The organism is Neobacillus dielmonensis (genome assembly GCF_000612665.1).
Lineage (GTDB): Bacteria > Bacillota > Bacilli > Bacillales > Cytobacillaceae > Neobacillus > Neobacillus dielmonensis.
This window is the reverse complement of sequence record NZ_HG942081.1, coordinates 1-57,671: the sequence shown is the minus strand read 5'-3', so window position 1 is coordinate 57,671 and position 57,671 is coordinate 1. Positions and strand designations below refer to the sequence as shown.

Annotated in this window: 60 protein-coding genes, 1 pseudogene and 1 riboswitch; of the genes and pseudogenes, 13 read left to right on the top strand and 48 right to left on the bottom strand. The window is 41.9% G+C overall.

The features are described 5' to 3' along the window. Positions 1–26 precede the first annotated feature (26 nt). Both narJ and narI read left to right on the top strand, forming a co-directional pair. Complete coding sequence (narJ, locus tag BN2425_RS19930; protein WP_042463226.1) at positions 27–623, top strand: nitrate reductase molybdenum cofactor assembly chaperone; 597 nt, start codon at positions 27–29, stop codon at positions 621–623. Further along, on the top strand, positions 578–1,267 hold the full coding sequence (gene narI / locus BN2425_RS19925; protein WP_042463223.1) for a respiratory nitrate reductase subunit gamma: 690 nt from the start codon (positions 578–580) through the stop codon (positions 1,265–1,267). Before narJ ends, narI begins: the two co-directional genes overlap by 46 nt. A 76-nt stretch (positions 1,268–1,343) precedes the next feature. Here narI and BN2425_RS19920 read toward each other — a convergent pair whose 3' ends face one another. Together BN2425_RS19920 and BN2425_RS19915 are read right to left on the bottom strand one after the other, a co-directional pair. Next, positions 1,344–1,586, bottom strand: a complete 243-nt coding sequence (locus BN2425_RS19920; protein WP_042463221.1) for a hypothetical protein — start codon at positions 1,584–1,586, stop codon at positions 1,344–1,346. 136 nt (positions 1,587–1,722) lie between these two features. Continuing rightward, positions 1,723–2,151 carry a MarR family winged helix-turn-helix transcriptional regulator gene (locus BN2425_RS19915; RefSeq protein ID WP_042463218.1) on the bottom strand — a complete coding sequence of 143 codons (429 nt, stop codon included), beginning with the start codon at positions 2,149–2,151 and terminating at the stop codon, positions 1,723–1,725. 139 nt (positions 2,152–2,290) lie between these two features. Between BN2425_RS19915 and BN2425_RS19910 the strand changes: the two genes are divergently transcribed. Next, positions 2,291–2,797 carry a CarD family transcriptional regulator gene (locus BN2425_RS19910; protein WP_042463216.1) on the top strand — a complete coding sequence of 169 codons (507 nt, stop codon included), beginning with the start codon at positions 2,291–2,293 and terminating at the stop codon, positions 2,795–2,797. A 55-nt stretch (positions 2,798–2,852) separates the two neighbouring features. On the opposite strand, the gene BN2425_RS19905 is transcribed toward BN2425_RS19910, so the two are convergent. The 3 genes from BN2425_RS19905 to BN2425_RS19895 all read right to left on the bottom strand — a co-directional run bounded on the left by BN2425_RS19905 (position 2,853) and on the right by BN2425_RS19895 (position 5,469). After that, positions 2,853–4,016, bottom strand: coding sequence for a YecA family protein (locus BN2425_RS19905; protein ID WP_042463213.1), 1,164 nt, complete (start codon positions 4,014–4,016; stop codon positions 2,853–2,855). 104 nt (positions 4,017–4,120) lie between these two features. Beyond that, positions 4,121–4,957, bottom strand: a complete 837-nt coding sequence (locus BN2425_RS19900; RefSeq protein ID WP_052352976.1) for a hypothetical protein — start codon at positions 4,955–4,957, stop codon at positions 4,121–4,123. Between the two features lie 38 nt (positions 4,958–4,995). After that, on the bottom strand, positions 4,996–5,469 hold the full coding sequence (locus BN2425_RS19895) for an Hsp20/alpha crystallin family protein (protein ID WP_042463210.1): 474 nt from the start codon (positions 5,467–5,469) through the stop codon (positions 4,996–4,998). A gap of 173 nt (positions 5,470–5,642) precedes the next feature. Here BN2425_RS19895 and BN2425_RS19890 point away from each other — a divergent pair, with 173 nt between their 5' ends. Genes BN2425_RS19890 through BN2425_RS19875 form a run of 4 tightly spaced genes read left to right on the top strand, consistent with a single transcriptional unit; the run spans position 5,643 to position 6,680 of the window. After that, a complete protein-coding gene (locus BN2425_RS19890) occupies positions 5,643–5,879 on the top strand; it encodes a hypothetical protein (protein WP_154663567.1) in 237 nt (78 codons plus the stop codon). 32 nt (positions 5,880–5,911) lie between these two features. Next, positions 5,912–6,163: a hypothetical protein gene (locus BN2425_RS19885; protein WP_042463207.1), complete on the top strand. Its 252-nt coding sequence runs from the start codon at positions 5,912–5,914 to the stop codon at positions 6,161–6,163. A gap of 11 nt (positions 6,164–6,174) precedes the next feature. Continuing rightward, positions 6,175–6,408, top strand: coding sequence for a hypothetical protein (locus tag BN2425_RS19880; RefSeq protein ID WP_042463204.1), 234 nt, complete (start codon positions 6,175–6,177; stop codon positions 6,406–6,408). Between the two features lie 35 nt (positions 6,409–6,443). Next, positions 6,444–6,680: a hypothetical protein gene (locus BN2425_RS19875; protein WP_042463201.1), complete on the top strand. Its 237-nt coding sequence runs from the start codon at positions 6,444–6,446 to the stop codon at positions 6,678–6,680. A 41-nt stretch (positions 6,681–6,721) separates the two neighbouring features. Here BN2425_RS19875 and BN2425_RS19870 read toward each other — a convergent pair whose 3' ends face one another. After that, complete coding sequence (locus BN2425_RS19870; RefSeq protein WP_154663566.1) at positions 6,722–7,045, bottom strand: hypothetical protein; 324 nt, start codon at positions 7,043–7,045, stop codon at positions 6,722–6,724. Between the two features lie 77 nt (positions 7,046–7,122). Further along, a riboswitch (SAM riboswitch) is annotated at positions 7,123–7,224 on the bottom strand. 153 nt (positions 7,225–7,377) lie between these two features. Between BN2425_RS19870 and BN2425_RS19865 the strand changes: the two genes are divergently transcribed. After that, complete coding sequence (locus BN2425_RS19865) at positions 7,378–7,902, top strand: hemerythrin domain-containing protein (RefSeq protein ID WP_042463196.1); 525 nt, start codon at positions 7,378–7,380, stop codon at positions 7,900–7,902. Positions 7,903–8,442: 540 nt separating this feature from the next. Here the strand turns inward: BN2425_RS19865 and BN2425_RS19860 are convergent. The 20 genes and pseudogenes from BN2425_RS19860 to BN2425_RS19770 form a co-directional block, all read right to left on the bottom strand. Beyond that, positions 8,443–9,000, bottom strand: a complete 558-nt coding sequence (locus BN2425_RS19860; RefSeq protein WP_042463193.1) for a TetR/AcrR family transcriptional regulator — start codon at positions 8,998–9,000, stop codon at positions 8,443–8,445. A 352-nt stretch (positions 9,001–9,352) separates the two neighbouring features. Further along, positions 9,353–9,654, bottom strand: a pseudogene (locus tag BN2425_RS23605) (DUF3231 family protein). A gap of 199 nt (positions 9,655–9,853) precedes the next feature. Next, positions 9,854–10,300, bottom strand: a complete 447-nt coding sequence (locus BN2425_RS23405) for an AMP-binding enzyme (protein ID WP_406603210.1) — start codon at positions 10,298–10,300, stop codon at positions 9,854–9,856. Positions 10,301–10,358: 58 nt separating this feature from the next. Beyond that, entirely contained in the window at positions 10,359–11,489 is a 1,131-nt protein-coding gene (locus BN2425_RS19845) for an AMP-binding protein (RefSeq protein WP_264757823.1), read from the bottom strand. A gap of 11 nt (positions 11,490–11,500) precedes the next feature. After that, positions 11,501–12,289: a tyrosine-protein phosphatase gene (locus BN2425_RS19840; RefSeq protein ID WP_042463190.1), complete on the bottom strand. Its 789-nt coding sequence runs from the start codon at positions 12,287–12,289 to the stop codon at positions 11,501–11,503. A gap of 66 nt (positions 12,290–12,355) precedes the next feature. Beyond that, positions 12,356–12,760: an acyl-CoA thioesterase gene (locus tag BN2425_RS19835; protein WP_042463188.1), complete on the bottom strand. Its 405-nt coding sequence runs from the start codon at positions 12,758–12,760 to the stop codon at positions 12,356–12,358. A 59-nt stretch (positions 12,761–12,819) separates the two neighbouring features. Then, positions 12,820–13,380, bottom strand: coding sequence for an AMP-binding enzyme (locus BN2425_RS23400; RefSeq protein ID WP_264757822.1), 561 nt, complete (start codon positions 13,378–13,380; stop codon positions 12,820–12,822). Positions 13,381–13,391: 11 nt separating this feature from the next. After that, a complete protein-coding gene (locus tag BN2425_RS19830) occupies positions 13,392–14,447 on the bottom strand; it encodes an acyl-CoA synthetase (protein WP_264757821.1) in 1,056 nt (351 codons plus the stop codon). A gap of 66 nt (positions 14,448–14,513) precedes the next feature. Continuing rightward, a complete protein-coding gene (locus BN2425_RS19825) occupies positions 14,514–15,284 on the bottom strand; it encodes a 3-hydroxyacyl-CoA dehydrogenase (protein ID WP_042463186.1) in 771 nt (256 codons plus the stop codon). Between the two features lie 85 nt (positions 15,285–15,369). Continuing rightward, positions 15,370–16,521 (bottom strand): thiolase family protein, encoded by a 1,152-nt coding sequence (locus BN2425_RS19820; RefSeq protein WP_042463184.1) that lies wholly within the window; start codon positions 16,519–16,521, stop codon positions 15,370–15,372. A 38-nt stretch (positions 16,522–16,559) separates the two neighbouring features. Then, complete coding sequence (locus BN2425_RS19815) at positions 16,560–17,711, bottom strand: CaiB/BaiF CoA transferase family protein (RefSeq protein ID WP_264757825.1); 1,152 nt, start codon at positions 17,709–17,711, stop codon at positions 16,560–16,562. A gap of 40 nt (positions 17,712–17,751) precedes the next feature. Beyond that, positions 17,752–19,284: a class I adenylate-forming enzyme family protein gene (locus BN2425_RS19810; protein WP_042463179.1), complete on the bottom strand. Its 1,533-nt coding sequence runs from the start codon at positions 19,282–19,284 to the stop codon at positions 17,752–17,754. A 199-nt stretch (positions 19,285–19,483) separates the two neighbouring features. Continuing rightward, the gene (locus BN2425_RS19805; RefSeq protein WP_042463177.1) at positions 19,484–20,629 is read right to left on the bottom strand and encodes an acyl-CoA dehydrogenase family protein; all 1,146 of its coding nucleotides are present in this window, start codon (positions 20,627–20,629) and stop codon (positions 19,484–19,486) included. A gap of 28 nt (positions 20,630–20,657) precedes the next feature. Beyond that, positions 20,658–21,446, bottom strand: a complete 789-nt coding sequence (locus tag BN2425_RS19800) for a crotonase/enoyl-CoA hydratase family protein (protein ID WP_042463174.1) — start codon at positions 21,444–21,446, stop codon at positions 20,658–20,660. Then, on the bottom strand, positions 21,446–22,306 hold the full coding sequence (locus BN2425_RS19795) for a crotonase/enoyl-CoA hydratase family protein (protein WP_042463171.1): 861 nt from the start codon (positions 22,304–22,306) through the stop codon (positions 21,446–21,448). The genes BN2425_RS19800 and BN2425_RS19795 overlap by 1 nt, the downstream gene beginning before the upstream one ends. A 56-nt stretch (positions 22,307–22,362) precedes the next feature. Beyond that, the gene (locus BN2425_RS19790) at positions 22,363–22,845 is read right to left on the bottom strand and encodes an acyl-CoA dehydrogenase family protein (RefSeq protein ID WP_216628814.1); all 483 of its coding nucleotides are present in this window, start codon (positions 22,843–22,845) and stop codon (positions 22,363–22,365) included. A gap of 197 nt (positions 22,846–23,042) precedes the next feature. Further along, the gene (locus BN2425_RS19785) at positions 23,043–23,348 is read right to left on the bottom strand and encodes an AMP-binding protein (RefSeq protein ID WP_042463168.1); all 306 of its coding nucleotides are present in this window, start codon (positions 23,346–23,348) and stop codon (positions 23,043–23,045) included. A gap of 349 nt (positions 23,349–23,697) precedes the next feature. Next, entirely contained in the window at positions 23,698–24,471 is a 774-nt protein-coding gene (gene fadH, locus BN2425_RS19780) for a 2,4-dienoyl-CoA reductase (RefSeq protein WP_042463166.1), read from the bottom strand. Between the two features lie 112 nt (positions 24,472–24,583). Beyond that, a complete protein-coding gene (locus BN2425_RS19775; RefSeq protein ID WP_042463163.1) occupies positions 24,584–25,753 on the bottom strand; it encodes an acyl-CoA dehydrogenase family protein in 1,170 nt (389 codons plus the stop codon). 39 nt (positions 25,754–25,792) lie between these two features. After that, positions 25,793–26,986 carry an acyl-CoA dehydrogenase family protein gene (locus BN2425_RS19770; protein ID WP_042463160.1) on the bottom strand — a complete coding sequence of 398 codons (1,194 nt, stop codon included), beginning with the start codon at positions 26,984–26,986 and terminating at the stop codon, positions 25,793–25,795. 298 nt (positions 26,987–27,284) lie between these two features. Here BN2425_RS19770 and BN2425_RS19765 point away from each other — a divergent pair, with 298 nt between their 5' ends. Continuing rightward, a complete protein-coding gene (locus BN2425_RS19765) occupies positions 27,285–27,881 on the top strand; it encodes a TetR/AcrR family transcriptional regulator (protein WP_042463157.1) in 597 nt (198 codons plus the stop codon). Between the two features lie 77 nt (positions 27,882–27,958). On the opposite strand, the gene BN2425_RS19760 is transcribed toward BN2425_RS19765, so the two are convergent. From BN2425_RS19760 to BN2425_RS19730, 7 genes are all read right to left on the bottom strand, one after another. After that, a complete protein-coding gene (locus BN2425_RS19760) occupies positions 27,959–28,462 on the bottom strand; it encodes a DinB family protein (protein ID WP_042463154.1) in 504 nt (167 codons plus the stop codon). Positions 28,463–28,863: 401 nt separating this feature from the next. After that, complete coding sequence (locus BN2425_RS19755; RefSeq protein ID WP_042463152.1) at positions 28,864–30,036, bottom strand: ABC transporter permease; 1,173 nt, start codon at positions 30,034–30,036, stop codon at positions 28,864–28,866. Next, the gene (locus BN2425_RS19750) at positions 30,029–30,718 is read right to left on the bottom strand and encodes an ABC transporter ATP-binding protein (RefSeq protein WP_042463150.1); all 690 of its coding nucleotides are present in this window, start codon (positions 30,716–30,718) and stop codon (positions 30,029–30,031) included. Before BN2425_RS19750 ends, BN2425_RS19755 begins: the two co-directional genes overlap by 8 nt. A gap of 2 nt (positions 30,719–30,720) precedes the next feature. Then, positions 30,721–31,590, bottom strand: a complete 870-nt coding sequence (locus tag BN2425_RS19745; RefSeq protein ID WP_042463149.1) for an efflux RND transporter periplasmic adaptor subunit — start codon at positions 31,588–31,590, stop codon at positions 30,721–30,723. Between the two features lie 278 nt (positions 31,591–31,868). After that, the gene (locus BN2425_RS19740; protein WP_042463147.1) at positions 31,869–33,671 is read right to left on the bottom strand and encodes a DUF2357 domain-containing protein; all 1,803 of its coding nucleotides are present in this window, start codon (positions 33,669–33,671) and stop codon (positions 31,869–31,871) included. Beyond that, positions 33,655–35,691 (bottom strand): McrB family protein, encoded by a 2,037-nt coding sequence (locus BN2425_RS22645; protein WP_042463145.1) that lies wholly within the window; start codon positions 35,689–35,691, stop codon positions 33,655–33,657. Before BN2425_RS22645 ends, BN2425_RS19740 begins: the two co-directional genes overlap by 17 nt. Positions 35,692–35,696: 5 nt before the next feature. Then, positions 35,697–36,836 (bottom strand): hypothetical protein, encoded by a 1,140-nt coding sequence (locus BN2425_RS19730; RefSeq protein WP_042463142.1) that lies wholly within the window; start codon positions 36,834–36,836, stop codon positions 35,697–35,699. 236 nt (positions 36,837–37,072) lie between these two features. Between BN2425_RS19730 and BN2425_RS19725 the strand changes: the two genes are divergently transcribed. Next, a complete protein-coding gene (locus BN2425_RS19725) occupies positions 37,073–37,855 on the top strand; it encodes a Cof-type HAD-IIB family hydrolase (RefSeq protein WP_042463140.1) in 783 nt (260 codons plus the stop codon). A gap of 117 nt (positions 37,856–37,972) precedes the next feature. Here the strand turns inward: BN2425_RS19725 and BN2425_RS19720 are convergent, their stop codons facing one another. After that, entirely contained in the window at positions 37,973–38,593 is a 621-nt protein-coding gene (locus BN2425_RS19720) for a DUF3298 and DUF4163 domain-containing protein (RefSeq protein WP_074433104.1), read from the bottom strand. Between the two features lie 177 nt (positions 38,594–38,770). Between BN2425_RS19720 and BN2425_RS19715 the strand changes: the two genes are divergently transcribed. Next, complete coding sequence (locus BN2425_RS19715; protein WP_052352974.1) at positions 38,771–39,637, top strand: hypothetical protein; 867 nt, start codon at positions 38,771–38,773, stop codon at positions 39,635–39,637. Between the two features lie 25 nt (positions 39,638–39,662). Here the strand turns inward: BN2425_RS19715 and BN2425_RS19710 are convergent, their stop codons facing one another. The 5 genes from BN2425_RS19710 to BN2425_RS19690 form a co-directional block, all read right to left on the bottom strand. Beyond that, a complete protein-coding gene (locus BN2425_RS19710) occupies positions 39,663–40,466 on the bottom strand; it encodes an EcsC family protein (RefSeq protein WP_042463292.1) in 804 nt (267 codons plus the stop codon). A 151-nt stretch (positions 40,467–40,617) separates the two neighbouring features. Then, positions 40,618–41,562 (bottom strand): alpha/beta hydrolase, encoded by a 945-nt coding sequence (locus BN2425_RS19705; protein WP_042463138.1) that lies wholly within the window; start codon positions 41,560–41,562, stop codon positions 40,618–40,620. 31 nt (positions 41,563–41,593) lie between these two features. Continuing rightward, positions 41,594–43,243 (bottom strand): flavin-containing monooxygenase, encoded by a 1,650-nt coding sequence (locus BN2425_RS19700; protein ID WP_042463135.1) that lies wholly within the window; start codon positions 43,241–43,243, stop codon positions 41,594–41,596. 146 nt (positions 43,244–43,389) lie between these two features. Continuing rightward, positions 43,390–45,120, bottom strand: a complete 1,731-nt coding sequence (locus BN2425_RS19695; protein ID WP_074433103.1) for an L-lactate permease — start codon at positions 45,118–45,120, stop codon at positions 43,390–43,392. Positions 45,121–45,270: 150 nt separating this feature from the next. Next, positions 45,271–46,323, bottom strand: a complete 1,053-nt coding sequence (locus BN2425_RS19690) for an LLM class flavin-dependent oxidoreductase (protein ID WP_042463132.1) — start codon at positions 46,321–46,323, stop codon at positions 45,271–45,273. A 210-nt stretch (positions 46,324–46,533) separates the two neighbouring features. On the opposite strand from BN2425_RS19690, the gene BN2425_RS19685 reads away from it, so the two are divergent. Continuing rightward, positions 46,534–47,751 carry an NAD(P)/FAD-dependent oxidoreductase gene (locus BN2425_RS19685; RefSeq protein ID WP_042463129.1) on the top strand — a complete coding sequence of 406 codons (1,218 nt, stop codon included), beginning with the start codon at positions 46,534–46,536 and terminating at the stop codon, positions 47,749–47,751. A gap of 66 nt (positions 47,752–47,817) precedes the next feature. Here BN2425_RS19685 and BN2425_RS19680 read toward each other — a convergent pair whose 3' ends face one another. From BN2425_RS19680 to BN2425_RS19640, 9 genes are all read right to left on the bottom strand, one after another. Then, complete coding sequence (locus BN2425_RS19680; RefSeq protein WP_042463127.1) at positions 47,818–48,843, bottom strand: threonine aldolase family protein; 1,026 nt, start codon at positions 48,841–48,843, stop codon at positions 47,818–47,820. Positions 48,844–48,961: 118 nt separating this feature from the next. Further along, positions 48,962–49,567: a class I SAM-dependent methyltransferase gene (locus tag BN2425_RS19675; protein ID WP_042463124.1), complete on the bottom strand. Its 606-nt coding sequence runs from the start codon at positions 49,565–49,567 to the stop codon at positions 48,962–48,964. Positions 49,568–49,610: 43 nt separating this feature from the next. Then, positions 49,611–50,492, bottom strand: coding sequence for an alpha/beta fold hydrolase (locus BN2425_RS19670; RefSeq protein ID WP_042463121.1), 882 nt, complete (start codon positions 50,490–50,492; stop codon positions 49,611–49,613). A 97-nt stretch (positions 50,493–50,589) separates the two neighbouring features. Continuing rightward, positions 50,590–52,749, bottom strand: a complete 2,160-nt coding sequence (locus BN2425_RS19665; protein ID WP_042463119.1) for an ATP-dependent helicase — start codon at positions 52,747–52,749, stop codon at positions 50,590–50,592. Between the two features lie 121 nt (positions 52,750–52,870). Next, on the bottom strand, positions 52,871–53,824 hold the full coding sequence (locus BN2425_RS19660; protein WP_235714698.1) for a phosphotransferase family protein: 954 nt from the start codon (positions 53,822–53,824) through the stop codon (positions 52,871–52,873). Between the two features lie 2 nt (positions 53,825–53,826). Next, the gene (locus BN2425_RS19655) at positions 53,827–54,108 is read right to left on the bottom strand and encodes a DUF3784 domain-containing protein (RefSeq protein ID WP_042463114.1); all 282 of its coding nucleotides are present in this window, start codon (positions 54,106–54,108) and stop codon (positions 53,827–53,829) included. A gap of 22 nt (positions 54,109–54,130) precedes the next feature. After that, entirely contained in the window at positions 54,131–54,502 is a 372-nt protein-coding gene (locus BN2425_RS19650; RefSeq protein WP_154663565.1) for a hypothetical protein, read from the bottom strand. A 17-nt stretch (positions 54,503–54,519) separates the two neighbouring features. Beyond that, positions 54,520–54,741: a helix-turn-helix transcriptional regulator gene (locus BN2425_RS19645; RefSeq protein WP_042463287.1), complete on the bottom strand. Its 222-nt coding sequence runs from the start codon at positions 54,739–54,741 to the stop codon at positions 54,520–54,522. 142 nt (positions 54,742–54,883) lie between these two features. Further along, a complete protein-coding gene (locus BN2425_RS19640) occupies positions 54,884–55,999 on the bottom strand; it encodes a cysteine desulfurase family protein (protein ID WP_042463108.1) in 1,116 nt (371 codons plus the stop codon). Positions 56,000–56,204: 205 nt separating this feature from the next. On the opposite strand from BN2425_RS19640, the gene BN2425_RS19635 reads away from it, so the two are divergent. Then, positions 56,205–57,626 (top strand): Na+/H+ antiporter NhaC family protein, encoded by a 1,422-nt coding sequence (locus tag BN2425_RS19635; RefSeq protein WP_052352973.1) that lies wholly within the window; start codon positions 56,205–56,207, stop codon positions 57,624–57,626. Positions 57,627–57,671: the final 45 nt, after the last annotated feature.

Genomic DNA, 57,671 nt, shown 5'->3' with positions numbered 1-57,671 from the left:
ACTCAACTGAAAGCAGGTGAGGAACCATGAATCACGAGGATATAAATCCGGTTTTTCAATATTGTTCCATTTTATTAAATTATCCAGATCAAGATTTTCAAGATATTCTTGCAGAAGCAGCTGAAGAAGCTGGTAACCTATCATTCTTTGAAGCCACCAATGAACTTCAGCAATTTCTAGAAAAAGCAAGGGCCTTGTCCCCTGTCGACTTGGTTTCCATCTATGTCAATACATTCGACTTTGGCAAAAAAACAAATCTGTATGTTACGTATTTGACCAATGGAGAACAACGCGAAAGAGGCATGGACCTGCTGTTCCTAAAAAACTATTATAAAATCCATGGATTCCTAGTTACCCACAAAGAGCTTCCTGATTATCTTCCGGTGATGCTAGAATTCGCCGGCCTAGTAGACCTTGCGACCTCTAAACCTATTTTGGAGCGATACTATGATCAAATTAAAGAAATTGCCGATCACTTGGATCCAACGCATAACTTATATGGACATATATTTAAAGCAATTTTGCTTGCGATGAAGAGTGCCGGCATTATCAAGCTTGTACGGAGGAGTGAGGAAATATGTTCGAACAATTTTTATGGGGCGTGCTCCCTTACATTGTCCTGACGATTTTTATCGGCGGACATATATACCGCTACCAACATGACCAATTTGGCTGGACATCCAAATCCAGTGAACTTTTGGAAAAAAAGCTGCTTCGTCTCGGAAGTAATCTTTTTCATTTCGGAATTTTGTTCGTCTTTGGCGGCCACGTCATGGGTCTGCTGATACCAATTGACGTGTACGAAGCACTGGGAGTTACAGAGCATCAATACCATACAATTGCCCTCATCGGCGGTATCCCTGCAGGGCTTGCTGCGGCCATCGGGATTCTCATTCTGCTGTATCGCCGGATGACAGTTCGCCGTTTGATTGTCACCAGCACAACGGGAGATTGGCTTACACTTGTATTTCTAGTGATTGTCATTCTATCTGGTCTATCCGCAACGTTTTTAAACATCGATCCCAATGGATTCGATTATCGAACCACGATCGGCCCTTGGTTACGCAGTGTGCTTACGTTTCGTGCCAATGCTGACTATTTGAGTGCGGTTCCAGTATGGTTTAGGATTCATATTTTGGCTGTATTAGGAATCTTTGCGGCTTGGCCGTTTACCCGCCTTGTCCATGTATTTAGCGTCCCTGTCCGTTATTTGTCGCGCAGCTATGTAATCTATAGAAAACGGACGCCTAAACAGAATCATATTTAATGGAAAAGGCATAAACTTTAGCTTTGCACCATTGGTTTATGCCTTTCTATTTTCTGCTTTTTAGCACCGTGCCAATCTATACGTAATGTATCCCTGCTTGTTTAATATTGTTGATATCATCTGATCCGCAAGGTGTTACAGCATAGGTCATGCCGCATTTTGGACAGTCCATAATCACTGTTTCCAAGGTAAATGTTTCGCCACAGTCGCAATGAATCTTGTGAGGAACTAATGGTGCTTTACCTTGTTTTCCTTTGCTTTTCACATGGTCAACGACTGCTTTTCCATCTTTAAGTCTTGATGAACATCCACAACTCATAATAGTAACCTCCAAGGATTTTAGAAGTTTGTATATTTAAGATAGCATAGAAAAACACTAATCCATGGTGATAAAAATGAAACCATTGTGAACTTCTCTTCTCCTAAATGGTGAAGCAGGAGAACCTCCCCCTGCTTCACACTCCCCAATCTAATCTTAGGATTTCTTTTAGCTGGACTAATTTTTCTGCTCCGATTTGATTAACGATTTTATTGATAATGGTGGCTTTTAGGGATTCGTTTTTTTCATAGCATTCTTCTCCAAATGGTGTAAGTTGAAGGCGTTTATCTTTTTTGTTATTTTCTACGTTGCTTATTTCGACTAGTCCTTTTGCTTCTAAGCTTTTGATAAACTTATGGGTTGCTTGGCGTGATATATCTACATTTTTTGAAACGTATGCTATAGTTGGCTGTTTTTTATATATTCTCGACATGATATACCATTCTGAGTTTGAAATGTATATGTTGCTGTTGTCATTCCATAAATCCTCTGCTAGTTTTCGCAATTTGCCATGACGTTCACTGATTAGGTCGATTACGTCTAAGTGCTGGATTTCAGGATTCATTAATTTCACCTCTATCTTTATAGGCCTACTATACAAAATCGCCCTTGCGACGTCAACTTAGTTGACAAAACATCAAATAAACACTATACTCTAGTAAACGTCAACCCAGTTGACAACTTAGAGTATAGGAGTATGAGACATGTTCAATATTGGGGATATAGTCATCTATTCAATGCATGGTGTTTGCCAGATCGAAGACATTTGTGACAAGACCATTAACGGTGTAACCAGAACCTACTATGTATTGCATCCACTCAAAGATAATGGCTTAACGATTAGTACTCCTGTCGACAATAAAACGATTGCTATGCAAGATATTATCAGCATAAGTGAAGCAGAGCAAATTTTAGATTCCTTCGAATTACCAGGAGTGGACTGGATTGACAATGCCAATCTGCGGGAACAAACCTTTACCAACATTGTTAACACTAGAAACCGCATGGAAATTGCAAGAGTACTTAATACATTAATGCGAAAAAAACATGAAACTGAATTGACCGGTAAAAAACAGAGTGAACATGACCGCAGACTCATGTCATCCATCCAAGGCGTCTTATTCAAAGAAATGGCCATCGCATTGAACACCACTTTTGATGATATCATTCAAAAGGCAACCAGCAAGTTAAGCATCCAACTAACAAAATGAACATAGCGAAAAGGCGTACCTTAATTAACGATCAGATACGCCTTTTTAAACGTTTTTATTTTCCGCAGCACTTTTTATATTTTTTACCGCTTCCGCATGGGCAAGGGTCATTGCGGCCAACTTTGTTGTCATTTCTCACAGGAACGCTATGCAGCAGGTCTCCTTGTTTCGGTTCCTCCCTAAAGTCCATTTCCCGCTCCAGCGCTCCTTGTCTCCAATATTCCATGTCTGGATGCTGCTCCCCAATGATAGAATAGTAACCATAGACCACCTGTTCAATATCCACAAGGCTGGAGAAGTATTCCTTGTTCATATGCTCGGAGATTTCCGGCAATGCTTCTTTTGACAGTTGATGGCAGAGTGCTTCAATCAGCAAATCTTGATCTTCTTCCTCATCTGTGGTCCGGTAGGCCTCCCTTAATGTCCCAACAGCAAAATCTGATTTGATATTTTCGACAATTGAACTGGCAAAAATGAGCGATTCTGATCGTCTTAAATATGGCGCTACTTCTTTTACCACCTCATCTGATTGGAAACGAATTAACACATCAGCCACTTCTTCTAATAGAACATCCTCATCACGGGTCAGCAAACCTGCCAGCACAGGGATATATTGATCTAAGTTCATTAAACCAATCATGTACACAGACAAAATTCCCTTAAAAGAAAACCATGATTCCTTTAAATCTTCTTGAATTACTCTGTCAATTTCCTCCGCTGTCATCCAGCCATTATCAACCAGACATTTTGCCAATTTTTTTGCTTTCACAAATTGTTCATGTTCGTAGGAAGGCGCATGCTCGAGCTTATCGATGATATTTTGATAGGCTCTCATTACATTTTCCTTCGTACCGGATGTGATAAGTTCGTATAATGTCCAGGTATCCTTTGGCAGATATGGTTGTAACTGCTCCTTATATTTTAGTGCGAGTTCCACATCTACCTGATTGAACAGATTTATCGCTAAGTGAGTCATTGCCTTTTCCATTTTAGGGATGTTTTCAAGCAGAATTTTAATCGCTTCCTCATTGATGATCTGATGGTCCACATAAATGAGAATCGAGGTCAGCTTGTCTTTGTTCTGAAATGCTTCTTTAAGCAATTGAACGGTCCACTCTTCTGGAACACTTGGAAAATCATGAAGGGCGTGCAGAACGGTTTGTTGAACTAAAATATCTTCACTCGTTAAGTGAGGTTTGATTGTTTCTAAAAATGTCATACGGTATAAATCCTTTCGCTATAACTTTTAAAGCTAAATCTAAAGTCATTTTACCATAGCTAAAAAATCCAAACAAAAAGGACTTACACCAATCTGTAGGCCCTTCATTCCATGTCTTCAAAAGAAGAATCATCAACTATTTGGATATTGGTAAATTCTATATCCGTTTCTTCAGTAGAATCCTCTTGGTCTTCGAATTCTGGTTCTTGCCCGCTGGGTTGCTTTTGGTACATCTGTTCTTTCATCGCCTTCATTTGCGCGACGTCTTCCTGAATTTGTTCGGTTACCGCCTTGGGTACTACATCTTTGCCATAAGTCGCACCTATGTTGAGAGCCCCGCTCAATTCCTTAATTCCCAATTGGGCAAAATTGTTGTTTTGTTCATATTTATCTAAAAATAGTTTATCAATATAGAGCGTTTTAAACAGGGGTTCCTGGTTAGACTCTTGGGTTTCAGCTTTACTAGTCTGATTGCTTAGTTCCGCAAGTTTATGTGATAAATCAGTCATTTGTTTCAAAATCACAGCTTGTACTTCATTTAACAATAAAAAATTTGTTTCAAGTGCTTTCATCTTCTCTTGGATAGCGGACATACCATGCTCTTCCCTGGATTCATTCTGATTGGGGGAGCTATCTTGAAAGGACGAAACCGCCGTTTGGATATGATTCAATTTCTGTTCCAGACCCATTACCTTTCGCAGCAATTGGTCATACTCCTTTTTATCCACCAGCGATTCCGAAGGAAATGGGTCCATACGCCGCTCCACCTCCCTCTCCCCCTGATTCATTCTAAGCAGTAGCGGACGGGCCTGTTTTTCAAACTGCAGCAATTGCTTGACCTGAACCTCCAGTGCATTCATTCTGGTAACATGCCGCTCGTCCATTTTGTTTTCAGATTTTCCTTGGTCTTTGTTTTGGTTGAATAAATTTTTTATATCCATTCCCCTTCACCAAGCTTACTGTATATTTTTTTTAAAATCTATTCTATTTCTACATATTCCTCGTTTTTGAATTGACGCTTATAGGAAATGAAGAGGAGTCCACTATGAAATTTTGCCGTCAATTCATTTGAAGAGACTGGTTCAGGAAGCTCAATGACACGCTGAAAGTCTCCTTGGTGTCTTTCTTTTAGTACCGGCGTTCCGGGGTTCATTTGGCCGCCTGTGCCTTTGATCATTAATTTCGTTCCTGCCAAAGATAACTGGAGATTTTCCTTTCGGTATCCTGCCAGGTTTGAAACAATTAGAACCTCATCATCCGTCAGGTAAATGTCGGTTGGGGGAAAGCTTTGCTTTTGGCCCGTTGAACGCTCGGTACCAGGTGGTGGCGGGAAATCTTGCACCTCCTTCATGAAATCATTCACGGAGGCCTGCTCAAAAATACTGTTCCAAAAGTCACCAGACTGATATTTTTTAGCCAACTCCAGCCATTCCATAAGGTGCTTCATGTCCATGTTGGATTCCCCCTTTCGATGCCAGCCATAGCTCGTACTTTTATGTGTATCATTAAATCATATTTGACTTCTGTCAAAAAAATTCATATGATGCGTCCGGACTTCACTCCATACGCTAACATAATTTATTTTAATGGCGCATACTCTGTAAAAACAGGCTTGGAAGGAAATGAATGAGGATGAACTTTTTACCTACTAATATAACGATTAAGGGAATCAAGTTGAATAATGTCGACCATTTAAGCTCGGTGTCTTTTTCTTCTACGATCAAAACCAACCGCAATGTTTGCGCCAAGAAAAGTCAGGGGTTTGGGCAGCAATTGGCAGACCTAACACTTAGGTCCCATACGATCCATTCTACCAATGACAATGATTTATATGATGTTTATTCTGAGAAAAACAATCGATAACTTGAAGACCGGACAGAATGAGGAGGGGTTTCATGAACGGGCCAGTTCCCTATATTAATATTAATATCAACATCATTAAAGTAAACTCCTTTGAGAATGCATCTGCAATTAATGTTGGTCAAAACCTTTTGGCAGAATGGCATAATTCAGATAAAAAAAATCAGGGGTTTGGCCAGAATATGGGCGATGGAAGTCACTTTCTCGGGACTCGAAGCTGTGTTGATGACCGAGACCAAATTGATTCCGCTTCCTCTTTCGCATCCTCGCCGATTCCGATTCCATAAGGGGTGGCATAATGGTTTTTGCACCGATTTCACTGAATATGCTGGGATTTAAGATAAATGCCCTTGACCACGGGGCAGTTGTCAATTTAGGCCCTAGCCAGCAAAATGATTTGTTTGTTTCTTATAAACGAAGCCAGGGAATTGGCGAACAAAACGGTGACCTTTCGCCTACCCTGCTTACGGTATCCTGGGTGTCGGACATGGATGTAATCGACAGTCCTACCGTTAAAAATAGCGTCTTATGATGTTTTTTCATAAATGAGAGGGAGTGTTGGATTTTATGATATTTGTTACACCGATGGCAATTAATCTCCTGGGGTTTAAAATTAATACAATGGATAATGGGGCGATTACTAATTTGGGACCGATGCAGATGATTGACCAGTTTGTATCCTATAAACGAAATCAGGCCGTCGGGGAGCAAAACGGCGACCTATCCCCGATTAACGTCCCTGTCTCCCTTGTCATTGATCCCGATGGCACAGATAGTAATACGATTAAGAATAGTGTTATATAAAATCAAAAAAAATGCAGGTCTGATATGGCCTGCATTTTTCTTCATAGTACATAATTTATGTAATTTCCATGGCCTCTTTGAATCGGGAGACCTTGATTCTCCAGTTCTCTCCAAACCCTCCGGTCCAGGGCAAATGCCCCCATTTGTTGTAAAGCAGCAATTTCCTCTTCAGGAAGCGGAAGATAGTAATCCTGGTCACCCATTTTGACGATAAATTCATAGTTTTTCAACTTCAAAACGAGGACTTCATATTTTTCATCCCATTCTTTCAGCTGGCCCTCCACACAATTGGCCACATGAAGCAAAAATCGTTCCGTACTGTAATTCTTGGACATCAAGCCTCGGGCAAATCCGCTAATGTTCATTGCTATTCCTCCTTTTTCTCCGTCCGCGAACAAATAAAACAACCCCCCTTGCCTTGAATGCAAAAGGGGCTGCCGCCGTTTTATAATTCAAAGCATTAAGCTTTGCTGGTTGGAGCACCTTGCACTGCTGTAGGTTGCTGTGACATCATCGAGCCAGTTCTCTCCGCCACTCTTGATACCTATTTATAGTATTATTTTACTATAAAAATAAGAAAATAAATATCTTTTTTAGCCGGATCCATAAACATGTGTTTTTAGTGATTTAAGTCACTATAAAACAATTTCGATTTTTATATAGTAATAGTATAAATAGTTGAAAGGGGATTTGAATCATGCAAGGATGTCATAGTGGATTAATTGGAAACGGACCGATCACACTTTCAGAAGGATTAAATCAATTAGTTAGCGAGCATACTTCATTAAGGAGTTGTTTAGAAGCTTTATTCTCTCTATGTAATCAAGTGGAGCAAGAACCAGCAGGAACAGACTTTGAAAAATTGTTCACGGAAGTGAGAGAGTTTTTCACAAATCTTGAATTCCACTCGGAACGTGAGGAAGACTTTTTATTCCGGATGATGGAAGTCTACCTTGGAAAAAATGGCGGGCCTATTTCTGTAATGGAATATGAACACGAGCAGGCAAGAAGTTTCATCAATGAATTCCTCAAAAACGCTGAGAGCCAAACAGTTCTAACAACAGACGAGAAAATTCAAAATTCGAATTTGATTAAAAATGCCTACTATACCCTGTTAGACCATTTTATGAAAGAAGAACAGGTCCTCTATCCAATGGCGGAACGGATGTTGACGGATGAAGAAAAAGAAATATTGCTCCAAAAGGTTTCCGAAACCCGCTAAATTGTGAGAAAAACAGCCCAATCCTAAACAAGATTGGGCTGTTTCTATTTCTCCGAAAAGTTCCTTGTTGTATTTTTGCTTTATCTCATAATAGGACTTACTTCCTTATCGTTCGTTCATTGATTCAAATTGTTTCATCATAATGTTTAATAACAATATTTTAAACCAACCACAGCAATCGTTGGGTAAAGTAGTAACCAGGGGTAATGAACCATGTCAAATATGTTCTGCCCAATCATGTCACTCCCTTCCCAGTAACCGAGATGGACGCTTCCTCATCTCTTTGAACTCCGCCCTTGATGCTTCCCTCGATAAAGACTTTGAAGACTCCCAGGTAAATGAATAATATGATGGTAGAAATAGTTTGCTCCATATAAAGTATATGAAAACGGCTTATAAAAACAGGGATTAATTGCAACATTTCCTAAAATAAACCAATGTTTCCAGACATGTAATGCAGCAGACACTAAATAATAGCAAAAATCCCTTAATGGGAAGTTTGAATAACGCTGAGACAAACCGTAAAATACCCATACAACCTCACTTTTTCAACATATTTGGTAATAGATTGAGGACTGTTTTCAAGGGATCGCTTGTTTTTTGGGTTAAGCAAAGCATGATTCCCCCTTCAACCGACGCCGTCATCATCAGAGCAAGGGAATCCGCATCTGCTTTTGAAAATCCATCTGCTTCCAGCTTTGCGGCATAAATCCGCTGCATTTCTATGTATAAGGAATTGACTGCGATACGCACTGGTTCATTTAGTGAACCTAATTCGCTGATAATACTGGCAAACGTATACCCTGTCAACGTATCTTCTTTGTCAAACAAGTAGATTAATTTTTCAATCAGTGCGTATGTCGCTTCATGGGCGGTTCGATATTGGTTAAAGATATACTCAATGTCCTCCGTAATGACCTTTTCTATTGACTTTAGGCATGCAATCAGTAATTCTTCTTTTCCATTCGGAAAGTGGTGATAAAATGATCCTTTAGAGATGTTGCATGTTTGTAATATTTCGGTGATCCCCACACCCATATATCCCTTTTCTTGGAATAGTGCTGTTGCAATGTTGATAATTGTCGTTTTCGTATCCATCCAGTAGTGCCCCCTCCATTCCGGCCATTTCCTTAATACTTTATCAAAAAAGTTTCTATTTTTTATACTTTTGTTATTTTAACCAAAAAAATAGCTGATGTCACATGTTACTCAGCACACCATGCCAAGATATTGTTTTTCTTTTTGATAATGGTGACTGGTTGCAGCACACGTTGATTTTTTACTTCATATTGAATCTTTAACTCTACTTATTCCTTGTAAAATTATATCATTTTAGGTGGAAAACGACCTTTTGCGGATATGGGATTTCAGGGGGAATAAGGGCTAATCCTTTTTTTACTAATAAATCAGTAGCCTCAGTTTTTAATTCTAAGTTAGATGTTAAACATTTCTAATAAAAAGAATGGATTTCCTGCCGGTAGACATTTTGAAGCACCCTGCCATAAGTGACTAATCCACCCTTCGACATATTGTGTATGTATTTTACGTAGAAAATGTCAGTGAATAACCGCTTAGCGTTTAAATTAACATCTTGATCCGAGAATGCTTGTGTATTGCGATTTTCTCTTTGGTGAAAATATCTCGGATGATTACAGTGTGCTGCTGCGCTAAATCCAATTCATGGATTACCAGTTTTTTAATTTCTTCATCTTCAATGTTTTGAAGGAAATACTTATTCGCACAAATGGACATGCTATCTGCCAAATAGTAGTCCATAAATATGCCAATTCAGCAGAAGTAAGTTTTAAGTGTTGATGATTTATTTCCATTTGGTGACCTGCCCGAGCTTACAATATTATGTGATTTTCCTAAACTAGGAAAATATAATTCCGTTAAAAACTCAGCAGGGTGTCCCCATTGGAGACACCCCTGCTGTTTATCCCATATTTTTTTACCCGTTAGAATCAATATGGTTTTCCACCGTTAGTTCACTAATGACAGCACCTTCTTTTTCTTGTTGAATTAATTTTGTTCGCAAAATCTTTCCTACTGCTGTTTTTGGAAGTTCATCTCTAAAATCAATCAATCTAGGAACCTTATATCTCGCCAGATGTAGGTTGCACCAATCTTCGACTTCTTGTGCTGTTAGTGTAGCATTTTCCTTTAGAACAATCGCCGCTTTGACTGTCTCCCCGCGATAAGGGTCGGGAACGCCGTACACACATACTTCCCTGACAGCCGGAAGTTGATATAAAACCTCCTCAATTTCTAACGGGTAAATATTGAAACCACTTGCAATAATCATATCCTTTTTTCTTCCAACAATATAAAAATATCCATCCTCATCCATTCTTGCCAAATCACCCGTAAAAAGCCAACCGTCCCTGAAAGTATTCATGGTTTCTTCTTCATTTTTCCAATATCCCTTAGTAACTTGTGGACCTTTTACAATAAGTTCACCGGTTTCCCCAACAGGCAATTCTATTGTACCAGTAGCAATCCACAATCCGGCAATCTGTGCTTGGAACTGGTATCCCAATTGAGCCTGGCTTTCGTACACCTTGGCTTGGATTTTTCGTCACCATCGTCGTCGCTTCTGTTAATCCATAAGCTTCGATAATAGGTGCGCCCGTCTTATCCTCAAAACTCTTCATGACTTCAACCGACAATGGCGCAGAGCCGCTGCTGCATGCTTTAATCGATTTTAAATCATCCTGCGAAAGGTTTGGATGGTTTAGCAGTGCAATAAACATGGTGGGTGATCCGCTAAAAGAGGTTGGTTGAAAGTTTCTGATCGCTTCCACGACCACATTCAAATCAAATTTGCTAATCGTATAAAAAGTGCCACCCCTAAAAATATTGGTCATCATTCCTGTTAAACCCATCGCATGGAACATTGGCGCGATTCCAATGTTTCGGTGCCATGAACCTTCACTTGCTACCCCTACACTTGATTCTTTGTTTTGATAAAGATTACTAATGACATTATAATGGGTAATCATTACCCCTTTAGGCCTTCCAGTGGTGCCTCCTGTATATTGCAAAATGGCAATATCCTCTTTCACATCCATATCGATTGCTGGCGGTGGATTCTTCCCTTTTTCGATCCATGCCTGAAGGCTATCACTTTCGACTAGTTTCCCCTCGGCAATGATAGAAGTCAATTTATCTTTATATCCAATTTGTTCAATCTTTTGAATTTGGAAGCGATTACAAACCAACCAATTTGTCTCGGAATCTTCCAAGATATACTGCAATTCTCTCGGTGTATATAGTGGATTCACTTGAACAACCGTACCTCCTAAACGCTGCACGGCAAAAAAGGAGACAATATATTCCAAACAGTTTGGCAGCATAATGGCAAACCTGTCTCCTTTTTGAAATCCGGTTCCAGCCAGGGCTGAAGCAAAACGATCAACAGCGTTTTTGAGTTCGGAGTAGGTCATTTCTTTTTGATTATCAATGACGGCAACGTTCTCTGGATAAAGTTTTGTTGTATCAGAGAGCAGGTCATAGATGGAATCAGCAGGAGGGGAAATTTCATACGGAACTTGTTCTGGGTAAGAAAAAAGCCAAGGTTTATTCAAACTATTCACTCCTATTCTAAACAATAGTTTTTTATGTTTTCCCTATCCTTTTCGGCTATTCCGAATTCTTCTGCAATATACGAGTCAAAATCACCATAGTTGCTAATAATTGCGTTATAGGCAGCATGAAGATAATCTTCTCGTAGTGGAAAAGCATCGGTAAATTGTTTATATTCTTCTGGAGTAAAAAATTTCTGGACTTTTTCAAAAGTAGTTTCATAACGTTCTGCTAGTGTCAGGTTGGACAGCAAGTAATCATCCAATACAGTTTCGTAGGGTACACCCATTGTCAGCAATATTAACATGGCACCTACTCCCGTTCGGTCACGGCCGGCCGTACAATGGTGGACTAAAGGCAGGTTTTCTTCCGGGCTTTTTAATAGTGCCATTACTCTTTTATAGGATGGATTCCGTATCGGCATCTCAGTATAAATCTTCAGGAATCTTTCTACGGTAAATTGGCGGTAATAGTCCGTATGAAAGCCATCGTTATTACCAGCCATATTCGAGGCAATATTTTCTTCGCTTATGGCGGCAATCCTTTCTAATACGACAGAACCTAAAGGCGGATCGGGCTTCCGTTCCGCCTCCTTTTGTCTGCGATAATCAAATACCCGTTTTAATTGGAGGGTTTCTATAAAGCTTATATCTTCGGCAGTTAATGCGGTTAATTCTGCTGCCCGAAACAGGATTCCCTTTTTAACTTTTCTGCCATCTATCGTCGCTAGTCCGCCCATATCACGGAAATTCACTGCTCCACTTAGTGGCAGGAGACACTCCGGCATTATTTTTCCCTTCATTTGTCCCACCGCCTTAAAAAACTGATTCTCCCATTTTCTCCAGCACTTGTATAAGACAATTTTTCGTTATTTCCTGGCACATTTGTAGTGACGGGCAATTTCTTCGATGACAGGAACACCTTTTCTTGTAGCTGTATTAAACATGACAAATGATTTCGTTGCTTCCGTAATTAGGATGTTGTCCTGATTATAAATCTCTTGTTTTACTGTGAAACTTTTGTTGCCCACATTCATTAGTGTGGTCGTCACCGTCAGTGTATCACCTAATCTGGCTTCCTTAAGGTAAGTAATATCGAACTTTAGGACGACCGTGCCAAGATCTTGTTTTCTTAGCTCTTTAAAATCTACCCCTGTCTGTCGATACCAATCACCCACCGCTCTTTCAAGAAAAAGAATATATTTCAGGTAATTAACATGGCCAAGCTGGTCGATGTCATCCGGCGCTACCTTAATTATTGTCGATGTCTGCATTCGTTTCTCCTCTTTTCATCTTTGTTAAACCATGATTGGATGGTTGGCTCACTTTTTGGTTAGTTTCTAATAGATTGAAGGCTCTGTTTCAAAATGTACCGCTGGATTTTTCCACTTGGTGTCTTAGGAAGGTTTTCAACAAATTCCACTTCTCGTGGATATTGATGTTTTGATAGCTTACTTTTTACAAAAGAACGTAACTTTTCAGCTAACTCGGTGGATGGTTCAAAACTTGGTTTTAATACTACATATGCTTTTACAATTTCTCCTTTCAATGGATCAGGTTTGCCTACCACAGCAGCTTCAGCAACAGCAGGATGTTCCAAAAGGCTACTTTCTACTTCGAAAGGACCAATTCGATAACCAGCGCTAGAGATGATGTCATCCGCTCTTCCTTGGAACCAATAATATCCTTCACTATCTTTACTAGCCAGGTCCCCTGTCAAAAACCATATTCCCATTAATTTTTCTTCTGCTTTCTTAGGGTCATTCCAATAACCAAGAAAGAAGTAGGGGAATGCTGTTGTATCCACAACTATTTGGCCAACATCGCCAACTTCAACCGAATCCCCCTGCTCATTCAATAGATTTATTTTGTAACCCGGAGTCGGAAGACCCATCGATCCCGGTTTTATTTCATATCCGTGGCATTATAGTTATTTACAATCATTCCTGTTTCAGTTGAGCCATAATGATCATAGATTTCCCGTCCAAAGTTTTCTTTGAAAAAGCGGACCACTTCAGCATTGAGTGGTTCCCCTGCACTTGAGAACTTTTTTACATTGAGTGCGTATTTCTTAACTATGTCGGAACCTGCCACCATCATCATTCTGTAAGCCGTTGGGGCATAGGCAAAGTTGGTCACTTTATATTTTTGAAGTAATTGATAGTATTTTTCCACTTGGAAAGGCCCTTTATAGACCACTATCGATATTCCTAGAGTTAAAGGGCAAAATGTACAGTTCATCAAGCCATACGCCCACCCCATATCGGCGCCACCGATGAACGTATCATGATCCTCTAACCCCATTGAATAACGAAGGTACGGGTAGGTGCTTATAATGATTTTGTGCGCCCAAACGGCTCCTTTCGGCATCCCGGTTGATCCTGAGGTATACTGAATTACGCTGGGATCCATAATCGATGTAGACTCTGTTTCATGCTCACAGGAAAACATTTGAATAAACTCCAGGAAGGTTTTTCCGTTTCCTGTTAACCCATCAGTTAATAGCAGTTCGCATGAGATATGTTGGCCATCTAATTTCTTTGCCTGCTCCTTATTCGTCACTAAGATTTTGCAATCGGCATCTTGTAATCGATAAACGAGTGCTTCCGGTCCGAAAGCCGTGAACATCGGCACATAAATTGCTCCAATTTTCCATGTGGCTAAAACTGTTAGAATAAGTTCCATATCCTTTCCCAATAGACCAGCTACACGATCACCTCTTTTCACGCCAAGTGACCGGAGTGCATTCGCCATCCTATTAGATTGCTCTTTCAGCCGTAAGTAGGTCCATACATCCTTATTTCCGTTTTCATCCTCCCAATAAATGGCTACCCGATTAGGGTCATCCGCCCATTTATCACAGCACTCATGTGCGATATTAAACCTCTCATGAACATTCCAATCATAGGTTTTCACGACTGCTTCCCAAGAGAAATCGCCCATTAGTTCTCCATAGTTCAAATTTGTCACCTCGTAATAACATTTGAAAAGAACCTCCATTGTTGACCATTGGAGGTTCTTTTTGCTTTACTTCGGCTGCATCCGAATTCCACCATCGAGGCGGATGGTTTCACCATTTAAATATGGATTTTCAATGATGCTTTTTGCCATGTGGGCATATTCAGTGGAACGTCCTAATCGAGGTGGGAATGGAACCATTGCCCCCAATGCCAAGCGGACTTTTTCCGGAGCACCGGCAAACAATGGCGTATCCATGAGTCCTGGGGCAATGGTCACCACCCTGATTCCATGTCTGGACAGATCGCGAGCAATAGGTAATGTCATACCCACGATACCGCCCTTAGACGCGCTATAGGCACCTTGGCCCATTTGTCCATCGAAGGCAGCAACAGAAGCTGTGTTGATGATGACACCTCTTTCTCCTTCCTCATTTGGTTCATTTTGTGTCATTTTTTCCGCAGCCAAGCGGATTACGTTAAAGGTACCAATTAAATTTATCTGAATAACCCTAGTGAAAGTGCCGAGATCATGTGGCTTATCTTTGCCAACTGTTTTTTCTGCTGCGCCAATACCGGCACAGTTTACCGCCACATGGATGCTGCCAAACTTTTCTATTGTTTGGTTAAGAGCACTCACGACATCCGCTTCGCTAGTAACATTTGTTTTTACATATAAAACCCGCTCAGAACCTAATCTTTCGACTAATGCCGCGCCTCTGTCTTCTTGCAAATCAAAGATAGCGGCATAACCCCCGTTTTCAACAATCGTTTCAACAGTTGCTTCTCCTAGACCTGAAGCACCTCCTGTAACAACAGCAACACTGCCATTTACTTTCATAATAAAAGCCTCCTCCATTTAAAAGTTTTTAAGATTCCTTGTGGACGATCCAATATTTTAACCTCTACTGTGTTAGAAAAATAGATTAACTAATTCTTTCAATAATAGTGGCGTTGGCCATTCCTCCGCCTTCGCAGATTGCTTGAAGACCGTATCGTCCGCCGGTTCTTTCAAGTTCATGCAGCATGGTAATCATGAGACGGGCACCGGAACCACCTAATGGATGGCCTAAGGCAATCGCCCCGCCATTTGGATTTAGTTTATCAGCATCTGCATTTAGTTCGTCCAGCCAGAGCAATGGAACTGGGGCAAATGCCTCGTTTACTTCATAAGTATCCATCTCTTCAATGGTTAGGCCGGCTTTTTCAAGAACTTTTTTCGAAGCGATGGAAGGACCTGTTAGCATGAGTGTCGGGTCAGAACCAACAACGGAACGGGCAACGATGCGGAAACGTGGCTTTAGACCAAGCTCCTCTGCTTTTTCCCGTGACATTAATAGGAGGGCTGCGGCGCCATCACTCATTTGGCTGGAATTTCCGGCGTGAATTTTCCCATCCTGTGTAAATGCAGGTTTCAGGGAGGCCAGTTTCTCCAAAGATGTATCCTTTCTTGGTCCTTCATCCTTTGTTACCACTACTGTCGAGCCATCCTCGAGTTTTACTTCAATTGGCATAATTTCACGATCAAATCGGCCTTCTTCCTGTGCTTTAATTGCCTTAAGGTGACTGTGAAGCGAAAACTCGTCAAGTTGACTACGACTGTATCCCCATTTTTCTGCAATCCGCTCAGCTGATAACCCTTGATGAATCATTTCATATCTTGAAGTCAATTCTTCACTCCATCTCGATTCCCTACGGGTTGCCCCCATCGGGATTCTCGTCATGCTTTCCACTCCTCCGGCAATGACCACATCCATATCCCCGCTCAAAATAGCTTGTGCTGCAAAATGAATGGCCTGTTGGCTGGAACCGCACTGACGGTCAATGGTCGTTCCTGGTACGTGAATAGGAAAATCGGCCATTAAAGCAGCGTTCCGGGCTATATTCAGTCCTTGCTCTTCCACTTGCATGACACAGCCTAAAATGACGTCTTCGACAATGCCTGGCGAGATACCCGCGCGGTTGACTAATTCCCTAAGAACTTTTGCAGCCATTTCATCTGGCCGGATTGAACTGAATACTCCCTTTCTTTTTCCAACCGGGGTACGAACTGCTTCTACAATGACAACCTCTCTCAAATTCCATTCCTCCTAAAATTTAATAGCTTTCTAAACGTTTATTCTTTCACAGGGTTAATTAGTACCCCTAATTCTCTTAAAATCTCTTCATTATGTTCACCAAGTCCGGGTGCCGGACGAGCTGTTTTGGCCTGTGTTCTTGATAGTTTAATGGGGTTTGCTACTTGTCTCATGCTTCCAATATCAGGGTCATGAATTTCCTCTATCATTCCCCGATGTCTTATTTGCGGGTCATTTATCATTTCTTCTACCGTTAAGATAGGCGCTACACAGGCATCGATCCCATTAAATCGTTCCATCCATACATTTAATGTTTCCGTAGCAATCACGGCTTGAATCTCTTTTTTAAGTAATGCCTGCTGATCGGGAGGTGCTTCTAGTTTCGAAATGAGGTCTTCTCTCCCAATCACATGACAAAAGTTTTTCCAGAACTTAAATTCTAGAGCCCCCACCGAAATAAACCGGTTATCTTTCGTTTCATATGTCTCATAACAGGCCAGGCGGCCGTTTAATACGAGATCCCCGCGTTTTGGGAGCTCACCTGTAGCCAAATAGGCCGGCAGAAACGTTTGCATCCAGGAAACGGCTCCATCTAACATGGAAATGTCTATAAACTGACCTTTACCTGATTTTTTCGCCTCTATGATTGAAACGAGAATTCCGATCACACCCATTAAGGACCCACCGCCAATATCTCCTATTTGTACGGAAGAACTGACGGGTTTTCGATTTTGTTCGCCCTGTAAGTCTAGCAATCCGGAATAACTAAGAAAGTTAATATCATGACCCGGAATATCCTTATAAGGCCCGGATTGGCCGTAGCTAGTAATGGCACAATAAATTAACTTTGGATTATATTTTTTCAATTCCTCATACCCAAGTCCGAGGCGGTCCATTACGCCAGGTCGGAAGGACTCAACCAGAACATCGGCAGTTTTGGCCAATTCAATAAATATCTGTTTATTATCCTCTTGTTTTAAATCAAGGGTTACGCTCCGTTTATTGCGATTTAAGGAATGAAACATGGCACTAGCATCACCAATTTTTGGTTCTCCCCAGCGTGTGTAATCACCAAGTTTGGGGTCTTCAATTTTAATTACATCAGCCCCAAAATCAGCTAACATTAACGTACAATACGGCCCCGGCAAAAGCCGCGTTAAATCCAAGACGCGTATCCCCTCTAAAGGCATTGTCATTCTAACTCATTCCCTTCCAAACAAAAAATCCTACCTATTTTACTGTTGTAGTAGTTTTGTAGTTTTCTCGTAATTGATATTTTAAAATTTTCCCTGAGGCATTCCGTGGCAGTTGGCTGGTTTGATAGATGATTCTTGGAATTTTATAGCCTGCTAGCTCCTGTCGGCAGAATTGTTGCAAGTCTTCTTGTTGAATCTGTTTGCCTTGCTTAGGTACAATCACAGCCGCTACCGTTTCCCCCCACACTTCATGGGGAACCCCAATGACAGCCGCTTCCAGGATATCTGGATGTTTGTAAAGAACATGTTCAACCTCGGTTGAATAAACATTTTCTCCGCCAGAGATAATCATGTCTTTCTTCCTGTCTACCAAGGTAATATAGCCGACATCATCGATTTGTGCGAGGTCGCCGGTATAGAGCCAGCCATTTCTCAGCACTTTTGCCGTCTCTTCGGGCTTTTTATAATAGCCCTTCATGATGTTTTCACACTTGATAATAAACTCCCCAACCTCACCCGGTTTGACGTCCTCACCATTTTCGTCAACCACTCTTGCGTCTGTCCCATAAGAGGCTCTTCCAGAGGCACCAAACTTTGTTTTGTGTTCTTCTGGGAGCAGAAAGACCCCGCCAGGACCGCCTTCCGTTTGGCCGCACATATTATAAAATTGGTCCGTTTGAAACAACTCCATTGATTGCTGCAAAAGGGCTGTCGGCATCGGTGCCGCACCATATCCGCACCGTTTCACGCTCGATACATCGAACTGTTCCCGATTAGGCACCTGCAGCAAAAAGTTATACATGGTCGGTACGCCAAAAAATAGGCTGATTTTGTATTGATCAATATCCTTTAAGGTCTGTACCGGATGAAAGTCCTGCCGAACAATTTGGGTACATCCAAGAAAGGTCCCGGTGACCAGGAATAAATTCAGCTGTGCACAATGGAATAGCGGGGCGATATGCAGCAGTTGGTCTTCTGGCCCCATTTTAAAGGTAATAATGGTTCCAAGAGCTACATGAAGGACGCGGTGATGGTCCAAAACCACGCCTTTAGGCTGTCCGGTTGTTCCAGAGGTGTAAAGAATTTCGGCATCATCCGATTCCAAAACCACCCGTTCAGGGTTATTGGTAACGGAACTCTGATACTCAGACAAGAGAATTTGATTCTCTTTTTTATTCGAACCCACAATAACTTGTAGTTGGATTTTGTCGTTTCCATCAGAGGCTTTTTGAACGACCTCTGCCAAGTCCTCGTCGGCAAATACGATTATTGAATCTGAATCGTCCAAAATATAACTGGCTTCCTTGGCGGTTAGCCGGAAATTGACAGGTACTGCTACCCCACCCGCTTTTAATATCCCATAATAAATAAAACAGAATAGATCTGAATTTTTCATCATCAAGGCAACCTTATCACCTCTTTGAACTCCGGATTGAATGAGGGCATTGGCAATTCGGTTCACCTGTTCGTTATATTCCTTATAGGTGTGTGCCCTATCATTAAAAATGATCGCTGGTTTGTTTGGATGGTATCTTGCATTCCGTTCTAGTGGTTCAAAAAGATTCACTTCACTTCCCCCTTTACAATTTTTTTAATGCAGAAGAGTAATTCCTAATTTCGGTGGACCATTAGGGCTGTTAACAACTAGTCCGGCTTTTTTTCTGGGTGTTCGGTCGTTACTATAAAGGCATTCTTCTAATTAATTGCTAGAATAAAAGTAGTTGAAGGACTAAGCAACCCAATCCCTTTTTTCACCCGACAATGTTTTATAGCCCCAAGTTTTTAGCAATAATCGTCTTCATAATCTCATTGGTGCCGGCATAAATGGAACCCACTGCCACATCCCGGTATCTTCTGGCAATCTCGTATTCTTCCATATAACCGTAACCTCCGTGGAGCTGCATACAGTCACTTGCCACACTCTTTGCCAAATCGGTCAACCACCATTTCGCCATCGACACTTCGTTGACGACATTTCTCTTGGCCATATGATCAGCGATTAACTGGTCGACAAAAGTTTCACCAATTTTGATCTTGGTGGCCATTTCCGCAATCTTAAACTGGGTGTTTTGAAATTTGCTGATTGGCTTGCCAAAAGCCGTCCGCTGCTTCACATAATCAATGGTCAACTCCAGCATATGTTTACATCCAGTAATGCTGCCAATCGCCAGCATCAAACGCTCCTGCTGTAATTTTTGCATCAGGTAATAAAAACCCTTTCCTTCCTCGCCAATTAAATTATCTTTAGGAACCACAGCATCCTCAAAAATTAGTTCAGAGGTATCATTGGAATGCTGCCCCATTTTGCGAAGCTTTTTCCCCTTTCTAAAACCAGGCGTTCCTTCTTCTACCACGATTAGGCTGATTCCTTTGTGCCTGGGTGTTGCATTGGGGTCTGTCACGCAAACAACAATAACGAAGTTGGCGGAGTACCCATTAGTAATAAAAGTTTTCTCCCCATTGATAATATAATGATTTCCGTCCTTCCTAGCCGTCGTTTTTACCGCAGCCAAATCGGAGCCTGTTCCTGGTTCGGTCATCGCAATTGCCGAAATCATATCCCCACTGACCGCCTTGGGCAGCCATCTTTGCTTTTGTTCCTCAGTAGCAAATTCGCCAATATAAGGAATGACGATGTCATTATGAAGACCAATTCCGCCAGCCCCAGCTCCAACTTTATCCAGTTCTTCGGTAATGACCACAGAATAGCCAAAATCTGCACCCGATCCGCCGTATTTTTCCTCTACCCACGGGCAAAGGAAGCCTTGTTCACCTGCTTTTTTCCAAAATGACTTAGGTACCTGCTTGGATTCTTCCCATTCTTCAAAATAAGGATAAGCTTCCTTTTCTAAGAATTTTCTGAACGACCTTCTAAAAATTTCATGCTCTTCTGAAAGGTATGGTTTAGCCATTAGTAAAATCTCCTCATTTTAAATTCTATTATTGTCCCGTCCAGTTCGGCTTCCGTTTTTCAGCAAATGCCCGCGGGCCTTCTTTGGCATCATTACTTGCAAAAACCTGGCTGGTATAATCTTGATTAATGGACCAGGCCTCAGGTGGAAAGGCAATCGAAGTATCCAAGCCCCGATATACAATTTCCTTACTTGCTCTGATTGCTAATGGGGCGTTGCAGATAATTTCCTCGGCAAGCTGAATCGCTGTATTAAGGACTTGATCATGTGGGACAACTTCATTCACCAGTCCCCATTGCTTTGACTCTTCCGCGGAAATCGGATTCCCCGTAAGAATGGCATGCATAGCTACTTTAAGAGGAATTTGTCTTGGTAACCGCAAGAGCCCGCCTGCCCCGGCAATTAGTCCGCGTTTCACTTCAGGCAGTCCGAACGATGCTCTCTCGGAGGCAACAATTAAATCGCATGCCAAGGCAATCTCTGTACCGCCGCCAAGAGCGAATCCGTTTACAGCGGCGATGACAGGCTTTGAAATATGATGACTCACAATACCCGCAAAGCCCCATTCTTTCATTTCGTCTGTTGTCGAAAAACCCCCAGAACCTATTTCCTTTAAGTCAGCACCGGCTGAAAAGGCTCGGTCGCCGGCACCGGTTAAGATTGCCACCCAAAGGTCAGGGTCCTCATTAAACTCCTTTAACGCCGTACCGGTTTCTAGCCAAAGACGGCTGTTAACAGCATTCATCGCCTCCGGCCGATTAAAGGTTATCACAGCAATCCGTCCAATTTTTTCAACTAAAATAGCTTGATAGTCCATTATGATTCTCCTTCTTTATTGGTTTTCCACCATGGATAAAAGCTCGGAAGGTCAGTGCTGACGTTCATGGGGAAGTTTGGTTTTCTTTTTTCAAAGAATGCCGTAATACCCTCTTTTACATCCGCTTGCTGGCCGGTCCAATGGATCATTTTCGATTCGATTTTATGAGATTCATATGGATGATCGGCACCCAGCATTCGCCACATTAATTGCCGCGATAAAGTGACAGAAATAGCAGATGTATTTTCGGCAATTTCCTTTGCAATTGTCTCCGCTGCTCCCAGTAGTTCTTCAGGAGCCACCACCTGGTTGACCAAACCCATTGTTAATGCCTCGTCAGCAGAAATGATCTTTCCTGTCAACACAAGCTCAGTTGCTTTGCCGATACCCACCACTCTAGGCAAAAACCAGCCGCTGCATGCTTCCGGAGTAATCCCGCGCCTGCTAAAAACAAATCCGATTTTAGCTGCAGATGAGGCAATACGGATATCCATCGGCAGAGTCATCGTTGCCCCGATTCCAACGGCAGGCCCATTTATGGCTGCAATGATCGGTTTCTTTAATTCATAGATTCGCAGACTTAAAATTCCGCCACCATCCCGATATTCCTCGATTGGCGTTTCTTTATCTGTAAATGTGCTGGTGCCACTTCCTAAATCGGCTCCTGCGCAAAATGCCTTACCTTCCCCTGTGATAATAATGGTCCTAACATCATCATTATTATCTGCCTCATCCAACACTTGAAGGAGTTCGTTTAGCATTTGTTGATTAAAAGCATTTAAATTTTCCCGGCACAGGGTAATGGTCAGGATTCTATCTTTGACTATCGTTTTTAACGTTTCATAATGAACCGTTTGCACTTTTGATCACCTCAGAATTCCCACTAAAATAATCCTTACTTTTCCCGATTTTTGATTTAAAAATTGGCGGGATCCCAGCTATCCCCTTGTTGATATTTTCGTAAGATACGGCGGGCGATGGTAGCAGTATGAACTTCATCTGGTCCTGCATAAATTCTGGCGTATCTTGCTTCCCGATACATTTTTTCTAACGGTGTATCAGCGGTAACCCCTAATGCACCATGTACCTGAATCGCTCGGTCAATCACATCATGAAGAACCTTTGCCCCATAAACTTTTATCATCGCGATATCAATTCGGGCGTCTTCTCCCCTGTCAATTTTTCTTGCTGCCTCAAGGGTCATCAGTCGCGCAGATTGGATCTCAGTTGCGGAATCGGCGATAAACTTCTGAATCATTTGCTTATCAGATAAAAGGGAGCCATGGGCATATCGGGTCAAGGTCCGATTACACATTAGATCGAATGCTCTCTGAGCTTGGCCCAGCCACCTCATGCAATGATAGATTCTTCCGGGCCCCAGCTTTTTTTGGGCGATCACAAAGCCTTCTCCCCTTGAGCCTAATAAGTTTTCTTTTGGGACCCTGACATTTGTTAAACGGATTTCACAGTCCATTGTTGGAACAACTCTAACAATCTCGCAACCAGGTGTATTGGTCGGGACAATAATCATCGACGCTCTTTTATGGCGGTTGGGTTCCTCAGGTTCTGTCACACAAAAAACAGTGGTAAACGCAGCTATGTTTGCTGCGGTGACAGTCTGAAGTTGATAGGAACATTGACACATCCGGCAGCTGCGGTCCCAAACATAACTTCAACAAAGGCCAGGTTATTTTTAAAGATAATCCCGACTTTATCACCGATTTGCATATTCTGCTGCTGTAGCCAGCCAGCTAGCTGTAGTATCCTGTTTTCCAGTTCAAGATATGTAATTCTTCTATTACCGTAAATGAATGCCACTTGATTAGGTGTTTTGTGGGCTGCCCGTCTTATTAATTCACTTACTAGCAACTGACGCGACATCTGTAAGCTTGTAGTTGTCAATGTCCTCCACTCCTTATCGTTAACACTATAAATTGAAAGCCTTTTCATTCTAATTTGAACGGATTAGACACATCCCCTTAAAAAACAATAAAAGAATCGTAAAAGTACTAAAAAAATAATGGATAGAGATTGTTATTGATTTGATAGACTCGAAGTAAGCGTGGAAAAGCTTGTAGGTAATAGGTATGTAGGGAATCGTTGAAGTAAATGCGAAAATTACTGTTTCATATTTTCGGATGCTCAGCAACGAAGTAATTTTTTTACATAAAAACCATATTATTACATAATTATATATTCTTTTATTATTGGTGTCTACTTGGAAGTCAAAATTTGAATGTTAATTGAAATTTTATACTTCTTTTAAACCAGAATTATTCAACCATCTTGCACCATCCATTGTGACACATTCACCATTGATATACTCGGCTTCAGGTGATATTAAAAAGTAGGCAAGATTCGCAATCTCTTCTACCTTACCAAAACGTTTAAGAGGTACTTGATTAATGGCCTTTTGATAACCATCTCCAGAGTCAATCAGTCTAGCGACTCCTTCAGTATTTTCAATGGGACCCGGTGCTATTGCATTTGCTCTGATCCCATATTTGCTCCCCCATTCCACAGCGAGGGTCCTTGTCATGGCCAAAATCCCTGCTTTTGCACTTGCAGCATGAACATTGCCGGGCGCAGCTCCCCAAGCAAAAGTAGCAACAATGTTAAGAATGCTGCCTCTTTGTTTATTAGCAATCCATTCTTTTCCTACTGCCTGTGTACAATACCAAGTGCCATTTAAGTCAATATTAATGACAGCATTCCAGCCATTATGAGAGAGGTCTTCAGCAGCACAGATAAAATTGCCGGCAGCATTATTAACTAGTGCATCTATTTTTCCGAAACCTTCTTTTGCAGCATCTACCATCGCTTGAACATTTTCTGGTATTCTTACATCCATTTGAAAGTCCAAAACCTGTCCGTCAAATGTTTCAATTTCTTGTTTTGCACTCTTTAGACGTTCAGCATTCCTGCCAGTGATGACGACATTCGCCCCCTTACTGGCAAACTTCTGAGCCATTGCTTTCCCAATACCGCTGCCTCCACCCGTAATAATGACCGTTTTTCCATACATTTGTTTTTCCCCCTATTATTTAATTCAATTAAATTGGGAAGAGATTCGAAAAAAAGGCAAGCAACCATCTGGTAGGCTCACCTTTCTTGCAATTACTTTTTTTCCAACTTTTTTATAACATCATCATTTCAGGAACAACATCGGACCATCCCAATTCCTTAGCGACTTTTTCACGATGATATTCAGGTGATCCAAGATGATTTCCTAGTGAACGCGCCCGCTTTAGGAACAGGTGGCAATCAAATTCCCAGGTAAACCCCATTCCACCATGATTCTGAATATTGGCCCCAGCAGCTTTAATATAGGCTTCAGAGATAAAAGAGCGGGCCATTGACACAGCCTCCGCTAACTCTTCAGCATTGTTTTCCGCTGCCCACGAGGCGTAATAGGACAGTGAGCGGGAGCTTTCCAGCGCCAGCTTCATATCGACAATGCGGTGTTTGACTGCTTGAAAGCGCCCGATTGGCTGCCCGAATTGTTGTCGGGTCTTGGCATACTCGGTTGACATTTCCACAACACGCTCGATTCCTCCCACCATCGTGGAAGCAAACGCAGCATTTACATAATTCAACCCCTGATCCAAAATGGCCCAGCCTTCATTTTCAGCTCCTAACAGCTGTGTACTCGGAACCGCAACATCATGAAATTCGACATTGAACAGTTTTCGAGTTTCATCCATGCTCCGCAGTTCCTGTTTGGATATGTTTGGTTGCTTGCAATCTACCAGAATCAAGGAGATTCCATATTCCCCCTGGGAGGTCCCGCCTGTTCGCACAGGAACAATCAGTGTATCCACGATGTCCGCATACGGAACGAGTAATTTCTTGCCTTGTAGTATATAGTCATTCCCGCGTTGTTCAGCCTTTAGCTGGATATCAGCAGGAGAAAGCTCGCCGTTTTCTTCTAGTAGTGCCAGTGAAAACTTGCGATGTCCTGCGGCAATTTCAGGCAAATACTTCTGCTTTTGTTCCACTGAACCGTAAGCTTCCAATAGGGGTGCAGTAAAAGCCACTGTTTCAGGATAAGGACCTGGCACAACCGAACGGCCCATTTCTTCCAAAATTGGAACAAGGGATAAAGCGCCTAGACCTAATCCCCCATAGGTTTCCGAAATATTAATCCCCATAAAACCAAGGCTGCCTAAACCATTCCATAGATCCTCAAGCACCTGCTTATTTCCATTCATATAATCTCGAGGTAGTGTCAAATCCCCTTTCGATTCTAAAAATTGCCGGGTCGTTTCCTGAAACATTAATTGTTCTTCATTTAATGCGAAATCCATAAAACCACCTCAATCATTGTTTTTTATTCTCTTAAACTATTAATATTTGATATCCTTTGGTAAACCCAAAATCCGTTCTGCCACGATATTCTTTTGGATTTCAGATGTTCCACCCTCAATGGTGTAAGCAAAAGAACGAAGATATTCTTGCTGCCAATTTTGGTCGACGAAGGCATCTTCCTTCCATAAAGTACCTGCAGCACCTTGAAGAGACATCGCATATGCCAGCATTTCCTGCCCGAGTTCACTTGAAGCCAGTTTATCCATCGAACCTTCTGGACCCGGACGTCCAGCACGGATAGTATTCGTCAAGTGGCGATAATAATTGAACAAGAGGGCTTTTGTTTTTGCCCGGAAAATGGCCAGATTTTGCCGAACAAGCGGGTCAGCAGCGAGCGGGCGCCCATTCTTTTTCAATAATTGGGCCAATTCGACTAACTCTTCAAATTGCTTTTGCAGCCTGAATGTTTGTCTGGCCACACCCACTCGTTCATGGCTGAGTAAGGTTAAAGAAGTTTTCCAGCCTTGGTTGACCTCGCCAACAATATCCTCATCATAGGCGATGGCATCATTAAAGAACATTTCATTAAAATCACGGCGATCATTGATCGAACGGATTGTCCGTGTTTCCACCCCTTCCTGATGCATATCAACGAGAAAAGCGGTAATTCCTTCATGTTTCTTTCCAGTATTTTCAGTCCGTGCTAGTAAAAAACAGCGGTCCGCCAAATGTGCATAGCTGGTCCAAATCTTTTGCCCGTTAATAACCCATTTATCCCCTTTTTTAACCGCTCTTGTTTGAATAGCTGCGAGGTCGGATCCGGCATTCGGTTCCGAATAGCCTTGACACCAGATTTCTTCACCATTTAAGATTTTCGGGATATATCGTTCCTTTTGGTAGTCGGTTCCAATTTGCAGTATAGTTGGGCCCACCATGGCTGTACCAATAATATTTAACACTGGCGGTGCTTTTACCCTGGCCATTTCCTCCTCGTAGATGACTTCCTCCATCAGAGTTGCACCCCTGCCCCCATACTCCTTAGGCCATGAGATTCCGGCCCAGCCTCCTTCTGCCAATTTCCTCTGCCAATCTCGCAAAAATACCGCTTTTTGGTCTTCGTTCTCGGGAACGACCCGTTTCCCCTCCAGCCATCCTTCAGGCAGGTTTTCCTCCAACCAAGCTCTTAGCTCTTGTTGAAACGCTAACTCTGATTCTGTGTACGCAAAGTCCATTTCATCATCCTCCATTTTTAGGGTCATAAGCATGATCTAGTTTCTATTTGAAAGCGGTTCCATTAATTAAAATAATAACAATTTTTGGAAAATTTTACAATTCATTTATTTTTTAAATCTAAGTTTAGTTTTGACATGTAGAATCATTCTTCTGTTGCTTAGAGTTAAGGATAATATTAAAATAGGTTGATTTTTCAGAATTATTACCCTACTATTTAAACTAATAGTAAAAATATAAACTTTTATTTAATGATTAATCTCCATTGTCTACCATCTTTAAGGTATGGGAGTGATTCATATGGCCTCGTTTCGGGAACAAAAAATTGCTAAGAAAAAGCAGGAAATCCTTCGTTCAGCCGCAGCAGTCCTTGCTGAAAAAGGGTATCATGGCACTACAATGGAAGAAATTGCAGCCCAGTTATTGATGACTAAAGGATCCATGTATTATTATTTTAAAAATAAAGATGACATTCTATATCATTGTCACCAGATGATTATGGAATTGAGTCTTGAAAAAATTGAGGAAGTTGTCAATAGTGATGATAATCCCATTGAAAAGCTAGAGAGTGCCATTAAGGCCCACATTCTTCTATCCATTAGTGAAAAATCGATGTTTATGATTATGGATAGACCCTATCAAAAATTTACCGATGAACAGTTGAAGGAAGTTCTTGATGCCAGAAGAAATTATGCCCATTATTTTGATAAGATCATAAAAGAGGGTATGGAAAAACAAGTGTTTGAAAACGTTGATCCTAAAATGGTGAGGATGATAATTCTGGGTGCCATTAATTATATTCAACAATGGTACAATCAGAATGGACCAAATACAGATGAAGAGATTGCCGATTCATATGCAACTAATCTTCTAAAAATGGTTGTTAAGAAAAAATAATTCACTTTTAATCCCCCCTCGATGCTCAAGGGAGGATCTTGTTATGACGTTGCTTCAAATTTTTGCTGGAACTAATTTTAAACGGATGGTGCATTCATACCGATTTGCGACCATTCTTCTCTGGCCGGTCCGTATACTCCTGGCACTCTGATTCCCGCCTGGCGCATGAGGACGGTCATTTGGCCGCGATGGTGGATGATGTGTTTGATCAGCAGGGAAAGAGTGGCTGACCTTGGCATAGACATTCCAAACGCATTGACAATCTCATTTAGTGTTTCGTCTGTCCACTGTTCTTTCACCGCATGGGCCGCATCGGAGGCCACCCGTCTAAAAGTGCCTGCAATCTCTTTGGCTGCAGCCGGAACCGTTTCCGAGTTTTCTACAGGAGAAACCTCGACACCAAACTCCATCAGCATTCCTGGTGTAGAGGTTACGATATGCCAGGCAATTCTCCCTAACGTACGATCCTCCGATGATACCTGTTGATGCAAAGATTCATTTGTAAGTGCATCTAATACGTTTTGAGTTGAAACAGCTTCTTGGTTCCATTCTTCAATAAATTCAGCCACTGATGTAAACATAGGACAATTCCCTCCATAAAAAATATTTGCTATGTAAGACAGATTCACTAATAGCCGAATTTGTGTACTGTCTTAACCTGGCAGCTAATGATGTTCCTTAGGTTCCCTTTATAGTATAATCTTTCCTCCAAATTTTAAAAAGAAGGCTCTGTTAAATTTGTCTGTTGATTTCCGATGCAGCCGCGTGCCTTCCGCTCCAATCAACGGAGTTAATAAAATCAGCATGATGGGAAAAATAAAAACCTACTTCTCTTAAAATATACCATTTGTTCTGATTGCAAACACAGCAAAACAGAAACAGCACCCATTCAGTGAAGAGGGCTGCTCCTGTTTTTTATTAATCCCTTTTTAAGGCTAAAACTCTGCTAATTCTTGGTCTATCCTACCATAGTATTCGGCTATTATACGCTTCTTAACGCATCAATTGGATTCAGTTTGGAAGCTTTTCTGGCCGGAGCAATTCCAAAGATGATGCCAATCCCTGCAGAAAATCCAAAGGCCAATAGGACAGTAGAAACTGACAAAGCAAAAGTGGAACCAATTAGCGTACACACAACTAAAGCAATCAGTGCTCCTAACAATAACCCAATGGTACCGCCAAATAGGGATAAGAATACGGCCTCTAGCAAAAACTGCTGCTGAATTCTTTTGGGTTCTGCTCCAAGAGCCTTCCTTAATCCGATTTCCGTCGTTCTTTCTGTGACGGAAACCAGCATCATATTCATGATTCCAATGCCGCCTACCACTAAGGAAATGGAAGCTATGCCTCCAAGCATATACGACAGCATAGTCGTAATCTTGTTAATGGAAGAAAGCATATCTTCCATATTAATGATGGTAAAACTGTCTTCTTTGTAGTTGAAGGACTGGTTTAATACGGTTTCGATATCGCTCGTTATTTTCTCCGATTTATTGGAATCATTCATATAAACGTCTACGCTATTCATATAACCTGATCCTAGGATGGCCGTTGCAGTGGTATAAGGAATAATGACGGCATCGTTATTGGAAGCACCCGAAAAGCTGCTCGACTCCTTTAAAGTTCCGGTCACCGTGTAGGAAATCCCCGCAATTTGAAGGTGTTCGCCAATCGGGTCTTCTCCCCAAAATAATTCCTCTGCAATATTGGAACCAATGAGGCACACCTTGTTTTCGTTCTCAATATCCAATCTATTTAGCCCCCTTCCTGTTTCAATGAGGTCCTCTGTTTTTGAAAAGTACACATCATTTTTACCTTGAACTGATACACCCTTTTTTTCACTCCCGTTGTAAACCACGGTGGTGTTGCCAGTGAGCGTTGGGGAAACGCCAGCAACATCGTCAATTTCCGATAACTTTTGGATATCGCTATCGATCAATCCTTGTTTCAGCGGTGTTCCCGTGGCTTGAACGGTTATTTTATCTGTCCCAAAGGAAGAAAACTCGCTGGTCATCCCATTCATCGTCGCCTGGACGATCGTAATTAACGCAATAATGGAGGAAACGCCAATCACAATCCCCAACATAGTTAAGAAAGAACGCATTTTATTATGGATTAAGTTCCTCCAAGACATCTTTAGATTTTCCTTAAACATGTGCAAACTCCTCTCTTAGTTTGCCATCTAAAATATGAACAATCCGGCTGGCGTTTTTGGCAATTTCCACGTCATGTGTGATCATGATAATCGTTTTTCCTTCTTCATGAAGCTCATGGAACAGTTGCATGATTTGCTGACCGGTCCTTTGATCGAGTGCACCGGTGGGTTCGTCAGCTAATAAAATCGTTGGCTCTGTTACCATTGCCCTAGCAATGGCGACCCGCTGCTGCTGGCCGCCAGAAAGCTGGTTAGGCCGATGGTGTATCTTTTCGCCAAGACCCACTCTTTCCAATATTTTCCATGCCCTATTTTTTCGGGTTTTTTCCGGTACTCCCGCATAGACTAGCGGAAGTTCGACATTCTGAATGGCACTTAGTCTGGGGAGGAGTTGGAATTGTTGAAAAACAAACCCAACCTCCTTATTCCGAATCGATGCCAGTTCCGATTCGTCCAGTTCATCGACCTTTTGTTGCGATAAGATGTATTGGCCCCTAGTAGGTGTGTCGAGACAGCCAATCATATTCATTAACGTTGACTTTCCCGAACCGGAGGGCCCAAGTATGGCGACAAAATCTCCCCTATAAACCGTCAAACTGATATTATCTAAGACAACCTGGTCGTCATCACCCATTTGGTATGTTTTGATTATGCCGGTCATATTAAGAATTTGTTCACTCATTATTACATCCCTCCCTGCATCATAGCTGCTTCAGAACCGTCGTCCTCTTCTGTTGAAACCATAATTTCATCCCCTGCATCGATTCCGTTCTTTATTTCGACGATGGTGCCATCACTAATCCCTGTTTCTACATACTTTTTGGCTGGCATTCCTTTTTCAGATGGAATGAGGACATAAGGCTTATTTTTACTATCAAATTGAATAGCCTTCATGGGCAGAGTGGTAATTCCTTTAGCGTCTTGTTTCAATATTTTTGCTTCTGTACTCATCCCCACTTTAATAGCATCATCTTGAGCAAGGTCGATCGTGGCGGTAAAATAAGAAACCCCATTTTCGTTTACCGCTTCTTTAGAGATGGAGGCGACTGTGCCTTTTATATCTTTTTCAAGCGCGTTAATAACGACATTCACCTCTTGACCTGCGTTTAGATACTGTAGATCATACTCGTCGACCTTAACGGTTGTTTGTAATGCGGAATAATTGACGATATCGATTAGCTGTGCCCCTGCTATTAACTGGGCATTTTTCTCCGCATAGACTTTCGTTATTTCCCCGTCCATTGTGGCTTTTATTTTTTTATTCATTTTGGTAACGATTAGTACATCGCCTTCTTTTACTTGATCACCTGGCTTTATTTTTACTTCCTTAATTTGCATTGCTTCTTCAGTCATGAGAGTCTTCCTGTTTTTCGCTTCTACGGTGCCTGAGAAACTATAGTAGGTGGTAATATCAGCGATTTCTGCTTTTTCTCGATTGTAATCATTCGCACCTTTTGGGGTAAAAATAAAACCCGTTCCTACCATTACTGTGATTATGCCTGCCATCGTCCACATGACGACCTTTTTCTTGCCTTTCTTTTTTTGCTTACTCATTTTTCCAACCTCCCGGAGTATTGTTTAAATGTTCTTGAGCTTATTGGTAAGATTCTCATTGAGATGTTTTCACTGTTTTATTTGCTGATTTCATTGTACGGCTTTCGGCTTTTTTCTTAACCGCACAGATTTGGAAAGCAACCGCAGAAATTTGGGGAGGTACCGCAGGTTTTTGCAGCAGGGGATATCTTAAGGAAGCAAGGTACAAAAAAACGCTTTGGCCGTTTTACTGGCCGAAGCGCTCACTGTTTATTCGTACTTTTTTCACATTCTTCGATCTAGACTCCCATTTTCCCTAGCAAGTCCAAAATCATGCTGCCTTTTTCAAAAATCCGCTCCAGCGAGGCCTTTAGCCTCTCAGCAAAATGAGTATTCTCTCCTCCTGGAGTAAGTCCTATTAAACTTAATTTGTGATCCGGGTATTCATGTGTATTGGCTGTGCCGTAACGGTTTGGGTATATCGCCCATACTTCCTGAACGGGACTATTATGACTGAACAAATGATCCCCTCTTGCTCCGTACAAATAAGGAGAATGGGGATTGTCACCATAGCTGACCAACTGCATCATTACACCGGTCTGCTGGTTGCTTTGGATTTTGGTTTGATCCCAAATGGCACTCCTAGGCCGATACTTAAAATCAAAGATAATCGTTCCGATAAAGATTTCATCCATAAACACATCAAGCCGGCCATCCGGACAAGTGTGGGTACCACGGGTATATAATGGGCTTTCTCTAGTGGTTAACTTGCTTTGTGTCGGTAACAGCGCTTCATAAACTAATGAAATCCGTATATTGTCTTTCCGGAACACCACTTCTGTATTGGCAGGTAGTTCAGGGACCAGCCCGCCGTCTTCAGCTGGATTCACACTGTAAATCCACCCCGACTCAGGAGTAAACCCTAACTCATCCCTTGCTAGCGTTTTGATGAATTGGATGTATCCCCAGATTTCATAAAGTTTGTCCGTCCGCTTCCATTGATAGGAGTAGTTTTGATCGTTTTGCCGGGATTGTTCACTTTGCATTTCCCTAAACAGTTGATTTAGTGCACGGTATCTGGGGTCACTGTTCATCACATGGAAATGGGCTGTTGCTTGGTACTCGCCTACCTCTGAATACCAAGGTGCTGTTTGAACCCATTGAATTGCCCCTCTGATTTTTCTAGCTTCCTCACCGAGCATGTTTACTGTCTGTTCTGCCTTCTCTTTTTCTGCAGCAGTTCGAGGCGGATTGCTGTTACTATTATGTTTTTCGACTTTTTCTACCGCATCATTGAAATTTCTGAGTGTATGCGATACCGATTCAATAATTTTTTTCAAAAGACGGTTCTCAGGCAAATCATAGTTTACGACGCTGACAGGTGTTAGCAAAACATGTTCATCCTCGGGGTGACTGACGATATGCCGAATCGTTTTCTCATCTATTGCCAAGTATTTATCCCTTGATGATAATCGATAATCCTTCCTAATTTGATAGTTTACCTTCCTGTATAAATCGCTAAGAGCTGCCAGTGTGGAGGAAAAGTGATTGTTTATAATCATAAACTGCTTCAGGAGTCCCTGGGGGATTCCTTCCAACCCGGCATGCAAACCGGTTGTATGAAAAATCATATCCCGGGCCAGTCCACTCCACTCTTTTTCAACCTCTTCCTTCATGGTTTGCAATTGGGTTTCATCCAGCTGCTTCGGAGCGACTTTTACCCAACTATAATAGCGGTGCCCCTCCATATGGATCTCAAGCCGATAGAAACCGGGAATGAGGGGATAGAATTCTTGCGTATGATCAAATAATGTGACCGGCTTCTCTGAGGGTGAAAGATACACTTCCCCCGCGACAGGGTCGATTTTCAACATCCGTCCCGGAAGTGTCTCCAATCCATCCAAAAACAATCTTGCCTCATCCTGCACGGATTGGAAAATCAGTCCTGCCCCGATATTTTCTTTAATTTCTGTGTAGACTTCTTCGCGTTTTTCATAAAAATCAAACTCATTGGTGAAAAATCTTTCAACTGGTATCGATACTGTCTGATCCCCGCGTTTTTGCAAGAAAATGACTTCAAATCCACTAGAGGGTATAGCCATTTATTTTCAACTCTTTCGTCTTCTGGGTCAGCACATTTCTTGTTTCATAAAAATCTGATACCTCTTCATAGCGGTCGAGAATATCCACCAGGGTACTGTCGTTAATGTTTTCTGTCCTTCTATCATAGGTGCCAAGGAAACTTTTCAACTGTTCTTCCGGTCCTCTGACTTTTGTCAAAATTCGCTGGACGACCTGCAAGTCAAACGCATCTTGTCTAGTAAAAATAGGCGTGTTAGGCAGGTTCTTCAAATACATATCGATTTGCCGAACAACTCGTGGGCCGACTCCTAAATTTTTATTAATTTTCTGCAATTCCTCGTGGATTTCCCAAAGAACCGATAGTTCCTGTTCATTCATCTGAATTTCTTGGCTATTATTCCGAAAGCTGTCGTATAAATCAAAGGTAATCGATTCTCTTTTGACAGGGTTTCGCTTTTCCTCCACTGCGTTTTGAGCCTCTTCTGTTAAGGTCCTTAGGGTGCCGAATGGAAGAATAGATAAGGAAATGACATTGGCACGATCTAAAACTTTATCTGAAAAATGATAAGTGGATTCGTCCAAATTCACGGTTCCGACAAAAATGACGTTGTCGCCGATTGGAATGACAGGCGGGTACTGGGCAGAGTTATATAGTCTATTTTCAAGTTCCTCATTATAAAGCCTTAATACCCTTCGTGGTCCCGATTCCATTTCCAACACAGAAAGAAACTGCGAAAAATAGTGTTCGATTTTAGCAAGGTTCATTTCATCCAAGCAGATAATATGAAGTTTCTTCTTGTTATCTTTAGCGCTTAGCAAGGCATTGATGATACCCGAATCACCTGGACGGTAAACCATATGCAAGGTATCGGCATAGCCAATCAAATCAGCATCATCGGTCCATGAGGGACGAACTGGAATAAACGTCATTTGGTAATTATCATACAATCCAAGGGCCTTTCCATAGGCCTGGACCAATTTTGATTTGCCGGTTCCGCTCATTCCAGCCAAAATCACTAGATTGGAAGACTTCATTGCAGTATGGAAATTGTATAAATCCTTTTGCTCATAAAGTAACCCTTGTTCCCGGGTAACTTGAACAAATCTCTCCATTAATTTTTCTTCCGTTACCTCACTTTCGCTTTGAAGCTGCCCTTCATATTCCCGATCTGGAACGATTTCTAAGTTTGGCGTTGGGTGATTTTTTTTCACTGCCGGCGAAGATGTATCCGAAACAGCAACTCCCACTGCAGTTTGCCCTAGCGCTTCCTTTGTATCCTTTGGCAGGTCTGCTTGAGGGTACATAGCATTGGCTGCAGAAATGCTACCGGAAATATACATGTAAATTTCTTCCGGGACAAACATGATATGTTCGTTTTCGTAACTATCATCTAACCAATCTGATTGGAAAGGAGCTGATTTTATTGCCTTTTTAGTGGTGAAGGTAAACCCCCCATGGGCATAATTGTGCCCGGTGAACTCCCCAAAAATCACAAATTCAACTTCATCGTTTTGCCATAGGATATATTCCGGAGTATCATTGGGTTCGTTGGAAATGGCCTCAATTCTACCGACATATTTCCGGTTGCGAAGTTTTTCCACAAACTCAGGATAAGAATGGCCATGCTCTTCCTTGCTAAACACCGGAATCGGGATTAATTTAATTTTTTCATTGTAGCTTTCCGATTTTGGAAGCAAGGTTATTTCCCGTCCGACATACACTTCTGTATGGTCAAAAAGAACCTTTCGCTGGGGCTTAAATACCACCAAATTATCCCGAAGAAAATGCTTTAACGCCCTGATTCGATCAATCGGGTGGGCATGGTAATTGTCTTCAAAGCCCCATTTTTCGAGGTCAGTGGCGTAACAAATGACTAGGTTTATATTTGGGAAGCTGTCTGGAACCTTCGAAATAATTCTCACATAAAACTGAATGGCATTCTGGCTATTTATATACACCGCTTGTTTATCTATCGTATTCAGTACATATTCCTCATCAGCCAGTTCCCCGACTAAATCTATATTCCATGACTTATTCATTTTTTCTACCCCTTCATCATGTAATTCTCTAAATCTATAAACGTGGCAAACTCTTGGATTGGCTTTTCTTTTACAAGAGACTTTACTCGCTTTTGAATGCCTCTTGGCGTTTTATAGGTTAATAACCAAATTTGCTCCACTTGTTGGAGCGTCTCGTTTGTTCTTTCATCATGGATTTCGGATGCTTCAATGATGGTTAAATCATATCTTTTATATTTCTGCACCCGAGTGTTCATCGGGTCCCCTATTACTGCGACCGGGATGGCCTCTTGTTCTGATGATGTTGCTAGTTGCTGCTGCTCATAATCGTTGTTTTTTTCTTTTATCGGTCTATCTTGTTCGGTTTTTAGTTTGAGCAGTAGCGCATTTAATCTAGCAATTTCATCATCCTTACGTTTGAGCAAAACAGCTTGGTGATCCATTTTATTCTTTAACGTTTCCAGTTCAGGAGCGACATCAGCCAGCTTGTTTTTTACTTTCCCATATTCCTCCTTAAGCGCTTGCATTTCTTGCGATAAGGACTTTTTTTCTTCTCTCCATTGCTTCTTTTCTTGCTCAAAACCTACTTGGGCTACTGTTGCTTTTTCCTTGAGATCTTCGTTCTTTCGTTCGGACTTTTTCACTTTCTTCTCAAGATTCGAAATCTTCTGCTGAAACTGATGTACTTCCTCTTGAAGTTGTTTCAGTTGTTCGTATTCCTGCTCAGAATTTTTTTCTGCCTCTTCCCTTTTTTCTTCTGCCTGACGTTCAAGAATGGTTAATTTTTCTTCCTCTTTAAGTTTTATAAAAATTTCCTGACCTCTTTTAATATCTTCTTCAATTTCGCTCGACATTAAGACACTAAACAGCATCGAGGGTGGAATTTCTACTCCAATACTCTCAAGCAATTCATCTGTGGATTTATCTCGCCACTCCGCTAAACCGTCTGCACCTTCGGCGATCTTATTAAAGAAATCTTTAAGCATGGCTGAATTTTTCGGGTGCACCGCCTCTTGAATTAGCTTCGGCCTCAAAAGCTTAAACTTTTTCTGCTGGTGATTAATCTGCCTAAAGCCTGGCACCTTAATTCCAAGATTGTGGCCAATATTCGCAATCGCCTCATCCGAAAAATTCTCAAGCACCCATTTCCAAACTTCCTTCTCCATCGTCATCAACTCCTACCCTTCTTAACACATTACCCTTCTATTTTACTAAAAAATTCTCACCATTCGACCATTTTTTACAAATAAATATTTTACAAATATAGCAAAACCTTCAGCACATTAAAGCAGCGGGGGCCTGTCCCCCGCCGCTTTAATGCGTTACTTTGCTGGGGGACTGCCCCTACTACTTGTGTTATAATGTTTTAGTGCTAGTTTTTGTCATTTAGGAGTGTGTTATTATGGGCTACAAGATTGTCATCTTAGATATAGATGGTACGATTGTTCCACATGGGAAAGTGATTAGTGCTGCTACTAAGCAGGCTATTTCGCGATTAAGAGAGAGAAATATTAAGGTGGTTGTCGCTACGGGGAGGGCACCCTATTTTTCTGAATCGGTTATTCAGGAGACAGGTGTTGACTCGATGGTCTTTTTTAATGGGTCCTATGCAGTTCATGAGGGTAAAGTAATTTACCAAAATGCTATTGGAAAGAATCTATTGGAAAAGATGTGGCTCTTTTCTCAAGACCAGAATCATCCATTGACGTTTTTAAGTGGCACCAGTTTTTCAGTTACTGATTTAAGCCATCCCTTTGTTGTTCAAGCTTATCAGGATGAAACATGGAGGCCGGAGTTAGCTCCACAAGGTCATTGGTTGGACCAAGATATTTATCAATTGTTTCTCCATTGTGATACAGATGAAGAAAAACCCTATCAGCTTCATATCCCTGAATTGGATTTCAGAAGATGGACATCCATCGAAGCGAAAAGTTGTGATGTGAACCTGTCTAAGTCCAATAAGTCTGTAGGTGTAACCAAACTTTTAGAGGCGCTTGGCATTGCACCGGATGAGGCAGTTGCCTTTGGCGATGGCTTAAATGACATGGAAATGTTGTCATTGGTCGGTATGGGAGTGGCTATGGGTTCCGCCCAGGATGAAGTGAAACGGACTGCCAATATGGTGACCCTCCCTGCAGAAGAAGACGGGGTATATTTTGGGCTGAAGCGGCTTGGACTACTATAAAGAGAATTGCGATCTTATTTCGAAGTGTCTTAACACCCCAAAAAGCTTGTAGAAATCAAATTGACTTTCTACAAGCTTTTTATGGTTATAATCCTAAAATTAACTCAATAGATTGGATTAATTATTAACTGCCATGCGCCCCAACGGACCACTTTCATCTAGTATCTCCTGCAAATCATAAACGGAAATGGGAAACATCGGAAAGCCAAACGCATATGGAGTGATTTCATACAGTTGAAAAAAGACCACTAGGGCTTTGTCCGCAATATAAAAGTCTTGGTTGGGCTTTATGCTTGTAAAATCCTGTAGCAGAAAAATATTGCGATGCTTGATTTGTTCCTTAATAATAGCTGAAAGTGTTTGCACGTATTGACTGTCCCTCTTAAATAAGTCTTTCAACTGACATAGCTTCCCCTTTTGCAAATCAAATGTTAATGGTTTCATATACGTCACGCCGTGTGCTGCATGAGAGTGGTACGTATAATTCGATAAGGACAAACTTAAAACTTGGCGCTGGTTGTTTTTTATTTCAAATGTACCGAGCATTTCCTCCACTGTGGTCGGCATCATCCCCGTTTGTTGGGTTATGAGTTCCTGCGTCTGTTGAACAATGGTCCGATTAATCAAATGTTCCAAATTGTGATTTGGCATGCCGCTAACCTGCGGGTAAGAAACGGTCTTCTTCGGCCCCCCACTTAACGTTATTGTCCTAATGTTCAACGGTAAATTTATGGGCATATGCATCCTTCCTCAAAGCGATATAAATCAGTTTATTTTTGAGGACGGAATAGTGTGCAGAGCCCACCGTGACTGAACGAATTTGTACAGACCAAGACTTCGATAGGTATATAATGGCGCTTAATCATACAGACTGTACATACTTGGAGTTTTTTCGTTGTTTTGGAGGTGTTACTTGTGGATATTTATCATGCCATCTGGGAGGCAGATCAGAAGGGGAGCGGACTTTTGCCCATCACTGCCGCGGAAATCGGGGATCCCAATCAAGGATACGTTGTTGTGGACTTGGAAGCGTGCAGTCCCGATCATCAGGTTTTTAAAGAAGTTGAAATCCCTGATAGGAAACGACACAGCTACAAATTAGTTGAAAGACTCTTTGATAACTATACTTTAAGTCACTATAGCAGAGAAAAAAACTCCTCCAATGAGTCCAAAGAAGTAAAAGAATTTTTACAAATGGCGATTGATTCTCCTCCAGTCAAACTAGCGAAAAACTATATTGAGGAGAAAAACAAGAAATGCTTCACCGAGATGCAGTGGTATACCCATTTACATGATCTGTGGTTCCGCCAGTATGATTGCGAATCTGGAAAGGATTTATCCGGCTTTGAGCATGTATTTGTCGGGGAACAAAGAAAGCGCAGGCTGGAAGGACATCACTTTTGGTATAAATATTGGCTGGAGGATCAATCCGATTTAAATAATCATCATCCAGACCAAATTGAATTAAAATGTGAATATTTTGGGGAACAAAAGGGAGCACCGTTTGTAGTGACTTTCGGGTACCGGTTGCAGGCGTTCGACTATCAAAAGAGGCGCTTTTTTAGAGTTGGCAAAAACCACTGTGCCTTTCTTGTCGGAATCAGTGCAGAGGGGCTTTTGGCTTTAGGAACCGTCCGTGCCTTAAAGCACAAAGATGTGCCTGAAGAAATTGTCATCAATGATGCAACCTTTAAACTTGAATTGTTTATGAGTCCTGATGGAAAAAGCATCCGCACTTTTTATCCGATTGATCCAGAAAGTGAAAGACCAGATTCGCTTTAAACTTGTCCTTCACTTTTTTCCCTCTCTATGATTTTACCAGTTCTAATCTTTCAAGCACTCTCCTTTTTCGATATAGCATCATGCCGGTTTCGGCCAGGTCATTGATTGTGGACCTATTGGTAAAGGCTCCGAAAATCATTCCGGCAATCGGAACCATTTGCAGAAGCTTCTTCCAGCCAAACTGATCTCGATATGTAAATACAACCTCACGCCAGCCTTGCAGTTGCGATACCATTTCACTTGAGCGGCTTCCTTGTTCATAAAAATGAGAAAGCTCATTCAAAATCGCCTTTTTGCCTACAATGTCCGACGATGAAAACTGCAAGCACTTGATGATAAAAATGCGCTCACTTTTTTCATTCGGGTCATAGCCATGTAGGATGGCAATTTCCTGCAACGTTTTCAATGAGATGGCCATTATGGCCGGGATATCTATTGCCAAGGTAAAGATTCCTCCGATACCTGTGCTTGCTCCTTGGATGGTGGCAAACTTCTTCCTTTGCCCAGCCAGCTCCTTGCTTAACTTTTTCATCGTGGATAAGGGAATGTCCTTGATGTCAGACATATCTGCAATAGGATTGCCTGTCTCTTTTTCAATCGTTGCAAAGATATTTTCTTTTTTTATCAAGTATTTTCCGCCTGTTTGTATATAAGAGCCGATTTCTTCAAGTAAGCCTCCTACTTTGTCATGAATGAATTGAGGGGTAATCTTATCAAGAAGTTTAAAAGGCAAGCGTCCCAGCCTTTCCCAAATCCATAAACTCCCTTGATCCTTTTCCCACTTTTCTACGACTTCCAGTTCTTGTAAAAGTTGTTCTTTTGTCTCTATCATACGTCCACCCTCTATGTTTCGATATAAAAAACATACGTTTTATATTAAAAAAGGTTTCATTTCATAATAGTTTACACCATAGTGCTCAAAAAAAGACTGACACGAAGACCGATTATATCGGCCTTTCATGTAAGTCTTCCTCATTTCTTTATTTTGACTCTACTGCAAAAAATGCTTTTTTCAGGGCATCCGCTGCTTGGTCAATCGCTTTTTTGCTGTCGTCCAAGATGCCCGGCATCCCGAAGAATCCGTGAATCATCCCGTCGTATCTTGTGGCCTCTACTGGTACTCCAGCTTCCCTTAAGAGATTCCCATAGGCCTCTCCTTCGTCCCGCAACGGGTCAAACCCAGCCGTAATCACCAAGGCAGGTGGCAGGCCGCTTAAATCCCCTGCTCTCAGTGGTGAAGCATATGGGTTCAATCCATCCTCTTTGCTATTTAGATAATGATCCCAGAACCAGACCATCATGTTTTTTGTCAAAAAGTAGCCCTCAGCATTCTCTAGGTAGGATTCTGTGTCAAACGAGTGGTTGGTCACTGGGTAAATCAGCAATTGATAGGCCAATGACGGCCCGCCTTTATCCCTGGCCATCAATGCCGTAACAGCCGTTAGGTTTCCGCCGGCGCTATCGCCGCCTACCGCAATCCGTTTGGCGTCTGCTCCCAGCTCCGAAGCATTTTCCGCCACCCACTTCAATGCTGCATACGAATCTTCAGCAGCAGCAGGGAATTTATGCTCCGGTGCCAACCGGTAATCTACAGAAACGACGACACATCCGACCGTTTTGGCCAGCATCCGGCAAGGTATATCCATCGTATCCAAATTGCCAATCACCCAGCCGCCTCCATGGTAGAAAACCAATACCGGGAGAGGGCCTTCAGCGGCAGGGGTGTAAATTCGCACCGGAATTTCGCCTCCTGGCCCTGGGATGGTTCTGTTTTCTATTTTTTCCACCTCTTCTGCCACACCTGCCAAAGCCCCCAGGTCGATTGCTTGCCTTGCTTGTTCAGGAGCCAAAGTTTCCAATGCAGGACCTCCTGCTGCCTCGAGTTGTTCCAATAAGAATTTTGCTTGCGGATCAAGATTTGCCATTCCATTCCCTCCAAAAATAAGTTTTTTTAGATTAATAGCTTTTATTATGCAATGCCCTTGAAGCCTGCCCAGTCAAAAATCCCTCATATCCTTTGGCCGCGACTTCATCACAAATTTGTCTGTAAAGCCCGACTCCACCGATAAAGGGAAGAATCCCCCTTGGCTTTCCTTCAATATTGGCACCCATATACCAGGAATCTGACTTTGGAAGCAGAGACATTTCCGCCGCCTCCCTGCATTGCTGACTCCATGCTTCCTCAGCAGGTATAGCTGCCTCAAATACTTCTTGATTATTTTTCCGAAGATAATCCAGAAAATCAGAAATCCATTCCACGTGCTGCTCAATCGACACCAGCATATTGCTTAAGACAGATGGGCTTTGTGGACCTGTAATCATAAACATATTCGGGAAACCTGCAGTGGCTATGCCGAGATAAGTTTTCAGTTGTGCGCCCCCTGCCCACTTTTCCTTAAGTGAGACTCCTCCCCTGCCACGAATGTCCATTTTAAAAAACGGTCCTGTCATTGCGTCAAAGCCAGTTGCAAAAACAATCATGTCCAACTCGTAGTCTGCCTCTGCAGTTCTTAGGCCGGTGGGTGTAATCTCCTCAATTGGTTCTGCCTTAATATCGACAAGGGTTACATTATCCCGGTTATACGTTTCAAAATAATCCGTATCGATGATGGGCCGTTTAGTGCCGTAAATGTATTTTGGCATCAGCTTGTCGGCTGTCTTTTGGTCCCGAACAATCTGCCTGATTTTCGCCCGGATGAATTCCTGTGCCGTTTCGTTGGCCTGTTCCCCGAAACCTAAGTCGCCGAATTGATACAGCATGGTAAACAAGCCGCCTTCCTGCCATGCTTTTTCATACCTCTGATTGCGCACTTCTGGAGAAACCTCTATAGCTAATTCCTCCCGGGGGAATGATGGAACACCATGCATCGAGGAGCACATAAGTTGTTTGATTTCACTGTAATTTCTCCGAATCTGCCGCAGAAAATCTGGGTCATAGGCATGGTTTTGTGCTGGGGTGCTATACTGTGGTGTACGCTGAAAAACGGTGAGGTGACCTGCTTCCTTGGCAATGAAGGGAATTGCTTGGATGCCGCTGGAGCCTGTTCCAATGACCCCGACCCGCTTTCCCTTGAAATCTACTTCTTCATGCGGCCATTTTCCTGTGTGGTACATTTCGCCCTTGAAACTATCCAATCCCTTCATGTTCGGAATGTTGGATGCCGACAAACAACCTATAGCTGTTATAAAATACTTGGCCGTAATCAAATAACCGGCATCAGTATCTATTTCCCAAAAATCATAAGTTTCGTTAAAACGTGCGGTTGTAATCCGGGTATTGAATTGTATGTCTCGCCGCAAATCAAGCTTATCGGCCACAAAGTTGATATAGTCTAATATTTCCGGCTGCTCGGCATATCTTGAAGACCATGTCCATTCATTCAGAATCTCTTCTGAGAAAGTATAATTATAGTAAATACTTTCAATGTCACATCTCGCTCCTGGATAGCGGTTATGGTACCATGTGCCGCCCACATTGTCGGCCGACTCATAAACGCGGATTGAATACCCAGATTCCCTAAGCTTTTGCAGCATATATATACCCGCAAAACCTGCTCCGACAACTACAGCATCAAAGTGTTGAACATCGAGCTGGCCACCTGTCATTTTATAAAACCCTCCTTTTAAAAAAATTAAGCGCAAATTCATGGAAGCGTTTTCAAATAAATTCTACTTACCACATGAATCCTCCTGCTTCTTTTTTGGAAAATTAAGTAAGTATCTTCCGAAAAAGTCCTTCTGCAAACTGCTATTTATAAGGTATAGGATGGAATCATCCACGGGAACACGTACGCTTGGAGCATGACGAGAATGCCCATTAAAACTGCCAGTGCGATACTATGGAAAAAGACTGCTCGGAAAATCGGACCCACAGCATTGGCTCCTTCATTGCGGTCCTCGTAACACGCCGCTGTCGCAACGACGATGCTCTGGGCGTCAATCATTTTTCCCATCACGCCGCCCGTTGAATTGGAGGCAGCAATCAGGACAGGATCTAGTCCAAGCTGATCCGCTGTAATCCTCTGCATGCTTCCGAATAGAGCATTGGAGGAGGTGTCACTGCCTGTTAAAAATACCCCAAGCCAGCCAAGCATCGCAGCGAAGAATGGATACATGACGCCTGTTTTCGTAAACGCCAGACCAAGAATGGCATCTAACCCCGAATATCTCGTTGTGTAACCGAGGCCTAACACCAAAGCGATGGTAATTAAGGGCGTTTTCATTCTTTGGGCTGTTCTGACAATAGAAAGCTTCCATTCTTCCTTGCTTAACCGTAGAAATAAGCCGCTAAGAATGGCAGCAAAGAATACCCCTGTTCCCGCAGCAGAAAGCCAGTTAAAGCTGTAAACAGCTGCTTCTGGAACGGTCTCTGTCACAAGGGGCGGTCCACGGAAAATAAGTTGATCTAAAGATGGCACTGGAATATTGTACAGAGATTTAAGTCCCCAAAAATCTAATGAGTTGAGGAGAGTTTTCCATTGGGGAAGGCCCCACATAAACACGAATACAGTAAGAAATGCCCAAGGAGTCCAAGCTCTTGCGACTTGTCCACGGGTGTAGGCAGACTGCTTTTTTTCCATCGATTTCATCGCTTCCTCTTCCCCAGGAAGATAGAACTTGTTTTTCGGCTGCCACACCTTTAAAAGCAAAACTAAGGCAAAGAGGGAAATAAGACCTGCTACAATGTCGACAAGCATGGGCCCTACGAAGTTAGAGACGGCAAACTGGGTAATGGAGAAACTGAAACCTGTTACTACAATGGCAGGCCATATTTCCCAAACCTGCTTCCACTTCCCTTTGTGCATAAATACCATGGTTGCAATGAGCCAAAACGGAACGAGGACCGAGAAAAATGGAAGCTGCCTTCCTGCCATGGCAGACAAGGCACTCTCCGGCAGACCGGTAACATTGGCTAATGTAATGATGGGGGTACCAACTGCTCCATAGGCCACAGGCGCTGTGTTCGCGATTAAGCATAAAACAGCTGCTGCCATTGGACGAAAACCGAGTCCTGCCATTAGTGCCCCTGCAATGGCTACGGGGGTGCCAAAGCCCGCAGCACCTTCAATAAAGGCGCCAAATGAAAAAGCGATTAGAAGTGTTTGGATTCGTCTGTCTGAGGATAATTGCACAACCGAAGATTTGACCGTCTCAAATTGTCCGCTCACTAATGTAATTGTATACAAAAACATGGCTGCCACAACAATCCACCCAATAGGCATCAGACCAAAGAAGGAACCATAGCCAAAAGCTGCAATGGCAGAAGGTACGGGCATATCAACTAGCCAAATGGCCATCAAAACGGTTACGATCGCTGCTATCAAGGCAGCTTTGGGTGCAGTAATGCCATAATGCCTTTTTCCTAGCCTATCCCTATGGGGATGCAAAGCCAGTAAATACAACAGTGTCAAAATCGGTACAGCCGCCAAAAACGTTGATAGAAACGGATTTCCCATCGGATCATAAATTTGATGAAATTCCAATCCCTTTCCCCCTCTACTTTTTACTCAAAAATATATGGGGGTTCGTACCTATATATTACATGCTGAAGGTCCCGATTATATTGATTGAGACCAGTAAATTAAAAAAGGCTCCTTTTCGGAAGCCTATTTACAGAAAGAAATTTGTTTATTTTATTGGGCAGCTTCCCATTGGGCTACTTCCTCACGTACCCGAGGCGCTACCTCTCTGCCTAGCAATTCTATAGCCCTCATCACGTCTACATGCGGCATACTGCCAACCGGCACGTGGAGCATAAATCGTGTCACTCCAACCTTTTTGCGAAGATGGATGATTTTCTGGGCCACTGTTTCCGGGTCACCGACGTACAAAGCACCGTCAAAGCTTCTTGCTGCATCAAAAGCGGAGCGGTCATAATTACCCCAGCCCCGCTCCCTTCCTAGCACGTTCATCGCTGCTTGAGTCGATGGGAAAAATTTGTCCGCCGCTGTGTCCGTATCCTCGGCGACAAAACCGTGAGAGTGGGATGCAAGCGCAAGCTTGCTGGCATCATGTCCAGCTTGGGCTGCCGCTCTTTTATAAAGCTGAACCAATGGAGCAAATCTGACAGGACTGCCTCCAATGATAGCTAATACAAGCGGCAGTCCAAGAAGGCCGGCGCGAACGACAGATTCTGGCGTACCTCCGCTGCCAATCCACACGGGCAATGGATCCTGTACCGGACGTGGATATACACCCAGATTTTGGATGGCCGGACGATGTTTACCGCCGTTCCATGTTACTTTCTCTGATTCACGTAATTTAAGCAGTAATTCTAGCTTTTCATCGAATAGCTCGTCGTATTCTCTTAAATCGTATCCAAACAGTGGGAATGATTCGATAAACGAGCCACGGCCCGCCATAATTTCAGCCCGCCCGTTTGAAATTCCGTCGAGCATAGCAAATTGTTCGAACACTCGCACCGGGTCATCTGAAGAAAGAACCGACACAGCACTGGTAAGCCTGATTCGTTTTGTTTGGGATGCTGCTGCGGCCAGGAGCACAGCAGGAGAGGATGCTGCATAATCCTTGCGATGATGCTCTCCTACTCCAAACACATCCAAGCCAACTTGGTCGGCAAGAACAATTTCCTCCACTACCTCGCGCAAACGCTGGGCATGGCTAATCACTTCACCCGTTTTCACATCTGGTGTGGTTTCTACAAATGTTGTAACCCCTATCTCCACTAGTAACCCCTCCAACTATCCGTTAATCATTTTATCATTAAAAATAGCAAATATGACCTTACACAACCTCATTACATTTGTCCTATGTATTGATTCCTATTATCATATAATGTTTAACATGGTGCAAATAATAAAATTTCTTTTCAATCCTGCATTTCAAACTTTCTATTGGAAATATTAACAATGAGATGTTGCATCAGGAGGAAATATATGAACTTAGAAACTGGTAAGTATTATTGGCCAACCACTTTCCCTGACCCACCGTCATACCCAGCCTTAGAGAATGAAATTGTATGTGATGTAGCGATTATTGGAGGAGGCAGCTCTGGCGCACAGTGTGCCTATTATCTTGCCCATTCGGACCTACATGTGGTTTTAATAGAAAAAGGGAAAATCGGCAGCGGCAGTACGAGCACTAACACAGCCCTGTTACAATATTCCGGTGAAAAAATGTTTACCGACTTGATTAACACTTTTGGCAAGGAATACATTGTGAGGCATTTACAACTGCTAAAAGAGGCGATTAATGAAATTGAAAAAGCAGCAAAATCTGCCGAGATTGATTGTGAATTTATCCGCAGGGACACTCTATATTCTGCGAGTTCCCAAGAAGACGTCGGACGCTTGAAAAACGAGTATGACTTTATAAAGCAGCAAGGGTTTGAGCTCGATTTTTGGACAAAGTCTGACATTGAATCAAACTATCCTTTTAGCAGGGAAGCTGCCATTTACTCTTATAATGACGCTGAAATCAATCCCTTCAAGTTTACTCATGCATTATTGGATTATGCGGTCAAAAAAGGGGTGCAAGTCTTCGAAAATACACCTATGAACGGGCATCATTATGACCCTCAGGAACAGCAAATGGTCGTCACCACGAAGACAGGACGTTCGATTCGAGCTCGTTATGTTATTTTTGCAGCAGGTTATGAAGGAATTGATATAAAAAAGGAAAAGCAAGCCTCGTTTGTAAGCACTTATACAGTTACCACGAATCCTGTTGCAGATTTCAGTTCTTGGTATAATCGTACACTTATATGGGAAACAGCCCGCCCCTATTTATTCATGAGGACAACAGCTGATGACCGGATTATTATTGGAGGGCTAGACGAAAATACGATTTATCCCGAGGACCGAGATAGTAAGCTGATGCACAAAAAAGATAAGTTAATACAAGAATTTAATAACATGTTTCCAAATATACAAGTAAAACCTGAATTTTATTTATCAGCTTTCTATGGAGGGACCGTAGACGGTCTTCCCATTATCGGTACATACGACGAATACCCCAACTGCTACTTTCTATACGCCTTCGGGGATAATGGAACCGTCTACAGTCAGCTCCTAGCAAAGCTAATCTCTGAAAACATCACCAAAGGAAACAGCCCTGACATGGAACTATACCTAGAGAACAGACCTCTTCTATAAACAACTACGGCTTTACCACTTTAAAGCGCCGGGGGACAGTCCCCCGGCGCTTTAAAGTGGTAACGATTATAGATACTTTCTGATGTCTCCGAGGAATGTGTCGACGGCTTCTTCCTTTGTGGCCCAAGAGGTTACGATACGGATGGCGGAATGGTCTTGGTCCACTTTTTCCCAAAGGATGAAAGCATAGTTTTTTTGTAATTCGTTGATGACACCGTTAGGAAGGATCGGGAAGATTTGATTGGATGGCGAATGAGTTAAGAACTTTATGTTGGCTTGTTTTAATTCTTCGCTAATCCTTTTGGCCATATTATTGGCATGCTGAGCCAACTCAAAGAACAAATTATCCCGAAAAAGTTCAAGGAACTGAATGCCAAGCAGTCTGCCTTTTGCAAGGAGCGCCCCTTTTTGCTTCATATGGAAGCGGAAATCTTCCTTAAGAGAATCACGGCAAATTACTAATGCTTCCCCGATGAGAGCTCCGTTTTTCGTGCCGCCAATATAATATGCGTCAACTAATTCAGGGAAATCAGATAACTTGAGGTCATTTTCCGACGAACATAAAGCGGAACCCAGCCGTGCCCCATCCATATAAAAAATCAAATTGTGTTCTCGGCAGAAATTACTTAATGCTTGAAGTTCTGCTTTATTATAAATCGATCCAATTTCAGTAGAATTCGATATGTATACCAACTTTGGCTTTACCATGTGCTCATCTGTATGTGCATCCAGTACTTCCTGAATTCCCTTCGGAGTCAGCTTTCCATCTTTCGTTTCAACGGATAATACTTTATGCCCGGTTGCTTCAATTGCCCCCGTTTCATGTGTCTGAATATGGCCGCTGTTCGCCGCAATAGCCGCTTCATGTGGTCTTAAAAAAGCAGAAATCGCGATCAAATTAGTTTGTGTTCCACCAGGAATCAGATGAATATCCACATCCGTCCGGCCGAGCTTTTCCTTCAAAAGTTCAACCGCCTTACGGGAATACCGGTCTTCCCCGTAACCATCTTCCTGCTCAAAATTCGACTCCATCAACGCATTTAAAATCCTGGGATGCGCGCCCTCTGCGTAGTCATTCTTAAAGCTGTACATCACAAGGCCTCCATCAAAATTATTTAACAGTCTAATCTTAATATATCGGGACAGTCCCCCACAACTTTAAAGTATTAACGCGCTGGGGGCCTGTCCCCCAGCGCGTTAATATGGTGAATTATTTGTTGGGTCGGGTCCAGATGAGATGGACCATGTTGATCCAATGGCTTTCTAGTTGCTCTATGTTTAAACCGGCTTGTTGTACGAGTTTGATGATGTTTCTAGTTTGGTGGCAGCCGCTATAGCGGTAAAATAGCGGGTCTATTGTTTTTTGTATGCTTGAGACAATTGGATTGCTGCTGATTCCATGCTCCATGAGGAGGATTTGCCCATCTTGTTTGCACCAGTGGTTGATTTTTCGAAGCACCATTAATGGGTCTTCATAGCTGCAAAGGGATAAGGTGGAAACAACGGTATCAAACAAACTCTCCGGAAAGTCCAGTTCTTCAATATCTCCACAAATAAAATGAGCTTCTATGTCTTGGCTTACAGCGGCAAACCGGGCTTTTTCTATCATTTTTTCGCTTATGTCCACTGCTGTCACATTAACCCCGGTTCGGTAGAAAGAAAAATTGGCTCCTGCGCCCACAGCCAGTTCTAACACATTTCCTTTTGCATCACCCAATAGCCGCTGGCGCCACTGCTTATCACTTTGGTCTTTTCTCCGTCTTTCATATAAGGATGCTTGCTTATCGAAAAGTTTTGCCTGTTTGCTTTTATCCACCCTTTTTCCCGACCTCCTTCCACCTACATTAAAAATACCCAGTTTATTTATAGTGTACTGACAGGAATTTCCTTATATCACTACTAATTTTGATCAAGTGGTCTGTGGAAGGAAAGTGTCCCATATCAAGAGATTTAAAACCTACTAAATTAGGTATAATTGCCTGTGCTGCACTCTTTAATCTCTTTTCCGGAAAGAATATATCTTTACTGCCTGCGATGATTAAGGTTGGTGACCGATAATTTACGAGTTCACTTTTTTCCGTTAATTTCGGCATTTCTGATTCAAGCTTTACATTTTTAAATATATCTCCAATAATCTGTACATCGTTCTCCTTCATATTGCCCGCAGCCATATGATTAGTGACCCTATGAAGATATTCTTTCGATGAGGTAGTTTGATAGATAATCATTGGAATTAGTATCTTCCTAATCATATCAAGTTTGGAGCCCAATTTTATTCCGGCTGGGGACACCAACACAGCACAGTCTATTATATCTGGCATGAAGTCTGCTAACCTTAGAATAATGCCACCACCAAAGGAAGGGCCGATAAAAGCACACCTTTCTATATTGTAGAAATCCATTAATTCCTTTATCCATTGAGCAAAACTGCAATCTTTGCCTGACATCCGATTCTCATCACTATACCCAGGATGCCCAATGGTATCCGGAGCGTAAATCCGATAATTCTCAACAAGTGGAGCAAACCATGATAATGTCATTGGATTAATGCAGTTCCCGCCTTGAAAGACAAATAATGGCTTCCCCTGTCTGGGACCTGCAACCAGTATATGTGTCCTGCCAAAACTGGTATCCACATAATCTCTTTCCACTACGAAAGGAAAGGTTTTCAAGTAATCTTCATAGTGTTGTAGAATCTGTTTCTTTCCTGCCTCACTTTTATAGATTGTATGCTTGCCCATCTTCGCCCCCGAAGTTTTCAACATAATTTACCATATTATTACACATCCCTTTATAACAGTAAAGCACTGGGGGACTGTCCCCCAGCGCTTTACTGCGTTAAACTATTTCCAGCAAGCCCATTTCTAAGCATGTTTTGATGGAGAGTTTTTTGATGCCTCTTTGAAACTGAATTTCGATGTGTTCTTGGTCTAGTTGAACGATGGTGCCTGTTCCAAACACGCGGTGTTTTACTGTGATGTCCTCTTTTAAGGCTTCAGGACTTTTTACCGCATGAGGATTTGCGGGGATAATTGGATTGCCCGCTTGGTTCCGCTTCAAGGGTTCCCTTCTATGAATTTTAACTGAGGGGGTAATTATTTTCTTCACATCTAGGACAAATTGGGAAGGTCTGACACTCTTGCCAAACTGTTTTTTATAGGTAATCAACTCAAGGTTTGATTTTGCCCGGGTCATCCCTACGTAAAATAACCGGACGGCTTCCTCTAATAAATCTGTATCTTCCAAATCATCATCGGTCGGAATGACCCCTTGAATGAGGTCAATCATGTAAACATTTTTGAACTCTAAACCCTTTGAACTATGAAAAGTGGAAAGAGTCACTACGTTATCATTTTTCTTGAACTTCGATGAATGGATTACTTTTCTTAAATGTTCCAAACGGGCAGCAAATTCCTCCATCGTTTTAAGAGGTTCCGCTATTTGCTCCAATGTATGAAGAATTCCCAGCAAGTAATCTTTATTAAACTTAAGATTCTTGGCAATCTTTTCGAGTGTCTTTTCATAACCGAGCACTCCGCGGATAATCTTCATCACTTCAAATGGCCGCTTTCCTTTCATCATCACGAAAGCCAATCTGCACTCCGTGATTTGCTCTGCGCGTTTCGGATCCATGATTTTTAATAGATGATCAAAAACCGAAACATTGTGAGGATATTGCTTCAGTTCCGCCATCTTTTCTTTTGTAATAAAAATCGGCAGCTTCTTGTAGATTTGCTCGAAAATATCGACTCGCTTGTCACTATAGCTGAGACGCATAAAGTTTAAGATATCCTTAACCACCCAGTGGGAAAAAAACCGATTATCGTGGTCTTTTATATAAAAAGGAATGCCTGCACGTTCAAACTCATTCACCAACAAGATAGATGATGAATTATTCCGAAACAAGACCGCCGCATCTTTATAGTGGTCGAGCCCAGCTATTTTTCCCACCAAATAGGAAGCCTGCTGAGCAAAGTCATCCAAATTTGCAATCATAATCGGCTGATGCGACGGATTTTCAGTAAACATATTTTTAATATAACGATGTTTATTTTGCTTGATAAATTGATTAGCCGTATCCACAATTTCTTTAGAAGAGCGGTAATTTTGTTCCATCATTAATATAGCGGCATCGGGATAAACCTGTTTAAAATCAAGTAAATATTGGGGCTCCGCTGCCCTCCAGGTATAGATTGACTGGTCATCATCCGCCACCACGTACAAATTACGGTGGGGCTTCACCAATTTCTCAATAATGGAATGCTGCACCATTGAGGTGTCCTGGCTTTCATCGGTCAAAACGTAATCATACCGTTGCTGGTACTTCCGAAGCAGAGAAGCGTCTTTATGAAACACATCATTGGCGATGGTCAGCATATCATCGAAATCCAACAAAAGCTTGCCCATGGCTGACTTTTTATAGTTCTCATACTCCTGAAAAATCTGGAGCGCTGACGGGACACCACAGTTCACCGTCTCCCAATCCTTGCGGGGGACCATCTTGTTTTTAATAAAACTAATAAAAGTAGTCAGTTCTTCAAGTTGATCTTCCGACATGATTTCATTTGTAAACCGATTAAACAGCTGCTTAATTAAAGCTGTTTTTTGGATTGGGGCTTCTTTATTGCCTTCAATTATTTGATAGCTAACTCTATTTTTATAGAAATATTCACGAACCACCTCAAAAGCTAGGCTGTGGATTGTCGAAAAGTCTACTGACTGGTCTGTGTATTCAGGAAAAAACCGCTGAAACCGCTGGCGCATATCGTTAGCTGCCGCTTTACTAAAGGTAACCGCCTTTATTCTGGTGGGATGTACTCCCTTTTCTTCAATCAGGTAACCGATCCTCATGATTGTGGTCGTCGTTTTCCCTGAACCAGGCGAGGCAAGCAGCAATAATGGTCCTTCTGTATGGAGAACAGCCTTCTTCTGAACTTCGTTTAAGGAAACCCCTAATTCTTTTTTCTTTCTATCAAAAAATTTTTCTTTTCGAAACATACCTGTTCTCCCTCAAAAATATTACCATTTGAAGTATAGTACATTTTTCAAACTATCTCAATCGGACTGTAATACTTTGGAAAAGATAACAAAGGGAAACTCTTAGCATATATCATCATGTTTAAAACTGGTGGTTATTCATTTCGTTCTGTATAGCTTCCATTGACTCATCTACCATTTCGCTGCTGTTCCTTTTAATACCTTCTAGCAACAGTCTTACATTATCAGCAGTAAGAAAAAACGATACCTTTTCTATCTTTATTAGACAGTTTTCCTCCTGCCTGTTTTCCATCACTTTTTTAGTAAATTCTTCGCCGCACTCTTCCAGCAAATAAACATATTCATAATCCGGGTCACCGATTCGCATATCACCAAAATCGATAATACCAGTTAACTCTTGCCTGTTTTTGTCAAATAATAGGTGGTCCAATGATAGATCCGAATGAAGAAGCTTTGGTGTATAGAAGAAATGATGTTTATTTTCTAAATATGAAGTAAATCGGAAGGTTAAATAATTCTGTATTTGTTTATTCACTATAGGAAAAGCCTTATGCTGCACCTCTTTAAATAGATTGAGATACTCCTGATAAAAGTCATCTTCTCGTACTTTAAGCCCTTTTAGCAAATCAACATGAAATGATCTGATTTGATTGATAAACTCAGCAATTTGAATAGCTAAGATATTATTTGTTTCTGCTGCTAATGAATCGAAAAGTTGTTCATCCATTGGTTCGCCAGGCAATATTTTGTAGCCGACAAAAGGGTACCCGTTATCTTGTGTTCCCACATATATAAGTTCCGGTATGCTTAAGGTAATATATTTTTTTAATAGCGGCAGCACTTTTATCTCTTTTTCAGTATCATCGGCTCCACTTTTTCCCTTTGGAAATCGAAACACCAACTTATTATTAATCAGGTATGCCCGACTCATCCACCCTTCTCCAAGTTTACTGATCTGCTCAATTTGTAAGTTAGGGAAATTCTTTAGTACCGTTTCTTTAGCCCAAACAAATTCTGCATTCTCAAACATACCATCCATCAGCATTTCCCCTTTTAATGAAATCAGTAATTCCACCGTTAATCGACCATTTTAATATTTACATACCCAAGCAAAATGACGTAGCCAACAATCACAATCGGAAACAATATTTGCATATCGGGATGGTCGATAAAAGAAGCGATTAACATCGCAACACCGATGATGGCGTTATAGGAACCTACTAGTTTTGATAGCTTATCCTGATCTTTTACCCTTCTTTGGTTAAACCCTGATAATAACCAAGTTTGTTTTTTCACCCCTACAAAGTAGGCTAACACTAAAAAAATAATGCCGAATACTAAGAATGGCGCCTGACTCATGTTTGATTCCTCCCTTTCTAGGTTATCTTCTTTTTGCTATTAAAGGAACGATATAAAATGCTGCAATAAAGGTGATGGAAAGATAAATGATTAGGTAGTTTGCATTAATAGAATGTATCTTGAAAACTTGTTGTGAGATTAACAGGTACACTAAAAGAAGTAAATTAGCGATGGAGAAAGTTTGGAACGAGTATTGTTTGATATTCAGATTGACTCTTTCGTCATATTCAATTTCGTCGTCAGTTTCCTGCTTTTTTATTCGAAGCCATTTAAAACCACTGACACCAACGGCAAGTCCTGCTAATATTCCCCATTCATTTTGACTTGTCAACAGGCTTAAAATGGCGAAACTCACGATCATACTAATGATAATCGTCAAAAAGTTTACTTGCATAATTTGGTCATCTCCTTTCAAAGTTCTTCCTCTTCTATCCAAAACAGTTCGTCTAACCGACAGTCCAAATGTTTACTAATTAGTAAACAAACGCGGATAGTGGGATTGTATTTTTGTGCTTCAATTAGATTCATTGTCTGCCGGGTCACACCAACTAGTTTGGCAAGATCGCCTTGCGTCAGATTCCCTTTTTCAATCCGGGCAATTTTTACTTTATTTCTTACAGCAGCCTCTTTCACAGGCTTCACCACTTTTCTTTCTCTATACTTTCATTGTAATATATATTTGACATTTTTAAAATATATATTACATCTTTTTTAAAAAAATCCGCGTTCAAAAAGCCAAGGGGTTCCCTTGGCTTTTGGCATTTTTAAATAGAAGTTATATAAATTCCAGTAACCATGACAGCACTTGGTCAATCTCTGCTTTTGTCGTTTTCCTTCCTAAGCTAAACCGGATCGCTCCCATCCCAACAGTCTCCGGCACTCCCATTTCCTTTAATACTGGCGATAATTCAATATTTCCGGCATGGCAAGCAGAACCAGTTGAGGCAGCTAAACTGGGCATCCTATCCAGAATATCCTGTCCAATACGATTAACAAAACTCACATTTAACGTATTCGGTAACCGTTCCTCAGGGTGCCCATTTAACAAAACCTGTTCATCAAATTGTTCTTTTAGTTTCTTCCAAAAATAATCCCGTAACTCTTTTATGTTGTGATTTTCCAATTGAACTCCCGCGATTTCACAGGCCTTACCAAGACCAACTGCCAACAGGGTGTTTTCCGTTCCGGCACGGATTCCGAATTCATGCCCTGCCCCATGTATTAATGGTTCCACTTCCATTCCGTTGCGCAGGTACAACGCTCCAATCCCTTTTGGCGCATATAGTTTGTGGCCGGCAATCGTCAGCATGTCGACCTCAAACTCGTTCACATCAATCGGAACTTTGCCCACCGATTGCGATCCGTCCGTATGAAACGCAACCCCGCGCTGTTTTGCTATTCTGCCAATTTCGTGGATGGGCTGAAGCGTCCCAACCTCATTGTTTGAGTGCATAATGGTAATTAGGATGGTTTCCTTTGTAATCGCCTGTTCAATTTCCTCAGGAGAGACACGGCCATAATCGTCCACCCCAACGTATGTAACTTTTGCTCCCAACTGTTCAAGGAACCTAAGTGGATTTAAAATGGCAGGATGCTCAATTTTTGAGGTAATAATATGGGTGCCTTTATGACGATTTTTAAAATAAAAGCCTTTTAACGCCAAGTTATTAGCTTCACTGCCACCGCTTGTAAAAATTACTTCACGCGGGGAACAGCCTATTAACTTGGCAACCTGCCCTCTTGCAGTTTGCAATAATTCTTTCACAGGTTTCCCTGACCAATGCAAGGCAGATGGATTGCCATAAAAATCATGTAAAAGCGGCATCATCGCATCAATTACTTCAGGCGCCAATGGAGTACTGGCATTGTAGTCAAAATATATCTTTGTCAATTTTGTTCTTCCTTTCTAAGCATGATGACGTTAACATTTCTTTTATTCTACTATACTCTTATTCACAATAATAAAAAACTCAATACTGCCACGATTGGCTCTTAAATTTCCCACAATAGCTTTTTCTTCCATTTATGCAAATAATCCACTCCCGCCTCTGGGTATGCTAAATGATATCGTATAGTTATTTTTTGGAGGAGAAGTTTTGGAACATACTTGGTTTTCCCTATTACCCTTTGTTATTGTGATTTCAATGTCGATATGGTTAAAAACGATTTTACCAGGACTGGTTATCGGACTCCTTGCAGGGGCATTGATTTTTAAAGCCAATCTTTTGGGTGGTATTTATCAGTCGGTCACATATGTGGTTACTACCTTGTCAAATGAGTCGAATATGAAAATCATTGCTTTTTTGTATTTATTTGGCGGCCTTGTGGGGATGATGAACATTTCAGGAGGCATTAAAGGGTTTTCTGAATGGGTGGGAACAAAAGTCAAGACAGAACGGGGGCTTTTGGGTTTAATTTGGCTAACACTTCCCTTTACGTTTATGATGCCGATGTTCAGAATCATGATGATTGGACCTGTCGTCAAAAACCTGGCAAAAAAAATGAATCTGCCAAAACAAAAAGTCGGGTTGACGATGGATATCTCCACAGAGTCCGTGATCGTGCTGCTGCCAGTCGCCACAGCCTTTGTTGGGTTCATGGTCTCTCTGGTCGATGCCAGCACTCAAGGCCTGCATTTAGCGAAGTCACCCTACCAGATATTTTTGCTCAGTATTTTGTTCGATTTCTTTGCGATTGTTATGCTGTTGATTGGTCTCATTCAAACCTTTTGGAAACGAGCTAAGCTTATAACCCCTAATACCGATGAAAAGCAGTTAGAAGACGAACAGCATGAATTTCACCGGGTAGGCATTAAGAGAGAATTGTCTTTGGTCAAAGCGCAGCCTTGGCATTTAATTGTTCCTGTGTTTTTGCTTCTTGGTTTATCCTTATACTTGTTATGGAAGGATGGGAAAACCAGAGGTGCTGAAAAAGTATTTGAGGCGTTTTCGACCGCAGACGCCACCTTCGTGATGCTGTTAGCTGTTTTTGTGACTCTCATTGTCGCATTTATTTTTTACATCTTCAGGCGCCAGCCACTAAACGAGATTTTGTACCATTTTTATGATGGCGGAAACCAAATGATGGAGGCCATCAGTCTTTTGGTCCTTATCTGGGCACTGACGCTTTCTGCTGAAGATCTTGGTTTTTCAAGCTTTATCAGTTCCACATTAGGGGAGTTTTTGCCAGCATTTCTGACCTCGGCCACGATTTTCCTATTGGGCTCTGTGGTTGGCTATTTTATTGGGTCCTCCTGGGGAACATGGGGACTGTTTATGCCATTGGGAGTTTCTTTAGCGGTTTCAACCGGTGCGTCGATTCCGCTAACGGTTGGGGCGGTTTTTGCCGGTGGCGCATTCGGTGCTTTGGCATCTCCATTGGGTGATACCACCATCACAACAGCCTCGATACTAGATTTGCCTCTCGTTGATTATGCGCGGTTTAAGTTGAAGATATCTGCGATTGGTGGATTTATCGCCATTGTACTTTATCTCATTGCAGGATTGTTTATTACTTAAATATACTAAAAGGCTTGGTTGCCCAAGCCTCAGATTGTCGAGAAA

Excerpts from the sequence above, each read along its gene's own strand:
- BN2425_RS19865 (WP_042463196.1), top strand. The coding sequence starts at position 7,378 with ATGCAAGGATGTCATAGTGGATTAATTGGAAACGGACCGATCACACTT.
- BN2425_RS19870 (WP_154663566.1), bottom strand. The coding sequence starts at position 7,045 with ATGAACATTAGCGGATTTGCCCGAGGCTTGATGTCCAAGAATTACAGT.
- BN2425_RS19875 (WP_042463201.1), top strand. The coding sequence starts at position 6,444 with ATGATATTTGTTACACCGATGGCAATTAATCTCCTGGGGTTTAAAATT.
- BN2425_RS19910 (WP_042463216.1), top strand. The coding sequence starts at position 2,291 with ATGTTCAATATTGGGGATATAGTCATCTATTCAATGCATGGTGTTTGC.
- BN2425_RS19765 (WP_042463157.1), top strand. The coding sequence starts at position 27,285 with ATGGCCTCGTTTCGGGAACAAAAAATTGCTAAGAAAAAGCAGGAAATC.
- BN2425_RS19775 (WP_042463163.1), bottom strand. The coding sequence starts at position 25,753 with ATGGATTTCGCATTAAATGAAGAACAATTAATGTTTCAGGAAACGACC.
- narJ (WP_042463226.1), top strand. The coding sequence starts at position 27 with ATGAATCACGAGGATATAAATCCGGTTTTTCAATATTGTTCCATTTTA.
- BN2425_RS19760 (WP_042463154.1), bottom strand. The coding sequence starts at position 28,462 with ATGTTTACATCAGTGGCTGAATTTATTGAAGAATGGAACCAAGAAGCT.
- BN2425_RS19900 (WP_052352976.1), bottom strand. The coding sequence starts at position 4,957 with ATGGATATAAAAAATTTATTCAACCAAAACAAAGACCAAGGAAAATCT.
- BN2425_RS19685 (WP_042463129.1), top strand. The coding sequence starts at position 46,534 with ATGAACTTAGAAACTGGTAAGTATTATTGGCCAACCACTTTCCCTGAC.
- BN2425_RS19725 (WP_042463140.1), top strand. The coding sequence starts at position 37,073 with ATGGGCTACAAGATTGTCATCTTAGATATAGATGGTACGATTGTTCCA.
- BN2425_RS19885 (WP_042463207.1), top strand. The coding sequence starts at position 5,912 with ATGAACGGGCCAGTTCCCTATATTAATATTAATATCAACATCATTAAA.
- BN2425_RS19650 (WP_154663565.1), bottom strand. The coding sequence starts at position 54,502 with ATGCAAGTAAACTTTTTGACGATTATCATTAGTATGATCGTGAGTTTC.
- BN2425_RS23400 (WP_264757822.1), bottom strand. The coding sequence starts at position 13,380 with ATGGGTCTTCCGACTCCGGGTTACAAAATAAATCTATTGAATGAGCAG.
- fadH (WP_042463166.1), bottom strand. The coding sequence starts at position 24,471 with ATGTATGGAAAAACGGTCATTATTACGGGTGGAGGCAGCGGTATTGGG.
- BN2425_RS19895 (WP_042463210.1), bottom strand. The coding sequence starts at position 5,469 with ATGGACATGAAGCACCTTATGGAATGGCTGGAGTTGGCTAAAAAATAT.
- BN2425_RS19920 (WP_042463221.1), bottom strand. The coding sequence starts at position 1,586 with ATGAGTTGTGGATGTTCATCAAGACTTAAAGATGGAAAAGCAGTCGTT.
- BN2425_RS19670 (WP_042463121.1), bottom strand. The coding sequence starts at position 50,492 with ATGGGCAAGCATACAATCTATAAAAGTGAGGCAGGAAAGAAACAGATT.
- BN2425_RS19705 (WP_042463138.1), bottom strand. The coding sequence starts at position 41,562 with ATGGCAAATCTTGATCCGCAAGCAAAATTCTTATTGGAACAACTCGAG.
- BN2425_RS23405 (WP_406603210.1), bottom strand. The coding sequence starts at position 10,300 with ATGAATACTTTCAGGGACGGTTGGCTTTTTACGGGTGATTTGGCAAGA.
- BN2425_RS19880 (WP_042463204.1), top strand. The coding sequence starts at position 6,175 with ATGGTTTTTGCACCGATTTCACTGAATATGCTGGGATTTAAGATAAAT.
- BN2425_RS19805 (WP_042463177.1), bottom strand. The coding sequence starts at position 20,629 with ATGGCTAAACCATACCTTTCAGAAGAGCATGAAATTTTTAGAAGGTCG.
- BN2425_RS19835 (WP_042463188.1), bottom strand. The coding sequence starts at position 12,760 with ATGCAGACATCGACAATAATTAAGGTAGCGCCGGATGACATCGACCAG.
- BN2425_RS19915 (WP_042463218.1), bottom strand. The coding sequence starts at position 2,151 with ATGAATCCTGAAATCCAGCACTTAGACGTAATCGACCTAATCAGTGAA.
- BN2425_RS19860 (WP_042463193.1), bottom strand. The coding sequence starts at position 9,000 with ATGGATACGAAAACGACAATTATCAACATTGCAACAGCACTATTCCAA.
- narI (WP_042463223.1), top strand. The coding sequence starts at position 578 with ATGTTCGAACAATTTTTATGGGGCGTGCTCCCTTACATTGTCCTGACG.
- BN2425_RS19730 (WP_042463142.1), bottom strand. The coding sequence starts at position 36,836 with ATGGAGAAGGAAGTTTGGAAATGGGTGCTTGAGAATTTTTCGGATGAG.
- BN2425_RS19655 (WP_042463114.1), bottom strand. The coding sequence starts at position 54,108 with ATGAGTCAGGCGCCATTCTTAGTATTCGGCATTATTTTTTTAGTGTTA.
- BN2425_RS19720 (WP_074433104.1), bottom strand. The coding sequence starts at position 38,593 with ATGCCCATAAATTTACCGTTGAACATTAGGACAATAACGTTAAGTGGG.
- BN2425_RS19750 (WP_042463150.1), bottom strand. The coding sequence starts at position 30,718 with ATGAGTGAACAAATTCTTAATATGACCGGCATAATCAAAACATACCAA.
- BN2425_RS19840 (WP_042463190.1), bottom strand. The coding sequence starts at position 12,289 with ATGAAGGGAAAAATAATGCCGGAGTGTCTCCTGCCACTAAGTGGAGCA.
- BN2425_RS19755 (WP_042463152.1), bottom strand. The coding sequence starts at position 30,036 with ATGTTTAAGGAAAATCTAAAGATGTCTTGGAGGAACTTAATCCATAAT.
- BN2425_RS19905 (WP_042463213.1), bottom strand. The coding sequence starts at position 4,016 with ATGACATTTTTAGAAACAATCAAACCTCACTTAACGAGTGAAGATATT.
- BN2425_RS19745 (WP_042463149.1), bottom strand. The coding sequence starts at position 31,590 with ATGAGTAAGCAAAAAAAGAAAGGCAAGAAAAAGGTCGTCATGTGGACG.
- BN2425_RS19800 (WP_042463174.1), bottom strand. The coding sequence starts at position 21,446 with ATGGACTATCAAGCTATTTTAGTTGAAAAAATTGGACGGATTGCTGTG.
- BN2425_RS19890 (WP_154663567.1), top strand. The coding sequence starts at position 5,643 with ATGAGGATGAACTTTTTACCTACTAATATAACGATTAAGGGAATCAAG.
- BN2425_RS19700 (WP_042463135.1), bottom strand. The coding sequence starts at position 43,243 with ATGACAGGTGGCCAGCTCGATGTTCAACACTTTGATGCTGTAGTTGTC.
- BN2425_RS22645 (WP_042463145.1), bottom strand. The coding sequence starts at position 35,691 with ATGAATAAGTCATGGAATATAGATTTAGTCGGGGAACTGGCTGATGAG.
- BN2425_RS19770 (WP_042463160.1), bottom strand. The coding sequence starts at position 26,986 with ATGGACTTTGCGTACACAGAATCAGAGTTAGCGTTTCAACAAGAGCTA.
- BN2425_RS19815 (WP_264757825.1), bottom strand. The coding sequence starts at position 17,711 with ATGCCTTTAGAGGGGATACGCGTCTTGGATTTAACGCGGCTTTTGCCG.
- BN2425_RS19665 (WP_042463119.1), bottom strand. The coding sequence starts at position 52,749 with ATGTTTCGAAAAGAAAAATTTTTTGATAGAAAGAAAAAAGAATTAGGG.
- BN2425_RS19825 (WP_042463186.1), bottom strand. The coding sequence starts at position 15,284 with ATGAAAGTAAATGGCAGTGTTGCTGTTGTTACAGGAGGTGCTTCAGGT.
- BN2425_RS19680 (WP_042463127.1), bottom strand. The coding sequence starts at position 48,843 with ATGTACAGCTTTAAGAATGACTACGCAGAGGGCGCGCATCCCAGGATT.
- BN2425_RS19740 (WP_042463147.1), bottom strand. The coding sequence starts at position 33,671 with ATGGCTATACCCTCTAGTGGATTTGAAGTCATTTTCTTGCAAAAACGC.